This is a genomic window from Rhizobium sp. Root491, from assembly GCF_001427205.1.
In the GTDB taxonomy this organism is placed as follows: domain Bacteria; phylum Pseudomonadota; class Alphaproteobacteria; order Rhizobiales; family Rhizobiaceae; genus Agrobacterium; species Agrobacterium tumefaciens.
The window spans coordinates 172,302-229,972 of record NZ_LMFF01000018.1 but is presented as its reverse complement, the minus strand read 5'-3'; the positions used below and the strand labels follow the sequence as shown (position 1 = coordinate 229,972).

General features: G+C 60.7%; 46 protein-coding genes (2 of these 46 cut by a window edge). 22 read left to right on the top strand and 24 right to left on the bottom strand.

Features of this window, described 5'->3' with window-relative positions; all coding sequences use genetic code 11:
- From nikC to ASD46_RS24065, 5 genes are all read right to left on the bottom strand, one after another.
- Window positions 1-144, bottom strand: the beginning of a protein-coding gene (nikC, locus tag ASD46_RS24085) for a nickel transporter permease (RefSeq protein ID WP_003518097.1). Its footprint begins 789 nt before the window's first position; only the first 144 of its 933 coding nucleotides appear in the window; it begins with the start codon at window positions 142-144; its stop codon lies off the left edge, out of view.
- The gene (locus tag ASD46_RS24080; RefSeq protein WP_060642893.1) at window positions 141-1,208 is read right to left on the bottom strand and encodes an ABC transporter permease; all 1,068 of its coding nucleotides are present in this window, start codon (window positions 1,206-1,208) and stop codon (window positions 141-143) included. The genes nikC and ASD46_RS24080 overlap by 4 nt, the downstream gene beginning before the upstream one ends.
- Before the next feature lie 18 nt (window positions 1,209-1,226).
- Complete coding sequence (locus ASD46_RS24075) at window positions 1,227-2,867, bottom strand: ABC transporter substrate-binding protein (RefSeq protein ID WP_003518100.1); 1,641 nt, start codon at window positions 2,865-2,867, stop codon at window positions 1,227-1,229.
- Window positions 2,868-2,917: 50 nt separating this feature from the next.
- A complete protein-coding gene (locus tag ASD46_RS24070) occupies window positions 2,918-3,973 on the bottom strand; it encodes a dipeptidase (RefSeq protein ID WP_003518101.1) in 1,056 nt (351 codons plus the stop codon).
- Window positions 3,974-4,178: 205 nt separating this feature from the next.
- Complete coding sequence (locus ASD46_RS24065) at window positions 4,179-4,886, bottom strand: phosphoribosyltransferase (protein WP_060642908.1); 708 nt, start codon at window positions 4,884-4,886, stop codon at window positions 4,179-4,181.
- Between the two features lie 208 nt (window positions 4,887-5,094).
- On the opposite strand from ASD46_RS24065, the gene ASD46_RS24060 reads away from it, so the two are divergent.
- On the top strand, window positions 5,095-6,267 hold the full coding sequence (locus tag ASD46_RS24060; protein ID WP_003518103.1) for a M20 aminoacylase family protein: 1,173 nt from the start codon (window positions 5,095-5,097) through the stop codon (window positions 6,265-6,267).
- A gap of 74 nt (window positions 6,268-6,341) precedes the next feature.
- Here the strand turns inward: ASD46_RS24060 and cml are convergent, their stop codons facing one another.
- From cml to ASD46_RS24015, 9 genes are all read right to left on the bottom strand, one after another.
- Window positions 6,342-7,532, bottom strand: a complete 1,191-nt coding sequence (gene cml / locus ASD46_RS24055) for a CmlA/FloR family chloramphenicol efflux MFS transporter (protein ID WP_060642892.1) — start codon at window positions 7,530-7,532, stop codon at window positions 6,342-6,344.
- Window positions 7,533-7,745: 213 nt separating this feature from the next.
- Entirely contained in the window at window positions 7,746-9,539 is a 1,794-nt protein-coding gene (locus ASD46_RS24050; protein ID WP_060642891.1) for an adenine deaminase, read from the bottom strand.
- Entirely contained in the window at window positions 9,536-10,456 is a 921-nt protein-coding gene (locus ASD46_RS24045) for a nucleoside hydrolase (RefSeq protein WP_003518107.1), read from the bottom strand. Before ASD46_RS24045 ends, ASD46_RS24050 begins: the two co-directional genes overlap by 4 nt.
- A gap of 2 nt (window positions 10,457-10,458) precedes the next feature.
- Window positions 10,459-11,484, bottom strand: coding sequence for an ABC transporter ATP-binding protein (locus ASD46_RS24040; RefSeq protein ID WP_003504741.1), 1,026 nt, complete (start codon window positions 11,482-11,484; stop codon window positions 10,459-10,461).
- Entirely contained in the window at window positions 11,477-12,256 is a 780-nt protein-coding gene (locus ASD46_RS24035) for an ABC transporter permease (RefSeq protein WP_003504740.1), read from the bottom strand. The genes ASD46_RS24040 and ASD46_RS24035 overlap by 8 nt, the downstream gene beginning before the upstream one ends.
- Complete coding sequence (locus ASD46_RS24030; RefSeq protein ID WP_003504739.1) at window positions 12,253-13,080, bottom strand: ABC transporter permease; 828 nt, start codon at window positions 13,078-13,080, stop codon at window positions 12,253-12,255. Before ASD46_RS24030 ends, ASD46_RS24035 begins: the two co-directional genes overlap by 4 nt.
- A 169-nt stretch (window positions 13,081-13,249) precedes the next feature.
- Entirely contained in the window at window positions 13,250-14,272 is a 1,023-nt protein-coding gene (locus ASD46_RS24025) for an ABC transporter substrate-binding protein (protein WP_003518109.1), read from the bottom strand.
- Window positions 14,269-15,336 carry a LacI family DNA-binding transcriptional regulator gene (locus ASD46_RS24020; RefSeq protein WP_060642890.1) on the bottom strand — a complete coding sequence of 356 codons (1,068 nt, stop codon included), beginning with the start codon at window positions 15,334-15,336 and terminating at the stop codon, window positions 14,269-14,271. The genes ASD46_RS24025 and ASD46_RS24020 overlap by 4 nt, the downstream gene beginning before the upstream one ends.
- Before the next feature lie 128 nt (window positions 15,337-15,464).
- Complete coding sequence (locus tag ASD46_RS24015; RefSeq protein ID WP_003518111.1) at window positions 15,465-16,391, bottom strand: LysR family transcriptional regulator; 927 nt, start codon at window positions 16,389-16,391, stop codon at window positions 15,465-15,467.
- Between the two features lie 96 nt (window positions 16,392-16,487).
- Between ASD46_RS24015 and ASD46_RS24010 the strand changes: the two genes are divergently transcribed.
- Window positions 16,488-17,675, top strand: a complete 1,188-nt coding sequence (locus ASD46_RS24010) for an acyl-CoA dehydrogenase (protein WP_060642889.1) — start codon at window positions 16,488-16,490, stop codon at window positions 17,673-17,675.
- 88 nt (window positions 17,676-17,763) lie between these two features.
- On the opposite strand, the gene ASD46_RS24005 is transcribed toward ASD46_RS24010, so the two are convergent.
- Entirely contained in the window at window positions 17,764-19,866 is a 2,103-nt protein-coding gene (locus ASD46_RS24005; RefSeq protein WP_060642888.1) for a TonB-dependent receptor, read from the bottom strand.
- Window positions 19,867-20,138: 272 nt separating this feature from the next.
- Here ASD46_RS24005 and ASD46_RS24000 point away from each other — a divergent pair, with 272 nt between their 5' ends.
- Window positions 20,139-20,915 carry an IclR family transcriptional regulator gene (locus ASD46_RS24000; protein ID WP_060642887.1) on the top strand — a complete coding sequence of 259 codons (777 nt, stop codon included), beginning with the start codon at window positions 20,139-20,141 and terminating at the stop codon, window positions 20,913-20,915.
- Window positions 20,916-20,917: 2 nt separating this feature from the next.
- Here ASD46_RS24000 and ASD46_RS23995 read toward each other — a convergent pair whose 3' ends face one another.
- Window positions 20,918-22,219, bottom strand: coding sequence for an NtaA/DmoA family FMN-dependent monooxygenase (locus tag ASD46_RS23995; protein ID WP_060642886.1), 1,302 nt, complete (start codon window positions 22,217-22,219; stop codon window positions 20,918-20,920).
- Between the two features lie 200 nt (window positions 22,220-22,419).
- Between ASD46_RS23995 and ASD46_RS23990 the strand changes: the two genes are divergently transcribed.
- From ASD46_RS23990 to ASD46_RS23960, 7 genes are all read left to right on the top strand, one after another.
- Complete coding sequence (locus tag ASD46_RS23990; protein ID WP_034502490.1) at window positions 22,420-23,235, top strand: ABC transporter ATP-binding protein; 816 nt, start codon at window positions 22,420-22,422, stop codon at window positions 23,233-23,235.
- Entirely contained in the window at window positions 23,232-24,245 is a 1,014-nt protein-coding gene (locus tag ASD46_RS23985; RefSeq protein WP_060642885.1) for a FecCD family ABC transporter permease, read from the top strand. Before ASD46_RS23990 ends, ASD46_RS23985 begins: the two co-directional genes overlap by 4 nt.
- An 11-nt stretch (window positions 24,246-24,256) precedes the next feature.
- Window positions 24,257-25,321, top strand: coding sequence for a FecCD family ABC transporter permease (locus ASD46_RS23980; protein WP_060642884.1), 1,065 nt, complete (start codon window positions 24,257-24,259; stop codon window positions 25,319-25,321).
- A 23-nt stretch (window positions 25,322-25,344) separates the two neighbouring features.
- The gene (locus tag ASD46_RS23975; protein ID WP_060642907.1) at window positions 25,345-26,298 is read left to right on the top strand and encodes an ABC transporter substrate-binding protein; all 954 of its coding nucleotides are present in this window, start codon (window positions 25,345-25,347) and stop codon (window positions 26,296-26,298) included.
- A 232-nt stretch (window positions 26,299-26,530) separates the two neighbouring features.
- Complete coding sequence (locus ASD46_RS23970; protein WP_013762282.1) at window positions 26,531-27,370, top strand: siderophore-interacting protein; 840 nt, start codon at window positions 26,531-26,533, stop codon at window positions 27,368-27,370.
- Window positions 27,363-27,641: a phosphopantetheine-binding protein gene (locus tag ASD46_RS23965; protein ID WP_060642883.1), complete on the top strand. Its 279-nt coding sequence runs from the start codon at window positions 27,363-27,365 to the stop codon at window positions 27,639-27,641. The genes ASD46_RS23970 and ASD46_RS23965 overlap by 8 nt, the downstream gene beginning before the upstream one ends.
- Window positions 27,642-27,710: 69 nt before the next feature.
- Window positions 27,711-30,566: a condensation domain-containing protein gene (locus tag ASD46_RS23960; protein ID WP_060642882.1), complete on the top strand. Its 2,856-nt coding sequence runs from the start codon at window positions 27,711-27,713 to the stop codon at window positions 30,564-30,566.
- Between the two features lie 319 nt (window positions 30,567-30,885).
- On the opposite strand, the gene ASD46_RS23955 is transcribed toward ASD46_RS23960, so the two are convergent.
- Window positions 30,886-32,232: a condensation domain-containing protein gene (locus tag ASD46_RS23955; protein WP_060642881.1), complete on the bottom strand. Its 1,347-nt coding sequence runs from the start codon at window positions 32,230-32,232 to the stop codon at window positions 30,886-30,888.
- A 48-nt stretch (window positions 32,233-32,280) separates the two neighbouring features.
- On the bottom strand, window positions 32,281-36,714 hold the full coding sequence (locus ASD46_RS23950) for an amino acid adenylation domain-containing protein (protein WP_082546254.1): 4,434 nt from the start codon (window positions 36,712-36,714) through the stop codon (window positions 32,281-32,283).
- An 81-nt stretch (window positions 36,715-36,795) separates the two neighbouring features.
- Between ASD46_RS23950 and ASD46_RS23945 the strand changes: the two genes are divergently transcribed.
- The 11 genes from ASD46_RS23945 to ASD46_RS23900 all read left to right on the top strand — a co-directional run bounded on the left by ASD46_RS23945 (window position 36,796) and on the right by ASD46_RS23900 (window position 49,210).
- Window positions 36,796-37,971, top strand: coding sequence for an isochorismate synthase MenF (locus ASD46_RS23945; protein ID WP_060642879.1), 1,176 nt, complete (start codon window positions 36,796-36,798; stop codon window positions 37,969-37,971).
- An 18-nt stretch (window positions 37,972-37,989) separates the two neighbouring features.
- Window positions 37,990-39,609 carry a (2,3-dihydroxybenzoyl)adenylate synthase gene (locus ASD46_RS23940; protein WP_060642878.1) on the top strand — a complete coding sequence of 540 codons (1,620 nt, stop codon included), beginning with the start codon at window positions 37,990-37,992 and terminating at the stop codon, window positions 39,607-39,609.
- Window positions 39,610-39,682: 73 nt separating this feature from the next.
- Window positions 39,683-40,552: an isochorismatase gene (locus ASD46_RS23935; protein ID WP_038495882.1), complete on the top strand. Its 870-nt coding sequence runs from the start codon at window positions 39,683-39,685 to the stop codon at window positions 40,550-40,552.
- Between the two features lie 13 nt (window positions 40,553-40,565).
- Window positions 40,566-41,321: a 2,3-dihydro-2,3-dihydroxybenzoate dehydrogenase gene (gene dhbA, locus ASD46_RS23930; RefSeq protein WP_060642877.1), complete on the top strand. Its 756-nt coding sequence runs from the start codon at window positions 40,566-40,568 to the stop codon at window positions 41,319-41,321.
- Between the two features lie 30 nt (window positions 41,322-41,351).
- The gene (locus tag ASD46_RS23925; protein WP_060642876.1) at window positions 41,352-42,065 is read left to right on the top strand and encodes a 4'-phosphopantetheinyl transferase family protein; all 714 of its coding nucleotides are present in this window, start codon (window positions 41,352-41,354) and stop codon (window positions 42,063-42,065) included.
- A gap of 130 nt (window positions 42,066-42,195) precedes the next feature.
- Window positions 42,196-44,109, top strand: coding sequence for a PhoX family protein (locus ASD46_RS23920; RefSeq protein ID WP_060642875.1), 1,914 nt, complete (start codon window positions 42,196-42,198; stop codon window positions 44,107-44,109).
- Between the two features lie 163 nt (window positions 44,110-44,272).
- Entirely contained in the window at window positions 44,273-44,668 is a 396-nt protein-coding gene (locus ASD46_RS23915) for a cupin domain-containing protein (protein ID WP_003518141.1), read from the top strand.
- A 219-nt stretch (window positions 44,669-44,887) separates the two neighbouring features.
- Window positions 44,888-46,519, top strand: a complete 1,632-nt coding sequence (locus tag ASD46_RS23910; RefSeq protein ID WP_414890973.1) for a SulP family inorganic anion transporter — start codon at window positions 44,888-44,890, stop codon at window positions 46,517-46,519.
- Window positions 46,503-47,120 (top strand): ParB-like protein, encoded by a 618-nt coding sequence (locus ASD46_RS23905; protein ID WP_060642874.1) that lies wholly within the window; start codon window positions 46,503-46,505, stop codon window positions 47,118-47,120. The genes ASD46_RS23910 and ASD46_RS23905 overlap by 17 nt, the downstream gene beginning before the upstream one ends.
- Window positions 47,117-47,638 (top strand): hypothetical protein, encoded by a 522-nt coding sequence (locus ASD46_RS27860; RefSeq protein WP_323455150.1) that lies wholly within the window; start codon window positions 47,117-47,119, stop codon window positions 47,636-47,638. Before ASD46_RS23905 ends, ASD46_RS27860 begins: the two co-directional genes overlap by 4 nt.
- A 9-nt stretch (window positions 47,639-47,647) precedes the next feature.
- Window positions 47,648-49,210 carry a mechanosensitive ion channel family protein gene (locus ASD46_RS23900; protein WP_323455149.1) on the top strand — a complete coding sequence of 521 codons (1,563 nt, stop codon included), beginning with the start codon at window positions 47,648-47,650 and terminating at the stop codon, window positions 49,208-49,210.
- A gap of 24 nt (window positions 49,211-49,234) precedes the next feature.
- Here the strand turns inward: ASD46_RS23900 and purU are convergent, their stop codons facing one another.
- The 6 genes from purU to ASD46_RS23870 form a co-directional block, all read right to left on the bottom strand.
- On the bottom strand, window positions 49,235-50,119 hold the full coding sequence (gene purU, locus ASD46_RS23895; RefSeq protein ID WP_013762268.1) for a formyltetrahydrofolate deformylase: 885 nt from the start codon (window positions 50,117-50,119) through the stop codon (window positions 49,235-49,237).
- 90 nt (window positions 50,120-50,209) lie between these two features.
- The gene (gene glyA / locus ASD46_RS23890) at window positions 50,210-51,478 is read right to left on the bottom strand and encodes a serine hydroxymethyltransferase (RefSeq protein ID WP_019566911.1); all 1,269 of its coding nucleotides are present in this window, start codon (window positions 51,476-51,478) and stop codon (window positions 50,210-50,212) included.
- Between the two features lie 17 nt (window positions 51,479-51,495).
- Window positions 51,496-52,050, bottom strand: coding sequence for a sarcosine oxidase subunit gamma family protein (gene soxG, locus ASD46_RS23885; protein WP_060642873.1), 555 nt, complete (start codon window positions 52,048-52,050; stop codon window positions 51,496-51,498).
- 13 nt (window positions 52,051-52,063) lie between these two features.
- Window positions 52,064-55,054, bottom strand: coding sequence for a sarcosine oxidase subunit alpha (locus ASD46_RS23880; protein WP_060642872.1), 2,991 nt, complete (start codon window positions 55,052-55,054; stop codon window positions 52,064-52,066).
- Complete coding sequence (locus ASD46_RS23875; protein WP_060642871.1) at window positions 55,051-55,371, bottom strand: sarcosine oxidase subunit delta; 321 nt, start codon at window positions 55,369-55,371, stop codon at window positions 55,051-55,053. The genes ASD46_RS23880 and ASD46_RS23875 overlap by 4 nt, the downstream gene beginning before the upstream one ends.
- 11 nt (window positions 55,372-55,382) lie before the next feature.
- Complete coding sequence (locus tag ASD46_RS23870) at window positions 55,383-56,636, bottom strand: sarcosine oxidase subunit beta family protein (RefSeq protein ID WP_003518155.1); 1,254 nt, start codon at window positions 56,634-56,636, stop codon at window positions 55,383-55,385.
- Between the two features lie 100 nt (window positions 56,637-56,736).
- Here ASD46_RS23870 and ASD46_RS23865 point away from each other — a divergent pair, with 100 nt between their 5' ends.
- On the top strand, window positions 56,737-57,671 hold the 5' portion of the coding sequence (locus tag ASD46_RS23865; RefSeq protein ID WP_060642870.1) for a GlxA family transcriptional regulator. It continues 97 nt past the right edge of the window; the window shows 935 of its 1,032 coding nt (coding positions 1-935); the start codon lies at window positions 56,737-56,739; its stop codon lies beyond the right edge, outside the window.

Below are 57,671 nucleotides of genomic sequence, written 5' to 3'. Positions count from 1 at the left end.
GCCAAGCAGCGCCAGCCGGTTTTCCGAAAAGCGCCGCCAGATGACATAGGCACGGCCTAGCCGTGCCTGCCTGCGCGAGGCAGGCCGGTCGGAGAGCAGCCATTCGCGGCTGTAGGGTTTGAGTGTATCGGTCGAAATCGTCATCGGCTGCGCGTCCTTGGGTCGAGCGTCCGGTAAAGCAGATCGGAGAAGAGATTGATGCCGACGAAGATGGCGCCGATCACGATCGTGCCGCCAAGAACGGCATTCATATCCGCATTCTGCAGGGAATTGGTGATGTAGAGGCCGAGCCCCGGCCACGCGAAGATGGTTTCGGTCAGCACCGAACCTTCCAGCAGACCGGCGTAAGATAGCGCAATCACGGTCACCAGCGGCACGGCGGCGTTGCGCAGCGCGTGAAACCAGATGATGCGCGTTTCCGAAAGCCCCTTGGCGCGCGCCGCAACGATATATTCCTGGGCGAGCTCATTCAGCATGAACGAACGCGTCATGCGGCTGATATAGGCCAGCGAAAAATAGCCGAGCAGCGAGGCGGGCAGGATGATGTGGCGGAGCAGATCCCACAATACGTCCCATTGCCGTTGCCAGATCGCGTCGATCAGGAAGAAACCCGTGACCGGCGTAAAGGTGAATTCGTAGACGATATCCATCCGGCCGGGATAGGCGACCCATTGCAACCGGGCGTAAAACACCAGGAGCGCCAGGAGGCCAAGCCAGAAAATCGGCACGGAATAGCCGATAAGGCCGATGACGCGCACGACCTGGTCGGCAAAGCTGCCGCGCTTGACCGCGGCAAGCACGCCGAGCGGAATGCCAAAAACGGCGCCGATGATGGTGCCGAGCGTGGCAAGCTCTATGGTTGCCGGGAAAACCCGCTTGATATCCTCCATCACCGGGTTGGTGGTGAGGACTGAGATGCCGAAATCACCCGACAGCGCCTGCTTCAGATAGATGAAGAACTGCTGCCAGAGCGGCAGGTTGAGGCCGAGCTGCTCACGCACGCGCTCGACCACATGCGCAGGCGCGCGGTCGCCGACAATTGCTAGCGCGGGATCGATCGGCACAACGCGGCCAATGAAAAATGTGACCGCCATCAACCCCAGAAAGGTGGTGATGACGGTGACGGCGAAGCCGAGAATGGCCTTCGCGCGGGCGTTGGCACGGCGTTTGCCCTGCCTCGCCCGGCTGTTTGCTTCAACGATGCTCAATAGACCGATCCTTCCGGATCATTCCTTGGAGATCGTATAGACATAGTTGGTGTCGAAGCTCGGGCCGAGCTTCAGGCCCTTGAGCTTCGCGGAGTATCCCGCCACTTCCGTCTGCTGGAAGATGATGACGAACGGGCCTTTTTCGAGAACTTCCTTCTGGAGGTTCTGATAGATGGCGGCGCGCTTGGCATTATCCTTTTCCAGAAGTGCCGACTGCGTTTCCTTCGTCAACTCCGGAACGTCCCAGGCGTTACGCCAGGCAAGCGTCTTGTTCTTGCCTTCTTCGGAGTTGTCGTAGTTGATCGTGAAGGTCTCGGCATTCGAGTTCGGGTCGAAATAGTCCGAACCCCACTGGCCGATGTAGATATCGTGCGTGCGGGCGCGATACTTGGTAAGCGTCTGCTTGCCGTCGCCGGGAATGATTTCCAGCTTGATGCCAGCCTGCGCCAGCGTCTGCTGTACGCTTTCGGCAATGCCGGTCACCGGCTGCGTGTTGCGCACATCCATGGTCACGGTGAAGCCGTCCTTCAGACCAGCCTTCGCCAGCAGTTCCTTGGCCTTGGCGACGTCGAGCTTGTATGGGTTCTCGTCAAGCGCGCCGAGCTGGCCCTTTGGCAGGAAGGTCTGGTGGATTTCGCCGATGCCCTTGATGATCGTCGCGCCGATCGCGTCGTAGTCGACGAGATATTTAAAGGCCTCGACGACCTCAGGCTTCTTCAGGTTCTCGTTCTTCTGGTTGAGGCTGAAGTAATAAACGGTGCCCTTGGGCGCGGAGGTGACGGCAAGGCCTTCCTTCTTGGAAACGGCTTCCATATCACCCGGCTCGAGGTTGCGGGCAACGTCGATATCACCGTTTTCAAGCGCCAGGCGCTGGCCGGAGCTTTCCTTCATGTGACGATAGACCACGCGCTTCAACTTCGGCTTCTCACCGTAATAGTTGGGGTTGGCCTCCAGAATGACGGCTTCGTTGGCCTTCCAGCCAAGGATCTTGTAGGGGCCGGAACCGGCATAACCTGTTTTCAGGAACGCATTGCCGAAATCGGTGTCGTATTTGTAATCGGCGCTCGGCGTGACGGGCTTGGCCTTTTCGGTTACCAGCTTCTTGTCGACAACTGCGGCAACGGTCGCGGTCAGAACGTTCAGCACGAAGCTTGGTGCGTAGGGCTTGTCGACCGTCAGTACGAAGGTGTTGGCATCCGTCGCTTTCGCCTTCTCAGTGACGTTGTCGCCCTTGAGACCGAACTGCGTCAGAAGGAATGCTGGCGACTTGTCGAGCTTGATGGCACGTTCAAAGGAAAAGGCAACATCATCTGCCGTCACCGGATTGCCGGAGGCGAATTTCAGGCCGGTCTTCAGCTTGAAGGTATAGGTGAGACCGTCTTCAGAGGTCGTCCAGCTCTCGGCCAGATCGCCGATCACCTTGGAGGTGTCGTTGAGATCGATGGAAACCAGCTTGCTGTAGGTGTTGCCAGTAACTTCAGCTGCCGACAGCTCGAATGCCTCACCCGGATCGAGCGTGATGATGTCGTCGATGGCGAAACCTTCAACCAGCGTATCGGCCGGCGTGGCGGCAAAAGCGTGCGGCGCAGACAGCATCATCAGCGACAGAGCAGCGCTGGTGCTGAGGATACGCATGGACTTGTTGAGCGATTTGATCATAGGATCTCCCCTTTTGTTATGAGATTGATTTAGTTCGCTTTTATTTGCCTTCAGGCCGGCTCGTGCCAGGCCTGGGATAGGACGCGCAGCCAGTTTTCCCGGCATATTTTAGCAAGTTCTCCATCACCGTAGCCCGCCGATTTCAGCGCCGCAACCAGATTGTGGTTGCCGCTGGCATCGGCAACGCCAACGGGTACCGTCGCGCCGTCGAAATCCGATCCGAGCGCCACGCAATCGACGCCCATACGCTCCACCATGTAGTCGATGTGGCGCACCATGTCGGAAAGCGGCGTGTCGGCAATGTCGCGCGCATCCGCCCGCAACATGGTGACCGCGTAGTTGAGGCCCACCAGACCGCCGCTCTCCTTGATGGCATCCATCTGCCGGTCAGTAAGATTGCGGGCGACGGGGGTGAGCGCATGTGCGTTGGAATGGCTGGCGATCAAAGGCTGGTTCGTGGTCTTCGCCACATCCCAGAAGCCCTTTTCGGTGATGTGGGCGAGATCGATGAGAATGCCGAGCCGGTTGCACTCCTTGACCAGCGCAAAACCGGCATCGGTAAGGCCGGGCGCGGTATCGGGCGACATTGGATAGGAGAAGGGAACGCCGTGACCGAAAATATTGTGCCGGCTCCAGACCGGACCGAGCGAGCGCAGGCCGGCGGCATAAAAAACCTCAAGCGCATCGAGATCGGCACCGATCGCCTCACAGCCTTCCATGTGCAGCACGGCCGCGAAAATATCCTCGGCAAAGGCCTTGCGGATATCGGCCGTCGAGCGGCAAAGGCGCCAGGCGCCGGCACGGTCAAGCCTGAGCGCGATCGCAGCCTTTTCCATCGCAATATCGAGCGAGGGCTGGCGTTCGAGCGGCGCCGCAAGCGGTGTATCGTAATGACCCTGCGCGTCCGGCTCCTGCAGGACCAGATCGCCGGAAGGAATGTAGATGGCGCAGATGCCGCCGCCGAGACCGCCTGCACGTGCACGCGGACCGTCGATATGGCCTTCGCGGGTGCCGTTCTTGAATTCAGCCACCGGATCGCCACCGGCCTTGCTGTTGCGCCACAACCGAAGCAGCACATCATTATGACCGTCGAACACTGCATGCATGTCAAGAAATTCCAGTAAGCGGCAAAACCAAAGGGGGCGGGCAGACGCCGGAATAACACCGCGCGAGAGCAAACCGGCGCATTTTTCGCCGACTGCTATAGTCTGTCAGAAACGATCTTAGGACGATCTCTCACGGCTCCGCAAGACGCAAATTAGGCAACGATGAAATTATCACCACTTGCCTTTTGCCGGGAATTGCGCAACGTCAAGCCTGCCAGCCGCCTTCGGCTTTTTTCAGCAGCGGCGTCGCGAAAACACCCCTCACCCGCTCCGGCCATTCCGGCCCGAAAGCAGCGATTTTTTGCACCCAGCGATCCGATTGCAGCATGGCAGCGCCGATTGCCACCGGCTTGATGCCGGATGAGGCGAGAAGCGAAAGACCTGAAATGATTGAGCTGCCGCTGGAGATGACATCGTCCACCAGCGCCACCCGCCTGCCCTCGATGAGGGGCAACATGCGCGGATCGATGTAAAGCCGTTTTTCCTGCTTGGTGGTGATGGAGGACATCGGCACCGACAGTTCCTCCAGATACCAGAATTTGCGCGAAGTGCCGAGCGGCACATATCGCGAATGGCCGAGGTGACGGGCAACGGCTGCGGCAAGCGTCAGCCCCAGAGTCGGCAGGCCGATCACGACATCTGGCTTGAGGGGGCGAAGCTTTTCCGCCAGGTCGGCGGCCAGCACTTCCAGCACGTCAAAAGAGGCCTGATTGACGATGAGCGAGGCGAGCGCATGTTCGCCATCCGCCAAGGACCGGATCGGCAGGCAGAGCTGCCGCCCGTCATCCAGCTCCGCCGGAAAGAAAGCCGAATGCGGGCCTGTCGTATCGAACGAACGGGGCGGAAGAACATCCTGCCAGAACTCATGCGGCGCGGCGGGGGATGATGCGGCGGGCGATGCGGATTGCGGCATCGGTTTTCCTTTCAGAAGCGGGACGGCAAAAGCGGAAGCGATTTTCATCCGCGCCATCCCCGTTCGGCATATCAGGCATTTCGACAACCGCAGGCATGCGGCGGGTTCATTTCATTGGGTTTTTCAGCTAGAAGGAAACAAAGCAACAGGCATTCGGACAAGCCCACCTATGGCGTGGGTTTTCCCCATATTCAAGGACAAGCTACCCATGAGACTGCTGGACCGCATCGGCGAGGACCTGCCATTCCTGACGGAGCTTCGCCACGATCTCCACGCCCATCCGGAACTGGGCTTTGAAGAGGAGAGAACCAGCGCCATCGTCGCCGATCTTCTCGAAAGGGCGGGAGTGAAGGTGCATCGCGGCCTTGGCGGTACCGGCGTGGTCGGCACGCTGCAGGTGGGCAACGGCACCCGCAGTATCGGTCTTCGCGCCGACATGGATGCGCTGGCCATGCCGGAAATTCCCGACCGGCCCTATAAATCGAAGTTCCCCGGCAAGATGCATGCCTGCGGCCATGACGGCCACACCGCCATGCTGCTGGGCGCTGCGCGTTATCTCGCCAGTACCCGCGATTTTTCCGGCACCGTCCATTTCATCTTCCAGCCGGCCGAAGAAGGCCGTGGCGGCGCGAAAAAAATGGTTGAGGACGGGCTTTTCGACCTGTTTCCCTGCGATGCAGTTTATGGCCTGCACAACATGCCGGGGCTTGGCATTGACGAAATGGCCGTGGTGGAAGGACCGCAGCTTGCCTCTTCCGATAGCTGGCGCGTCACCTTCAGGGGCATCGGCACCCACGGCGCCAAGCCGCATCTCGGCCGCGATCCGGTAACGGCGGCGGGCACCTTCCTCGCTTCGCTGCAAAGCATCGTCGGCCGCGTCGTCGATCCGCTGCAACCTGCCGTCGTCAGCGCCTGCTCGGTGCAGGCGGGTGACCCCAAGGCGCTCAACGTCATTCCCGATCTCGTCGAAATCGGCGGCACCGCACGCGCCTACGCGCCTGAGGTGCGCAGCCAGCTTGAAACGGAAATCGGCAGGCTCGCCAAGGGTACGGCGGCGATGTTCGGCATCGAGGCAAGCTATGAATTCATCCGCCGCATTCCGCCCGTCATCAACGATGCCGATGCGACGAAACGGGCGCTGCGAGCCGCCAAGACCGTCTTCGGCAACAAATCCCGCACCGCCTTCCCGCCCTCGACCGCCGGCGACGACTTCGCCTTTTTCGCGGGCGAAGCCCCCGGCTGCTACGTCTGGCTCGGCAACGGCCCCGCGGTGGATGGCGCGCTGCACCACAACACCTCCTACGACTTCAACGACGCGGCAATCGTTCCCGGCGTCGCTTTCTGGGCAACACTGGTGGAGCAGGAACTGGCGGCGGAGTAAGGCCGAAAGCCACTTTTTGCATTCCCAAATCTGAAAAGCCGGGCAGCGGCAGACGCGCTGCCCGGCTTTCTCGCTCAGATATTCCGGCGGTTCAACAAATATAGCGCCGTCAGGACAAGGCAGGCCATGATCGATGAATAGGCGATCACCGGCCATGCCGCATCACCCGGCAGAATGACGACAGCCAAGGTGCCCGCTATTCCCACAAACAGACTTTGAATGCAGAAATAGAAGGCGACGGCTGTTCCAGCCATGTGCCCGAACTCCTCCAGCGCGCCATTGGCGGTGACTGAAACCGTAAAAACGATTCCGACCGCCATGACCCACATCGGTACGATAAACGTCAAAAATGACGGAACCGCCCCGACTTCACCTGCAGTGAACAGAAACGCCCCCACGAACAACAGGGCCATGCCCCTCACGAGACTGCCCTGCACACCCCATCTGGCAACGAAAAACTTCGCAAAACGGGTGGTAACGATCATTGCGATTACGACGGTTGCAAAAGCCAGGCTGAACTCCACCTCGGAGAGACCTGCCCTGCCGATCATGACGAGCGGAGCGGTGGAGAAGAATACGAAAAACGTTCCCATGGCAGTGCTGAACCCAAGCGTATAGGTCCAGAAGCGACCACTGCCCAACATGCGCAAAGGCGATAGGCGTGACATCGTTGCCGTCGCCGGTCGGGTTTCGCTCCAGTTCATCCCTGCGGCAACCGTCGCAATGAAAGCTGCCGCGCCCAGGGTGACGAAGATGGCACGCCAGCCGAATTCATTGGCGATGACCGCCCCGACAATCGGACCGAGTGCCGGGACGAATGCGAGAATGGAGCTGAACGTTCCGTATATCGTCGTTGCTTCCGGACGATCCGCATAGACGTCGCGAACGGTGGCGAAAGTGGCGACCAATGCCGCCGCCGCTCCAGCCGACTGAAGGAACCGGAAAACGATAAAGGCGCTCGCCGTTGTCACAGCTGCGAGGCAGAACGAGGCCACGACGAACAGCAGGGCACCGCCGATCAAGACGGGCCGGCGACCGATGCGGTCGGAGATGGGGCCAAACACGATTTGCCCAAGGCCGAGCATCACCATGTAAACGGTGAGCGTGAGTTGAACCACCACCGGTGTCGTGCCGAGGGCTTCCGGCATGATGGGGACGACCGGCAGGTAAATATCCATGGCCAGCGAGGCGAGAATATCAAAGGGAGCCATCAGCAGCATTGCTGCCAACAGCGATCTCCCCCAAACGGGAGTTGGAATAGACATTAGAATTGATCCGCTCAAATGAGGACATTTGGCGGCGTCTGCCCGAAGAAACAGGGATCGCTCGACAGAACGCCGCAACAGCGAAATATCGTCGTTGCGGCTTACTTATCTGATGACTTCGAGGCACCCATGTTCAACATCCATATAGAGCGACAGGTAAACAGGGGTTGGATTTAGCAATATGCCGGCTTTTTGGCAACGCTCGACCCTGGTTTACCCCACCACCGCAAGCACCGGGCTTTCCATCACCCGTCCCGTCAACACATCGGCAATGCCCATATCTGTCTGGTGAGGACCGATGTTGCAGGCGAGCGTGGCGCCGAAGCAGGCTTTGAAGACCAGATAGGGTGGCTGCCAATCGACCACCTTGCCGACAGCGGCGCGCAATTCCTCGAAAGCCTGTGCTACGTCTTCAAGCGGCGCATCGGAAACGAGGCCTGAGAGCGGCAGGGGTAGAAGCGCGGTCACCTTACCCTCAGAGGCGACAGCCATGCCGCCGCCTGTCGCAATCACCGCATTGGCGGCCAGCGCCATGTCTTCGGCATTACCGCCGAAGACAGTGAGGTTGTGGCTGTCATGCGAGACGGTGGTGGCGAAGGCGCCGTTCCAGCGTCCCCAGCCGGTAAGGAAGCCGGTCCTGGTAACTGGCTCGGCCTTGCCGTGGCGGTGGGTGACGGAAATCATCGTGGCGCCTTCGGGGGGAGCGACGAAACCATCCTTCACCTCGGCTTCCGCCTCGCCCCATTGCGTGAAGCGTGGGCGGTCGATGGTGGCAAGGCGCACCCTTGCGCCCTCGCAGGCAACCCGGAAATCATCGGCTGCGCGCAGCGGCAGCTTCATCGAGCCTTCGAGCGCCGCCGCATCGCAGGCTGGAATGTCGACGAGCATATGCCCGGCTTCCGCAACCGCCCTGCCACCGGCCAAGACATGACGGGGTGAAAAACCACTCAAATCCTCGAAAACGACGATATCGGCACGGCGACCGGCGGCGATGAGGCCGAGATCGGCACGGCCAAGCCTTTGCGCAGCATTCAGTGTTGCGGCGCGCAGCGCCCATTCCGGTTTCAGGCCATAACGGACAAGGCGGCGCACCACATCATCCAGCCCGCCGCCCCGCAACAGATCGTCCGGGAAAACATCGTCAGTGCAGAGCGTCAGCGTCTGCGGCAGGTGGCCGAGCGCATTCAGCGCCTCCACAAATTCCGGCAGCAGATGATCGTGCGAGCCGCGCAGCTCGATGGTCAACCCCGCCCGAAGCTTCGCCATCAGGTCTTCAGCCGAGACCAGCTCGTGATCGGAAGAAACACCGGCCACCATGAAGGCGTTGAGATCGGCGTCCTTCAGGCCGCGCGCATGGCCACAGATCAGCTTTTCCGAGACAAGACCGGCCTGTACGATGCCGCTCATCCGTGGATCGCGGTCGATGACGCCGCGCATGTTCATGATTTCCGCAACCCCGCCAATCTGCGGCCACGACAGGATATCAGCGAGAATTCCGGCATCGAAATCAGCGCCGCCGCGCTCCAGACCCGGTGCTGATGGCACTGAGGAGGGTGCAAGCAGAATGGCGCGCAGCGGCAGGTTTTCGATGGATTTCGCCGCCCAGAGAACCCCTTCGACACCATGGACATTGCCGAATTCATGCGGATCCCAGACGATAGTGGTGACGCCGCGGGCAACGACTGCTGCCGCATAGGCAGCGGGCGTTATCATCGAGCTTTCGATGTGCATATGCGTGTCGATCAGGCCGGGCGAGACAAAGGCGCCCGACGCGTCGACGAGCTGCGCTGCATCGCTGCGGCTTGCCGGTTCGTGAACGCTGGCGATTAGCGGACCGACAATGCCGATATCAGCGGCGCGAAGCTCCCCCGTCACCACATCCACCAGCGTTCCGCCAGTAATGAGAACATCGAAAGCCGCATCGCCGCGCGCAGCGGCAACCGCGCGGGCGCGCAGCGCATCGTCGTTGAGATCGACCGGCTCGCGTATCGGGTATTGTGCACTCATCGGGCAGCCTCGCGGCGCAACGCCTCGAGAACCGCAGCCTTTGCCGCTTCGGCATTCACGGTGTCGGCGAAATGCGCGTTGAAGGCGGCAACCTTGTCGGCACGCGGCTCAACCACCGTTCGCCCGCGCGTTAACGCCGCGTGAAGCTCGACATCGATCCGCGTGTGGCGCCAGCCAAGCAGCTCGGAGGTGAAGCCGACAGCGGCAACGGGATCGTAAAGCGCCATGGCCGGTCTGCCGCGTCTCGTGGCGATGCCGATGAAACCTTCCAACAGGTCGGCAATCAGGCCGGCGTTTTTGCCGCCAGCATTTCGGATCGGCAGCACATCGGCTGGCGAGGCGGTGACCTTGCGGCAGGCGTCCAGATCGACCATGCGCAGCGGCAGGTCATGGGAAAGCACGATGGCCAGCGCTTCCGGATCGGCAAAGGCGTTGAATTCGGCAGATGCGGTGTGGTTGCCGCTCGTCACGCCGCCACCCATCCAGGTCAGATCGGAAATTTTCGCGGCAAGATCGGGCCGGGCAAGGCAAAGGGCGGCGATATTGGTAAGCGGGCCGAGCGCGAGGATACGCTTTTCGCCTGCCCCCTCAAGCCAGCCGCACAGCGCAGTGAAAGCGTCGCTTTGCGGCAGAGCGGGCGCATCCGGCAGGCTGCGGCCAACGGTCGGAATGCCGCTGTCACCCAGAATGCATTGTGCGGTTTCGAGCGCGCCAAGGACGGGTTTGGCACGGCCCTGATGGAGGGGCATGGACCAGCCGAAGGCGGCGACCGCGCCTGCGGCGTTGCTGCAGACAACATCCAGCGTCGCATTGCCGAAGACCAGCGAAATGCCGTCTATGGCAAGGCCTGCCGATTGCACCACCATGATGGCGGCGATATCGTCAAAGCCCATATCGGTATCGATCCACACACCCATGATCAGCCAAACACCTTGAGGCTTGCCGCCTTTTCGACCGGAAGGTCGAAGGCGAGCGTATCACCGATCGTATGGGCGGTCAGCGCAGCATCGGTCTCCGCCTTGATGGGACCAAGCAGCGTATCCAGCAGGTACTCACGGGTATTTCCGGCAAAGGATGTGCCGCGCACGGTTCCCTGGAAAGGACCTGAACCAAGGGTGACCATGCGCGGCCGCCAGGCCAGTCCAGATGCTGAAGGGACTGGTCCGGTAAGCGGTGTTGTGCCGTTTTCGGTTTTCAACGCGCCGCCTTCCAGCGCGAAGATGTTTTCAAAGCCGACGAAATCCGCCACGAAGGCGGAAACCGGCGCATTATAGATCTCTTCCGGTGTACCGATCTGCTCAATCTTGCCGCCCTTCATGACGACAATACGGTCGGCCAATGCGAGCGCCTCGATCTGGTCATGGGTGACGAAGATCATCGTCACACCGGTTTCCTTCTGCACGCGCTGCAATTCGGTGCGCATTTCAAGCCTGAGGCGCGCATCAAGGTTGGAGAGCGGCTCATCGAGCAGCAGCACCTTCGGCTCCATGACCATGGAGCGCGCCAGCGCCACGCGCTGCTGCTGGCCGCCGGAAAGCTCGGCCGGCTTGCGCGATGCGAAGTTCGACAATCCCACGGACTTCAGACCGGAGGCGACCTTGTCATCAAGCGCCTTGCCGTTCATGCCCTTGAGTTTCAGGCCGAAGGCGACGTTTTCGTAAACCGTCAGGTGCGGAAACAGCGCGTAGGACTGAAACACCAGCCCGACGGCGCGCTTGTTGGCGGCGACGCGGGTGATATCGGCGCCGTCGAGATCGATGCGCCCGCCCGCCACCGGCATCAGCCCGGCAATGGCGCGCATCGTGGTGGTCTTGCCACAGCCGGAAGGACCGAGCAGCGCGAGAAGTTCACCCTTGCGGATATCGAGGTCGAGATCCTTGACGGCGATGCTGTTGCCGTAGGCGAGCGAGACTTTTTGGAGCGAAAGGTAATTTGCGTCAGACATAACGGGAGAACCCCAGAAAACGTTCGGCCAGGAAGACGATGCCGATGGAAAGGAAGGCGAGCAGCGATGAGAGTGCGGCGACAGACGGATCGAAGACGATTTCCATGTAGCCCAGCATATCGATTGGCAGCGTGCGCACGCCCGGACCCGACAGGAACAACGACACGGGCACCTGATTGAAACTCGTCACGAAACCGAGGATGAAGGCCGACAGGATGCCGCCGCGAATATTGGGCAGCACCACACGGAAAAATGCGCCAAACCGCGACGAGCCGAGCAGCACCGCCGCCTCCTCGATATCCGAACGCAGATTGTTGAGGCTGGCCGAAACCACCCGTACCGCATAGGGCAGGATGAGCGCCGTGTGCGCGAGAAACAGGGCAAGCGTGATGCCGATGCCGAAGGGAACGACGAAATAGCGCAGCAGCGCCAGACCGACGATGATACCCGGCACGATGATCGGCGCCGAAACGATCGTGCGCACGGTTTCCGCAAAGGGCAGCTTGTAGCGCGACATGGCGTAGGAAGCGGGAATACCGAGGACGAGCGCCGTGAATGTGCCGCCAATGGCGAGGAACATCGACATCGCGAAGCTTTCACGGAAACTTTCGACGGTGAAGACCTTCGCGATCCATTTCAGTGAAAAGCCCTGCGGCGGAAAGGCGAGCGTGTCGCCGGCCGAAAATGAGGCCGCAACGATGATGAGGAACGGCCCGATCAGGAAGCCGACAACGAGCAGGAGCGTGAGCGGAATGAAGAGCTGCCGGGTCATTTCTTGTTCCTTGCGGTGGCGATGCGCTTCAGCAGGATATTGGCGGCAAAGCTCATGACGATCAGGATGAAGGCGATGACGCTGGCGGCGACGAAATTGTTGGAGACCGTCACCTGCTGGTAGAGCAGGGTTTCCAGCATCAGCACCTTGGAGCCGCCGAGAATGGCCGGCGTGATATAGGCCGTGAGCGAACCGGTGAACACCAGCGTGCCGCCGACAACAAGCCCCTCCTTGGTGAGCGGCAGGATGACCTTCCAGAACACCTGCAGCCAGTTTGCGCCGAGAACGCGGGCGGCTGCGATCGTATCCTTGGGCATATTCTCCAGCGCACTGATGAGGGAAATGATCATCAATGGCAGGAACAATTGCAGAAGGCCGATGAAAACAGCCGTTTCGGAAAACAGTATACGGATCGGCGCATCGCTCAGTCCTACCGCCTGAAGCGCCTGGTTGACGATGCCGGTTCTGCCGAGAATGACGATCCAGGCATAGGTGCGGGCAACCGGCGAGATCATCAGCGGCAAGACGACCAGATTGACGACATGTCCTTTCGCGCCCTGCGACAGATTGACGATGGCGAAAGCCGCCGCATAACCCACCACCGCAGATACGATGGTGACGAGTGCGCCAAGCTTCAGGGTGCGCAGGAAAACCGCCCTGTTCAGCGGATCGGAGAAGAAATCGGCGTAAGCGGACAATGTCCAGCCGTCAGTGGTGTGAAAGCCTTCCGACAGGAGCATGAAGACCGGCACAAGAAAGACCGCCGCCGCGAAAATAGCGGCGGGCAAGGCAAGCGCCAGCGCTTCGGCCCGGTTCTGAAACATCGCTTTATTCCCTGAACGGCCTGCGGCCGATTGTTACTGCAAGCGGCCAGGGCCAGCTTGCGGAATTGAGAGGTGGAAAAGCGGTCAGGGGACGACCAAACCGCTTTTCCGGGAATGGAGCCGCCCTTTCGGACGTTTTAAATGCCCCATTCCAAACCTTGATAAGGACTTACTGACCGACCTTGGCGTTCCACTCCGACAGCCACTTGTCACGGTTGTCGAGCGTCACGGCGGAAGGAATGAGCTGCAGGCTTTTTGCGGTTTCGTCGCCATAGGTGATGTTGTTCGCCACCTCGTCGGACACCTTGACTTCCTTGTTGGTCGGGCTGTCCACGAGCTTTTCGGCCAGCGCCTTCTGAACGTCGGTCGAGAGCCAGAAATCCATGAACTGCAGCGCCAGATCTTCGTTCTTCGTGCCCTTTGGCACCACGAGCACGTTCATGCCGCCGGTCTGGCCTTCCTTGGGGGTTGCCCAGGCAAGCGGCAGATCGAGCTTGGTAAAGGGCGCCCAGGAGAAGCGGCCGATGGGGGCGGCCCAGATTTCTTCCTGCTGCATGAGCTGCACCAGCTGCGACGATTTCACGTAGAACGTGACGATATCGTCCTTCTTTTCGCCCACGGCTTCGATAGCGCCGGAGAGATCAGGCGTGTCCTTGCCGATGGCCTTTCCCAGCATGTAAAGCGCCGGCGGGCCCTGATTGGTAGTGACATTCGGGAAAGCGACGTGGTCAACGATACCGTCCTTCAAAAGATCGGCCCAGCTATCGATCTTCATCTTGTCTGTGCGGTAAACGATTGACGTGGCGTAGAAATTGACGCCGACGCTCATGCCGTCGCCATTCGGATCCTTGGCGATGTCATAGAGCTTGCCGATATTCGGCACCTTGGCGGCATCGATCTTCTGGATCAGGTCCTTGCGGGTGGCGGAAAGCGCATCCGCCATGGAAACAATGGCGAGATCGACCACCGGATTGGCCTTGTTGGCCTCCATCTTGGCGAGGCGCTCAACGCTGTTGCCGGTCTCGACGACCAGCTTGCAGCCGCATTGCTTTTCGAACGGTGTATAGACCAGTTCCTTGAATTCGTCCTGCGCGAAGGCGTAGACCGAGATCGTCAGCGTCTTGTCCTGCGCCTGCGCGGCACCCATCGTCAGCATCAGGGCGGTGCCCGATGCAAGAATGATTTTTTTCATGGTGTGAGTTCTCCTGCTGTCGTGTTTTTGGCTTCAATCGCATCATGCTTTTTTTCGCCGGTGGAGCCGCGCATGATCAGCGCCATCGGTACTTTCGAGATTTCTGCCGTGACCTCGGCAGCTATGCCGTTTTCGAAGCCCGCCTCGCCATCGATCGCGCGCAACAGCGCATCCACGGCCAGATCGGCGATGCGGCGCATATCCATGCGCATCGTCGTCAGCGGCGGCGTCACCACGGCGGAGAAAATCAGATCGTCGAAGCCGGTGACACTCGCCTCTTCCGGCACCTCGATGCCCTCGCGCTGCAATTCAGTGAGCGCGCGCAACGCATGCAGGTCGGATACGGCAGCAAAGGCAGTGAAACCATCCCTCACCTTTTCGGTAAGGCCGAGACGGCAACCCGCACCATCCGCCTTTTCAATGGCGTCTACCCACAGCGTCTCCGTGACGCAGGCCTTGCCCAAACCATCGCGAATGCCGCCGAGTCGGTCGTTCTGCACATTTGAGTCGCGGTTCTTGCCGATCAGCACCACCTTGTCGTGTCCGAGGGCTGAGAGATATTCGCCGATCTGCCGGCCGCCGTCCCAGTGGTCAGCGGCTACCGTATTTCCGGGCGTCGAGGGGCTGTCGATCACCGCCACCGGGCAATCGACATCCGCGATACGCGTACCGCGGCGGGGAACGACGACCATGCCATCCACTCCACGCTCGATCAGCCGGTTGATGGCGTCCGTCTGCATGGCGATCTCGCCGCGCGAGTCGGCGATCAAAACACCATAACCGGCATTGACGGCTGCCTTTTCGATGGCCTGCGCGATCTGTGGGAAGAGTGGATTGGCGATATCCGGCAGCACCAGCCCGAGAACTCCTGACCTGCCGGTGCGCAGCGCCCTGCCCGCCGAACTCGGCACATAACCAAGTTCGCTTGCGGTCTTGCGGATGCGCTCCACCAGTTCCGGCGAAACACGGCCCTTGCCTGACAGCGCATTGGACACGGTTGCAACCGACACGCCGAGTGCCGCTGCTATCGCGCTCAGATTGGTGGCAGGCCGTGAAGACGCCATGATGGTCCGAAAGGGCTGATTAAACGTTTAATCACGATAATCGACCAAAACTGTCCTGTCGAGTCCGGCCAGAGACAAAACCGGGCAAAAATTGAAGCACTAAGTCTAAATGCCCGAAAAAAGTGCGCTTATTTTTCCAGTGGCAGATTGCCCGCCGCACGATAGGCCTCGACCTGCCGTACCAGCCAGTCGCGAAACAGCACGACTGGAACGTGGTTGGCACGGGATAGCGGCGCGACCGCATAATAGGAACTCGGGCTTTTGGCCTGATGATCGTAGGCTTTCACCAGTTGCCGCGATTTCAGTTCGTTATCGATCAGGAAAAGCGGCATCAAAGCCACGCCAAGTCCGGCGATACAGGCCTGTGCCACGCTGGAAAACTGCTCGAACCGCATGCCCTGCGGCAAGGCAAGCGAATGGCCGAGGCTCTCGAACCAGTGGCTCCAGGCACCCGGCCGCGAGGCCATGTGCAGCAGAGGCAGGCCGGCAATATCCTCACCCTTTTCGACCGGATGCGCCTTCAGGAATTCGGGGCTGCACACCGGCGCAACCATCTCATGCATCAGAAAGGTGCTTTCCGCCCCCGGCCAATCCGCCTGCCCGATGTGGATCGCCATATCCAGTTGCTCACGCTCGAAGTCGAACTGGCCGATGCGGGTGGCGAAATTGATGGTGATTTCCGGATGACTGGAGACGAAATCAGGAATGCGCGGCAGAAGCCAGCGGGTGCCGAATGTCGGCAGCATCGCTAGATTGAGCGTATTGCCATGCGTTTTGGTCATGATCTGCAACGAGGCGGCACGTATCTCGCCAAGGGCTGCGGCAATCGATTTCGCGTAAGCACCACCCTCGGTCGTCAGTGACACACCACGCGCGCCGCGCTCGAACAGGCGCACGCCAAGCTGTTCTTCCAGTGACATAACCTGACGGCTGATCGCCCCTTGAGTCAAGGCAAGTTCATCGGCAGCGGCTGAAAAGCTGCCAAGCCGGGCAACGGAATCAAAGGCGGCAAGCGCACTGGTGGAGGGCAGGAGTTTGCGGCTGAGAGACGTCATGAGCCATTACTATATGTAATGCAAAAATGAGTAAACATGGCTTGTGCCATCAGGGGCTAACACGAATAATCCGGCCAGCAAATCCGGAGGCACACAGTGAGCGAACGCGCAGCATTCAATTGGCAGGACCCTTTTCTGCTGGAAGACCAACTGACCGACGACGAGCGGATGATCCGCGACGCCGCCGCAGCCTTCGGCAAATCGGAACTTATGCCGCGTGTGTCCGAGGCCTATCTTTCTGAGACCACCGAACCGGAACTGTTCCGCCTGATGGGCCGCACCGGCCTTCTGGGCGTCACCCTGCCGGAAGAATATGGCGCCGCAAATGCCAGCTACGTGGCCTATGGTCTCGTGGCCCGCGAGGTGGAGCGGATCGACAGCGGTTATCGCTCGATGATGAGCGTGCAGTCCTCGCTCGTCATCCATCCGATCTTCGCTTATGGCTCGGACGAACAGAAGAAGAAATACCTTCCCGGTCTCGTATCCGGCGAGCTGATCGGCTGTTTCGGCCTGACCGAACCGGATGCCGGCTCCGATCCGGGCGGAATGAAGACCCGCGCCGAAAAGATCGCCGGCGGATATCGCCTGCGTGGTTCGAAAATGTGGATTTCCAATGCGCCCATCGCCGATGTCTTCGTCGTCTGGGCGAAATCCGAAGCCCACGACAACCAGATTCGGGGCTTCGTGCTGGAAAAAGGCATGAAGGGTCTGTCTGCACCGAAGATCGGCGGCAAGCTTTCGCTGCGCGCCTCCATAACAGGCGAGATCGTCATGGATGGCGTGGAAGTGGGCGAAGATGCGCTGCTTCCGAATGTTTCCGGCCTGAAAGGCCCGTTCGGCTGCCTCAACCGCGCCCGCTACGGCATTTCCTGGGGCGTGATGGGCGCTGCGGAAGATTGCTGGTTCCGCGCCCTGCAATATGGTCTCGACCGCAAGCAGTTCGGCAAGCCGCTGGCCGGCATGCAGCTTTACCAGAAAAAGCTCGCCGACATGCAGACCGAGATCGCTCTCGGCCTCCAGGCATCGCTGCGCGTCGGCCGCCTGATGGACGAGCACAAAATGGCGCCGGAAATGATCTCCATCGTCAAGCGCAACAATTGCGGCAAGGCGCTAGATATCGCCCGCCAGGCCCGCGACATGCACGGCGGCAACGGTATCCAGATCGAATACCACGTGATGCGCCACGCCCAGAACCTCGAAACGGTCAACACCTACGAGGGCACGCACGACGTTCACGCGCTTATCCTCGGCCGGGCGCAGACGGGCATTCAGGCGTTTTTCTGAGACCTTCTCCGCATCATTTCCTTCATGAAAAAAAGGCCTTCGAAAATCACTTCGAAGGCCTTTTTACTTTTCCGGTTCAGGCAATCGCTTAGAACGTGCCTCTGACACCAATGCCGAACATGCGCGGTTCGGTCATGCTGGCCTCGATGCCGCCAATGCCGCGGTTCTGCTGCATATAGGTCGGCGCACGCTCGTCGAAGACGTTCTTCACGTAAGCGTAGACCTCCATCTCCTCCTGGAACTTGTAGCTCGCACGCACATCGGCGATGGTGTAGGGGTCGATCGCATAGGCAGCCGTGTTGGCCGTGTCGGAATAATAACCGTCGATATGACGCACCTGACCCGAGACGGTGAACTTGTCGGTCACATCCCAGCTTGCCCCAATGCTGAACATGTAACCAGGCGATTTCGCGAATTCATTGCCTGCATAGCTGGCATTGCTGGAAATCTGGTCGATTTCGGTCTTCAGCACGCCGGCACTTGCCTTTAACGTCACATTGTCGAGAACCTGATAGTCGGCGCCGACTTCCAGACCATAGGCATGCGCTTTCTGCGCATTGATGGTGTAGGATTGAGTAATGCCTGACGAGATAACGACCGGAATATTGTACTGGGCGTTCTTGTAATCCATGTAGAACAGGTTGCTGTTGAGCGTCATCCTGTCATCCAGCAACTTCGCGCGCGTGTAGAGTTCGTAGTTCCAGATGGTTTCCTTCTCGAAGGGCAACCATTGGCCCGACGAGATGTTCAGCGATATGCCGCCGGGATTGTAACCACGGCTGATCATGCCGCCAACGGTCCAGTCATCATTGATCGCATAGGCAAGCGAGGCCTTGGGAAGCAATTCGGAAAAGGTCTCGTCAAAATCAACCGCGACGTTGGAATAGACGGAGCGGCCAGCGCGCTGAATACGATCGGTCTGGTAACGCAGGCCGCCGGTAAGCGTCCACTGGTCGGTCAGACGGTAGCTCAACTCGCTGAAAATGCCGAGATTGTCCTTGGTATCGTCAAATGTCGAAAGGGTTCTTCTGTTTGCCGGGTTCAGAAGATAAAGAATTTCATCGGCCTGCGTATGGGCGTAATAGATGCCCGCGACGCCACTCAGAACGTCTTCCTGGTCACCGAAGGTCACACGGGTCTCGTGGGACACATTCTTCTGATCGATATTGGCATCGCCATTATTGACCACACCCACCCGGCGGCGCGCATCCGAAGCGGAAAATTGCGTCTGGTTGAAGAGTTTTACGCCGTTTTCAAAGTCGTAATTGATGTCGAGAATACCGGTGTGGGTATTCTGGCTCCAGCTCGGCATGGTGGTGGTGACGTGGTTGAGATCCTCGAAAGGACGCGACGCCGCTTCCTGGCTCGGCCGGTTGGCGGCGTTATAGGAATAAGTCAGCTTGGTCGTCAGGCCCGGAATTTCCGGCGGTTCCCACAGAAGCTTGAAACGCGCGTTGAATTCCTTGAAATCCTGGTTGGTGCCTGCGTGGGCAAAACCGGAATTGATGTAATCGATAAAGGTATCGCGACCCGAATAATCGATTGCCAGACGCGCCGCCAGCTCGTCTTCGATCAACGGGCCTGAGACCGCAAAGGACGCCCGCTTCTGGTGATAATTCCCGATTTCGGCCTGATAGCTTGCTTCCGGCGTAAACGTCGGATCCTTGGTATTGACGAGAATGGCGCCGGCAATGGCGTTAGCGCCCTGCGATGTGGTCTGTGGCCCACGGAAGACCTCGATGCTTTCGACATCCCAGATGGACGTCGCGCCATAGATGAACTCGTTATAACCGAGATAGTGACCATCGACATTGATCGTGGCGCGCGGCACGGTGCCGGCGAAGAATGCCGTTGCTCCGGTGTTCGGGCCCTGCGTGTCGAGACCGCGAATGATCGGGGCGCTGACATTGTCGGTATAAACAACGTTTGGAATGTCCTTGATCGCGTCTGAGACGGTTGGATCGCCTGTCTTTTCCTTTTTCAGTTCATCGCTGGATTTGACCGAGACGGAAGACGCCGTGTTCTTCATGTCGCGCGCGACTTTTTCGCCGGTCACCACAATCGGCTTGAGAACGGTCGTTCCCGAGGCCTCGGCCTGTTGCTCCTGGGCGAAAACCGGCGTCACAAACAGGGCGGCCAGCGTCAAAACGCTGACCCCGCCCATCAAACGGCCGCTAGAACGAAACCCCATAACACACCCCTAATAAACATGAGTATCAAAGTCATATTCAAGTAACGGAAGCGTTATCCGTTTCGCAATAGAGAATGCGTTCCGTATTGTGGACGGATAGGGTTCCGTAACGGGATGTGCCATATTTACAACAAAGTTTATCGACTGGCCGTTGTCATGTAGTTCCCCGCCTCAAGGGGAAGGCGTTGAAATAACTCAGAAATCGATTCCGATTTCCGGTCGGATGCGCTAGGCATGTTCACGACATAAATCGGGGAGCGGACTTGGACGCCATGGATGACGAGCCGGACAATCTGCCTGAAAACGACGGAGAGAAGCGCTCTGCCCTCATTCAGTCGGTCTCTATTGCTGCCCGTTTTCTCGACCTTCTGGCAAAATCGGACGGGGCGCTTGCACTCGGCGAACTCGCCAAACGCGCCGGCACAGGCCGTTCCACAGCTCATCGTTACCTGCAAAGCCTCGTGCGGGAAGGACTGGTGGCACAGGACCCTGCAACCGGCAGCTACGACCTCGGCCCAACCGCGCTCTCGATAGGCGTCAGCGCGCTCAGACGAATCAATCCGGTCGAAACCGCCGGTCGACAGATGAAAGCACTGGCCTCGCAGATCGGCGCCAGTTGCGGCGTGGCGATCTGGACAGATCGCGGCCCGACCGTGGTGCAATGGCACAGGAGTGCCAGCTTCTCCATCAGCACCGTGGCGCTGGGGGATGTTCTACCGCTGGATAACAGCGCCTGCGGGCTGGTTTTTCAGGCTTATCTGCCACCGGATAGGACGGCGTCGGTGCGCAAGCTGCAGCCGCCCGCCTTTCGCGGGTCCCGCCCAGACGCTAAAGTCCTGCACGCCATTCGTGAGACGGGCGGCGCGGAACTCAACGAACACCTGTTCTCCGCCCTGACCGGCAAGGCCGCCCCGGTTTTCGACGCACAGGGCGAAATCTGTTGCGTCGTCACCACCGTTTCTTTCCTCGCGACCGCCGAGACCGAGCGGCACTTTCCGCAGCTTCTTGAAGCGGCCGGAAAGGCGACGGCAGAATCCGGCGGCTCGTAAACCTATCCGGCCAGGTGATCGGCGAAGGTGCTGCCGGAATAGGCGGTGCGGAAGAGCCCGGCATCACCGAGCCTCGGAAGCAGCCGCTCCAACACCAGCCGCATCGACGCGACCGAACCGCCAGGCACCGCGACAAAGCCGTCTATCGCGCCGGCCGCCACCCATTCGCGGATGCTTTCAAAAGCATCCTCAACCGTGCCGATGATCTGCCAATGGCCCGACCCCATCACTTCCGGTCGCCGCAACAATTCGGCAACGCTCAGCGTTTCCCGTTCGATCAGCCGGCGGAGCAGATTGGCATGGGTGCGGCTTCTCGGTGTCTCGGGCGGCGGCGGCAAGTCAGACGGGGTCACGATCCGCGTGAGCGACCAGTCGGAAAGGTCAAGACCCGTCAGATTTTGAATGGATGCAAATACACGGCTATGGTTGGCCCTTGCGTGGGTCTCCGCAAACAGCTCCAGCGCCTCGTTCTTGGTGTCCGCCAGATAAAGACTGAGACCCGGCATCAGCTTCACCACATCCGGTGAGCGCCCATGCCGCTCCGCTCGTTGCCGCAAATCCGCCCGAAGCTCTATTGCCGCCTGCATATCCGGCGTCGAGGCAAAGACCGCATCCGCAACGGAGGCTGCGAAATCGCGGCCTTCGGGGGAAGCTCCAGCCTGCACCAGTGGAATACGGCTGGAATGGGCCGGCAGGTTGAGCGGGCCTTTGACGCTGAAGTGCTCTCCTTCATGCGCGATTGGCTGGACCAGCGACGAATCTGCAAAACGCCCGCTCTCTTTGTCCAGCTTCAGCGCCTCGTTGGGAAAGCTCGCCCAGAGCTGCTTTACTACCTGCGTGAACTCGGCGGCGCGTTCATAACGCTCCTGTGGCGACGGCATTTCTTTCAGGCCGAAATTTTCGTGGCCGTCCAGCGCCGTGACGATGTTCCATCCCGCCCGGCCATTGCTCAGCCAGTTCAGCGATTGCAGTTGGCGGGCAACCACATAAGGCGGCAGGAATGTCGTTGAAACCGTGGATAACAGGCCGACATGGCTGGTCTCCCGAGCGATGGCGGCCAGAAGCATGTTCGGGTCCATACTCGCAAATCCGCCGCCGGTCTCCAGGCCCTCAGCGCGCAGAAACAGCGTGTCGGGCCGGAAGACAAAATCCACATGCGCAGCCTCGGCGAGCTTTGCAAGATCGACGAAATAATCGCTGGAGAAAACCCCGTCTATACCGCTGTCTTGACGCCGCCATGCCTCGCCGCTGAGCCAGGTTGGCGCCAGCGACATGCCGACGTGAAGCTTGAGCGCGACTGACATGAAACACCTCGAATAAAAAAATCATCACGAAATCCGCGATGTGAATCGGCAAATTTCGATTTGTGGAGAATTTTACTATAGTTTAGTGTCGCTTCAAGACCAGCCTGTCGCGCTTGCCGGTACAGAACCCGATTTCCGCAAGTTCGATATGTTAATTCAAAAGCTTAGGTAGAACGTGCGTCGAGTCGACGCATAGCCCTATGAATAACAGGAGTTGTAATCCGGTGCTTGATGCCACGGACCTTCATGCGAGTTACGGACACATCCCCGTATTGCAGGGCCTGTCTGCCCGCTTTCAAACCGGCCGCGTCACAGCGCTGGTCGGACCCAACGGCTGTGGCAAGTCGACGCTGTTGAAGACGATCATGGGTTTCGTGCCTTTATCATCAGGCAGGATAAGCCTCGGTGACCGCCTGATCGGCGCGATCGGACGCCGCGAACTCGCCCGCCGCATCTCCTATCTGCCGCAGGAATGCCATTGCCCTGACTATATGACGCTTGGCGAATTGATCGAGCTTGCGGGTTATGCGCGCTACGGGCTTGGCGGCGGTCCATCCGAACGCGACCGGGCGCTTTTTGCCGAAGCGCTGAAGACCGTCGGGCTGGAAGACAAGGCCAGGGCGCAGGTCAACACGCTGTCCGGCGGCCAGCGCCAGCGCGCCTTCATCGCCATGGTGCTCGCTCAGGACACGGAGGTGATCCTGATGGACGAGCCGGTCAACCATCTCGACATGAAATATCAATATGCCGTCCTCAGCCTCGTGCGCGAACTGACGGACAGGCACGGCAAAACTGTTATCGTCGTGCTGCATGATCTCAACCTCGCCTCAACCTTCGCCGATGACGTCATCATGCTGAAAGCCGGACGGGTTCTCGCCTCCGGGCCTGTTGCGAATACCGTCACATCAGCCAATGTGGCCGACGTCTTTGATCTCGAGGCCGACATATTTTCCCGGCAGGGGCGGCTCATCTGCGTGCCGCGGCTGGAGCGGCAGGAACAGGCCATTCCGGCATGACATCTAAAATAATGCTGATCTTTGCCGCCGCGATCTTGCTGGCCGTTGTTCTCGTCATCAACTTCGTGCTGATGACTGGCGACCTGCCACTTGCCGAAATCGCGACGACGCTCCTGCATGGCGAGGCCGAAACCTATGAACAGTCGGTTCTCCTCTATCAGCAAATCCCGCGCTCACTGATTGCGATCTATGTCGGCGCCACCACGGCCGTCAGTGGCTGCGTGCTGCAGGGGCTTGCCCGCAATCCTCTCGCCTCGCCCTCCACCCTGGGCCTGAATGCCGGTGCGACGCTTTTTGTGGTCGCCGGTGCGCTGGTGTTCGATTTCTCGCCCGAAATACAGGGGCTCATCGCGCTTATCGGCGCCGGCTTCGGCTTTGGCGCCTGCTTCCTTGTTGCCCGGCTGGCCGGGCGGTCAAACGATCCGCGCGGCCTGTCGCTCATCCTGTCCGGTGCGCTTGTCTCCATGCTGCTGATCGGCATCACCAATGCCCTCCTTTTGTCAAACCCCACACGTCGCGCCGAATTCCTGAGCTGGATCGGCGGCAATATCAACCACGTCTATGCCGAGCGCCTCACCGATTTCTGGTGGATTGGCGCCATTGCGATGGTGATGCTCTGGTCGGTCGCCCGCCCGCTGACGCTGGTTCTGCTGGGTGCGGAAAAAGCCGCCTCCGCCGGCGTCAACGTCACGCGCGTTTCCCGGATCGCACTTTTCGCCACCATGCTGGCCTCCGGCTCGGCGGTGGCCATCTGCGGTCCCATCGGCTTCGTCGGCCTCATCGTTCCGCATATGGTCCGGCCGCTGGTCGGGGTGAATTTCACGCTCGCTTTAACCGCTTCCGCCCTTGTCGGGGCGAGTCTGTGCGTGGTGGCCGATCTCGGCGCGCAAACCCTGTTCAGGCCGTATGTGGTCAGTACCGGACTGTTCATGGACCTGCTTGGCGGCCTCGTCTTCATCGTCATCGTCAAGCGCTTCTATCTTTCGCCTTCGGCCAATAAACTGTCATGAAGAGGGCTGTCATGAAAAGGCAACTGGCCACCGATGGCAAAGCGGTCCTGCGGCTGCCGAGCGGTCTGCAGATCGGCATCGGCAACCTAAAGGCCGGCCTTGCACTGATCCTGCTGGCGTTGGTGCTGGCCGCCATTTCCATTAGTCTCGGAAATACACAGACCGGTCTCATTGACCTCCTGCGCGGCGTTTCCGGCGGGCATTTGAGCGACGATCAGGCCTATGCGCTGTGGACGGTGCGGCTGCCGCGCATCCTGCTTGGTTTCATGGCCGGATGGAGCGTTGCGCTGGCCGGGGCCATGCTGCAATCGGTCGCCCGCAATCCGCTTGCCGATCCCGGCCTGTTCGGTCTGAGCCAGGGATCAATGACCACCATCATGCTGCTTCTGGTGCTGGTGCCGGCGGCGCCCAAGACCATGGTGGCGCTTGCGGCCGTCGGCGGCGGCCTTGCGGTAGCTTTCCTGCTCATCGCGCTCGTGGGGCGCGAACGTTCCAGCGGGCTCGCCATCCTGCTGATGGGCATCGCAATCGAATCCGCCCTTTCATCAGTCTCATCAGTGCTTTTGCTCTACACGCCAACGGAAACATCGCTGTCGCTTGCAGACTGGATGGCGGGTTCGCTGTTTCAGGCCAGCTGGCCGATCATCCTCGTATTCGCGCCTCTTTTCGCGGTCAGCCTTGTGGGCATTTTCCTCATCGGCCGGGCGCTTGCAGTCTTTGATCTCGGTAACGAGATGGCCATGGCGCTCGGCGAAACGGTCAAACGCTCGCGCCCGCTCGTCATCGTTTTTGCGGTCATCCTCAGCTCCGCTTCCGTCACCGCTGTCGGCCCCTTGACCTTTCTCGGCGTCATCGCCCCGCATCTCGCCACCTTCGTGTCGCCCGCCGTCGGTCGCGCCAGGCTTTTCCTGTCGGGGCTGACGGGCGGCATTCTGGTGGTGACCGCCGATACGCTTTCGCGTGGGCTGTTGGCCGATACGCCGATGCCGATAGGCCTTGCGCTGACGCTGATCGGAGTGCCGCTTTTCATCCTCACGCTGCGCCTGCAGGCGCTGCGCAGAACCAACCGCCACTGAAGAAATTGAACAAAGGTTATGCCATGCGATTTGCCATCCTCGTAGCAGCACTTCTGACCGCCGGAAGCAGCCTTGCCGCAGAGCGAACCGTCACCGATGCCGCCGGCCGCACGGTCTCCATCCCCGAGCAGCCGCAGCGCATTGTCGTCATGCACGAACCGCTGCTGGGCGTGCCGCTGATGGATCTTGGCGCCAACGTGGTAGGCGCCTATGGCCGCAACAGCGACGGTAAATTCGCAACCGCCGTTGATTTCATCGACACCGTTCTCGGTGAAGGCCGCACGAAACCGAAAGGTTTCGGCGCGGTGGGTCAGATCGATCTCGAAAAGCTGAGAGCGCTGCAACCTGACCTGATCGTCGCCACGGAAATGGACAGCGGCAAGGCCGAGCAGCTTTCCACCATCGCGCCCGTCTATCTGCAGAAGGTAAGCACTGGCCACACCTATGGCTTCAGCGTCGAAGAGAATCTTTCGGGTCTCGTTGGCAGAAGTGACGCTTTTGCCGAGCGCCGGAAGACCTATGACGAGAAACTCGCCACCGTCAAAAAAGCACTCGGCGAAGACGCAAAAGGCAAGACCTATCTCGCAATTCTGCTGACCGACCAGATCAACGCGGTCGGCGACATGTCCGGTGCGGTGCAGGCGCTCGAGGATCTGGGTTACGCACGGCTGAAAATCGACAACGCAACCTCGTCGGGTGGGCTGGGTTCCACCCTGGCGATGCCGCTCAGTGCCGAGGGTTTTGGCAAGCTCAACCCGGATCTGCTGGTGGTGATGAACAGCTATAACAGCCCCGCCCGAGGCGAAGCCGGAACGCGCGCCGCACTTGAAAAGATCATTCCCGGCTGGGAACGCTTCGTCAAACCGGCGCGTGACGGCCGGATCGTCTTCCTCGATTCCAGCCGGGTCACGACGCCGTCCATCCCAAGCGCGCTGCACACGCTGGACGCGGTGGAAAGCTGGGCAGGCCGCCGTTAAACGCCTTTTCGACAAGCGCAATTCCGGCGCAAACCATGCGCCGGACATAAACTTGAGTTTTTGAAGAAACTTATATTGCGACGGCCGGAACCGCCTGTTATGGTTTGCGCATCTTGACACAACGACGTCGGATCTCCCGCCGGAAAACTCCGGTGCGCGATTGTCCGGCATGCCGATCCGGGACAGCGAAACTGCCGATCCCCATCGGCGATATCCCAGGGAAGACAGCAACATGAGCATTGCACAAAGCATCGAAACCGGCGTTCCGGACCGGACCCCCAAACGCCATCGTTACGCCGTCAAGCTACGCTGCCTTGACGTGGCCCGCGTGGAAAAACTCAGCCGGTCCATGGTGCGCATCGTATTGACCGGGCCTGAGCTTGAAGGCTTTGCCAGTCTCGGTTTTGATGACCACGTCAAGATGTTCTTCCCGCTTCCCGGCGAAACCGAACCTAACCTGCCGGTGATCGGCCCGAACGGCCTCGAATTTCCCGAAGGCGCGCCGCGCCCGCTCGCACGCGATTACACGCCGCGCAGCTTCGATGCCGAGAAGGGCGAACTCGCCATCGATTTCGCCACGCACCATGATGGCCCCGCCAGCAACTGGGCAAAATCCGCCAGGGTGGGCGACAAGGCATGGATTGCAGGCCCGCGCGGCTCGTTCACCATTCCCTTCACCTTCGACTGGCATCTGCTGATTGCCGACGATACCGGCCTTCCCGCCCTTGCACGGCGACTGGAAGAAATGCCCGAGGGCACCCGCGTCGTCGCCCTGATCGAAGTTGAGACGGAGGCTGATCGCTTGGACCTCGCCACGAAAGCTGACGCGTCGATCATCTGGGTAACGCAGGAGGCCGCGGGCGGCGCCGATCACGACGCCCTGACGGAGGCGCTGCGTACGCTTGAACTGCCTGAGGGCGATTTCTTCAGCTGGGTCGCCTGCGAATCGAAAGCGGCGAAAGACCTGCGCGCCATTCTGATCGGCGAGTACGGCGCGAACCCCAAATGGACGCGCGCTTCCGGCTACTGGCGGCGCGGGGCAAGCGGCGTTCACGATCATTTCGATGAATGAACCGGCAATCGCGGCGACTGGCAAGCTGGAGGCGGACATGACGACGACGGAACTCAAAGCCCATCTTGCCAAGGTTCTGGACGATGAGGTGGGACATATCGGCCCGAACGCCAACCTGTTCGGCTGCGGACTTCATTCCCTCGCTCTCATGCGCCTGATCCCGCCGCTTTCGCAGCTCGCCGGCACGCGACTTCACTATGACGATCTCGCCCGTCAGCCCACGCTTGCCGCCTGGCAGGCGCTGATCGAGCAGTCGCGCGCGGGCTGCTGATCCCCGCAAGAGGGGACTTTTCCCGCCAAGCGCGACGTACCTCAACATTATACTTCCAAGGAGAGGACCATGGCAGCAGATAATTCGCGCATGCTTGCGCGCCGCATCGAACAAACCTTCGACAATGCGGACGAAGCCCCACGGAGCGGATCGCAGCCAAGCCAATATGAGGAGCGGGTCTGGTTCCAGCAGTTTCAGGACCCCGATCAGGTCTTCCGGCATATTCTCACCTACCGCATCGGCGGCGAGAGCGACCTTCTGCGCCTGACATCGGCACTGGAGACGGTTTGCGAGGCATGGCCCGAACTGCGCGTGCGGTTTTCCTTTGGAGAAGACGGCACCCTTGCCAAGAGCGTAGAGGCCCCTTCGGCATCTCTCGTGCAACTGTTTCAGACGGCATCGAAAGACGAAGCGGTGGCCCTTCTGCACGACCTTCAGGCAAGCCCGTTCGACGCGGAAATCGATCCGCCGTTTCAGGCCATCGTGCTCTTGAGCGAAGGAGAGGTACTGCTGGCGCTTCTGGTGCATGGCCTGCTTGGTGAATCCCTCTCGCCGCAGATTTTGCTGGGCGCTGTTGCCGCAGCCTATGCTGGCGAGGCACCAAAGCCGCTTTCGCCACGCATCACCGAAAACGCCATCGTCAATCCAGTTCCGCTCCCCTGGCTGCAAGGACCGGCCTCCAGCACGCCCGTCGTCTCTCTCCGAAATAACGGGACCAAGCCGGCGAGCCACTGCCACGGCGTCTATCTTCCGGCCGCTCTGCTGGAGCTAGGCGGTTCGGCCGCAACGGACGCGCTTCTGGCACGCACCGGCGCCCGTTTCGCGCTTTTTCTGGCGACCAATGGCGATCTCGACACTGTTACCCTGCGCCTGCCCCTGCAACCCGGGAACGAGGCCGGCCTGCCGCTGCCAGTAGATGCGGTCGCCCGCGTCTCGATCTCACGTAGCCAGTCGCCGCAGGAGGCCGAAAAAGCCGTGCTGGCTGGGTTGGCCCGACATGGCGAACACAACGACGAGGTTGCCACCTTCACGCTTCAGACGCTGCCAACATCGGCTGAAACCTCATCCGTCGAGCGGCTCCGGTTCGAGCGCCTGCCGCTCCCCTCTCTCCAGTCCGGCCTTGGCCTGACGCTCGCTGCCGGCAGCACGGTTGATGGCCACATCCGTCTGGAACTGACCGGCGGCAAAGAGGCCTCGCCGCATGCGACGGCATTCCTGCTGGAGCGTTTCATCGCCCATCTCGAAGGCGGTGCGGATTTTTCCAGCATTACGCATCACCCCTCGTCCGCAGGGCCGGAGGCTGCAGCATCCCTGCCCGCCGCCTCCCGCTCCAGCGACGACGAGACTGCCGCGACAATTCTTGCCGAATTCCGCGAAGCGCTTGCGTCGCCAGACATGGGACCGGATGACGATTTCTTCGATTTTGGCGGCCATTCGCTGATCGCGACCCGCATCATCGGACGCCTCTTGAGCAATCACGGCATTGAGCTGCGTTTCAACGACCTGTTCAGCTATCCCACCGCCGCATCGCTCGCAAAACAGGCGACACGTCTCGAAACCGCCGCACCGGCACAGGCGGAAGCAACCGCGACCGGCTCGCTGACGGCACCGCTTTCGCTTGCGCAGATGTCGCTCTGGAAAGCCTATGCCGCCTTCGGTTTCGGCGAGATTTTCAACATCCCCTTCGCGCTCGATTTCCTCGATCCGGTGGATGAGAGCGCTTTCGAATGTGCATTCCTCGATATTATCGAGCGTCATCCCGGCCTGCGAACCCATTTTTACGTCGAAGATGGGACGGTTCTGCAAAAGATCGTGCCGATGCACGACCTGCCCGGCTACAAGTGGTTCTGGACGAGTGAGGAAAGCGAAGGCGTGGACCGGCATACGGAAGCGTCCTGGCGGTTCGACCTTGCCCGCGAATTGCCGATGCGGCTGCGTTTCCTGCGCAATCCCCAAACCGGCGGCCAGGTGCTCTCTTTCCTCTTCCACCATATCGTACTGGACGAATGGTCGGTAAACCTGATGATGGACGAGTTGACCGAGGCCTATAGGGCAAGAGCCACCGGCAAGGCTCCCGTCTTTGCGAGCAAGCCCGCACCCTTCCATGAATTCGCCAGAAAACAGGTGGCATCCGGCGTCAACGGCGACCACCTTGTCTACTGGACCGATATGCTGCGGGACGCACCGAAGGGCCTGGTCCTCACCGGACAGAACAGCACGCCGACAGATGCTGCACACGACGAGGCGCCGGCGGGCGGCTGGATCGAGTTCAAGCTGGAAAAACACGTCAGCGACGGACTTTACGCCATCGCCAAGCAGAACAGCGCTTCCCTGTTCAACGTCGTTTATGCCGCGATCGCCGCGTCGCTGCGCCATCTGGGCGGGTTGAGCGATCTCGTGGTCGGCACATCGGCGTCCGGGCGCACCGACAGCGGCTATTTCGATACGATCGGCTATTTCACCACGGTCGTTGCCCATCGTGTGCGTTTCCGCGAGGAGATGACGGTCGGCGAACTGATCTCCTCGGTGAAGAACACGGTCAACGGCTCTCTTGAACACAGCGAAATCCCGATCGATCTCGTCGAAGAGGCGCTTGGCATGACACCGGGTCGAGATCATCTGTTCGAGGTATTCATCCAGATCCACGCCAAGAACAAGCTGAACGGCACGCTTTCAGGACCGGACGGCAAAGCTGTCGAGTTCCGACAGATCGATCCCGACAAGCACGAATCCATGCTGGGGCTGCAATTCGAGGTGATGGAAGAAACGATTGGCGGAGAACGCTCCATCCGCGTGTTGATGAGCTACCGCTCCGACCGTTACGGCCCCGAGGATGTCGACCGGCTGCGCACGACCACCAGCGGCGTCTTCAGCCGTTTCGCCGAAGCAGGCGCTTCGGGCCGTGTGCTGACCACGTTAGCCTGAGTGCTGGCCAGGCTTCCCAATAAACCCGGCTCCGCATGGCGGCGCCGGGTTTTGCTTTTTAACAAATGTCCGGAAAGCTCTCTTCCGTCATGCTCGGGCCTGTCCCCAGCATCTGCGACGTCTGGATTTAATTGGACGTGATCGGATCCTTGGGACAAGCCCAAGGATGACGTTGTGTGGGAGGACAGCATGTCACCCCATCAGGCAGGGTTTTGCATAACGGAGCCGGGTTTATCACATCCGCACCCAGTCACTTCCGACCAAATGCAGAGTGACGGCAGAAAGGTTTCCGTCCCCTTCTTGCAGAGTACCCGGCTTCTCAAACCGCCAGACGGAAGGCCGCGGAAACCTCTTCGGCCGGAGCCGCCAGCGCCTCGTCGCGCAGCATGGCATGCAGAAACAGCGGCAACTCCTCGCGGTAACGCGCGAAATCGTCGGCTTCGGTCAGTGCGGAATCCGCGTCGATATGCAGGTTCAGATCACTGCCGTCATCCTCGCCACGGAAGGTCAGGTTGAACCCGTCGCCCGGACCATTGGCGAGAATGTGCCTGATAACGGCAAGCCCTGCAAATACCGGCGCGCTGAAGGGCAGGACGTTGATAAGCGGTGAGAAGAAAAACCGCCGGCCCTTTGATATGTTGCGATCGGCGGCGATCTGTTCGATGCGGTAGCGGCCATGCAGGCGTTGCCGGCGCAGATTGGCGGCATTGCGCGCAAGGAAGCTACCAAGGCTCTCCTGCGGTTCTATCGTCAGATGGAAAGGCAGGATATTGACGAGCATGGCGGGCATATGCGCGCCGACACTGCCCCAGCGGCTCATGAAGGGCAGCCACAGCGTCAGCACATCGCGATCCGGGCGCGGCAATACGCGGTGAAGATAAAGGCCTGAAAGCAGCACCAGAAGGTCCGGCCAGCCTATCTCCAGTGCGCCGGATATCTGTTGCAGTCTTGTGCTGAAACCTTCCGGCAACCCCGCATCGGCATGCAGGCCGCCGCCACCGTAATCCTCGCAATCCTTGTCCAGCACGGGCAGATACACCGGCGGCGCGAGATAGACCGTCCAGAACTCGCGGTCCTTTTCGAAACGGCGGCTTTGCCGGTAAGCGTCCTCTTCGGCAAGAAAACTGGGGAAAGGATGGAAATCCGGACCCGCCTCGCCCTTGCCGCAATAGTGCCCGTAAAGCTGCCCGCAGCGCTGCTCCACCAGCGTAAGACCATAACCGTCGACGACGATATGATGGGCACGGATATACCAGAGGTAGCGATCGTCGGCGATGCGGTAAAGCACCTGGGCGGAGAGCTTGTCGGTTCGAAGATCAAGCCCTGCCTCGACATCCGCGTTCATGCGCCCCAGCGCTTCCTCGAAAGGCGCCGGATGGGCACGGAGATCGACAAGCTCGACCATCGGAGCGTGGAGCGGATCGCAGCATTGCTGCGGCGTCTCGCCATCCTCACCGACGCGAAAACGGATCGACAGAACTTCCGATTCGCGCACGGTGCGCCTGATTGCCTCAAGCAGAGCGCCTTCGTTCACGGCACCGGAAAGCTCGATGTAATGGGCGACGGTGGAGACCGGCTCGTCGGGATGGAAGGAAAACTCCTCCCAAAAATCGAGTTGCGGCTGGGTCAGGGGAAGCCAGCCGCCGGCAGAATCGATATGCGCCATCTGTTTTTCCTTGAATTATTTCCGTGATTTGGGCCGCAATAACGCGGCTCATGCCGCCGAAGCGGGTAAAAGCGAACTGACCTGTTTGGCGTTTCGGCAACGCAGGAGTTGCTGCGGCGAAAGCTCCACGCCGAAGGCGCTGCGAATTTCGGCCGAGACGGTTTTCAGATGCGAAGGCAAGAGGCCAAGCGCCAGCAGATCGCTGCTCGTGTCCACATTCGCCGGGTTTTTGCCCAGTACGCCGAGATAGATATCCAGCACCCGGCGATCACCCTGATCTGCGACTGTTACAGCCGCAGGTGCCTTTGCCGGTTCCACTGCCGTCAGCAATTCGCGGGCGCGGCGGCGATCCGGCTTGCCATTGGCCGAGAGCGGCAGATCGGCCACATTGAGAAAGCGGCCGGGCACATGCGATTCCGGCAGATGCCTGCGGGCAAAATTGCGCAGATCGGCGGCGGAAAGCTCAATGCCGGGCATCGGAACATAAAGCACGCCGATAGCAGCCTCCCCCTTTTGCTCGGCACCGTAATCCACCACCAGTAAACGCTGGATGGAGGGGTGGCGGATGAGTTCATTTTCCACATCCGGCAGCGAGACCCGCACCCCGCGCACCTTGACGTAACCGTTGACGCGGCTGGCGAACATGATCTTGCCATCCGGCCGGTAACGGCCCCTGTCTCCGGTGCGAAAAGCGCGCACCGCATGTCCATCCGTATCGCTGACCGTCACGAAATCCGTCTGGGTAATGGCGCCATCTTCCAGATAGCCGATCGCCACATTCACGCCCACTGTGTGGATGCGCCCGACAACGCCCGTCGGGCAATGGCCGCCCTGATCATTGAGGATGAAATAGCGATTGCTTGGTAAGGGATGCCCGTAGGGTATCGCCGTGGTATCGGCTGTCACGATCTCGTGCCAGATGCTCCAGATGGTCGTTTCCGTCGGCCCGCCCAGCGATATCAGCCGAAGTTCAGGTTTCAGCCGGCGCAACTCCTCGATGACCACGGGCTTGATGTAATCACCGCCCTGCGCGACGAGCCGGAGCGAGCCGAGCTGGTCGCCACGATGGCAGGACAGGAGCATCTCAAGGATCGCCGGCACCGAGCACCACAGCGTAACGCCGTGTTCGGCCACCAACTCGTTCCAGCGCACTGCATCCTTCTCCTCGCCAGGTTCCGGCAGCACCAGTGTCGCACCGGCGGCAAGCGACCCAAAAACATCGAAGACCGACATGTCGTGGTGCAAGGGCGTGACGGAGATGAAGACGTCATTTTCCGTCACCGCCCATTCCGAAAGCGTGCTGCCGATGACATTGGCCGTGGCCCTGTTAGAGAGCACGACGCATTTCGGCTTGCCAGTGGTACCGGAGGTATAGAGGTAATAAGCGGGTGCTTCGCTTGCTGAAAGTGCCGCCAGTTCCGCCGCGTTAACGGGCACGCCGGAGGCGGCTGGCGCTGCGAGAAGCTGCTCGGGACCGACAGCGTCGAATCCTTGCGGAACGGAACGGGCAACGATCATGGCCGGGCGGCAATTGGTCAGCAGATAGTGCAGGCGATCTTCCGGCGAGCTCGCATCGATCGGCACCCAAATGGCGCCGATAAGTGCAGCGGCGAGCGTGACGGCTGCGTGCTCCGGGCTGCGCGGCAGGCACACCGCTACGACATCGCCCCGGCCAATGCCGCGCGTCTTAAGGCCCGCCATCGCCCGCGCCACCGCGTCGCCAAGTTCGTGATAGGAGATGCGCCGTTTGCCGTTGATCAGGGCCGTGCGCGATCCGTCTCCTTTGAAAAGATGCGAGGCGATCCGTTCCAGGAATGGCGGGCAGACGAAGTTCCGCTCGTCGCCATTCAGCCGATAGTGAGACAGGTCGACGATCTCGCGGAAATTCATCGAAAACGTCCCGCTGGCGGTGATCGCGGTAATCGCACGCTCTATGGCGCCGAGAATGTCCGCCACCATTGCGGCATCGATCGCCTGCTCCGCATAGTCGATAGCAAGGACGAGATCGCCATCCGGGTTTTGCGAAAAACGGAAATCCAGCGCGACTTGGGGCGTCTGGGTAAGCCCGTCAGTCCAACGAAGCGTCGAAGCTTGCGAGAGCGTTGGCCATGAAAGGCCGTTGGTGATGACTACAGGCAGGGCGAGCCCGCCGGGATTGGCGTTGAGAAGGATGCGATTGAGATCGATCCCCGAAAAAGCCAGATGATTGAGGCCCTCAAGCACATCCGTTTGCAAAGCTGCGGCCCGCTCCGCAAAATCGCCCTTGGCCGCGTCCCATTTGACTGCGATGAAGCTCGAGCGATTGGCAAAGGCGCCTTCCACCTGCGGGGCAACGGGAATGCCGACGACGAGAGCGCCTTCGTTCAGCCAAAGCGAGAGCACATCGAGGATTACCGCCGTCAGCGCCGAATTTTTGAACAGCCGCTCTTTTGCGCCGATCCGTGAAAAGGCGGTAAAGCGTTGTTTTTCCACGGTTAGGCTCTGGCGGCTGTAACGCGAAACGGCAATGGTTTCGAGCGGGGCTTTCCAAGGCAGTTGCGAGGGCACTTCCGCACCCTCAAGTTTCTCAGCCCAGTATGCGGCATCCTCGGCACGGGCCGCTGCTACATCTTGCTGCGCGGCGGGGGCTGCGACGGCTGATGCGGGCGGCACGACATCATCGAAGAGTTCCGCCGCAAGGCTGGCTATTCCCCGTCCATCGAGAATGAGGGCGTCGAAGCGCAGGAAGACCGCCACGCTGTCCCCCACCGCAATTTCCGGCAGACGAAACACCGTGACCTGCCAGGGAGAAGCGGCAAGATCGAAATGGGCATGGGAGAAATCCTGCCGCACGGTGCCGATCCGCTGTTCGGCTTCGGCAACGGACAGGTCCGAAAGATCAAGAATATCAAGGTTTAGCTTCGGCTCATCCGAGACCACCTGCACCAGACGCCGCTCATCGATGTGGGTGCGCAGGCTTTCATGCCGCTCGACCATTGCGGTAAGGCGCGAGCGAAGCAATGCGGGATCGATATTGCCGCGATATTCGCGGAACTCCTGCATCGCCACGCCGCTCAGCGGCAGATGGGTGCCGCGACCGAGCAGATAGGCCTTTTGCAAGGCTGAGAGTGGCCGTTCCATGGATTTTCCTTTTGTCTGCGCTGTCGCTTCCGGCGCTTGCAAGCCTAATCGCTCCACGGTCTCGGAAACGAGATCGGGGCTAGCGGCAAGGTGGCGAAGAAGGGCGGTATAGGCGTCGAACAGGGCTCGCAGCCAGCTTTCCGGCAGCGCATCGAGCCGAACATCCCAGTTGATCAAAAGCCCGCCATCGAGCGCTGCGACCTGCGCATCCAGCGCAACTCCAGGCCCCTGCGAGACGGTGTGGATCATCGGGCCGAACACGCGCCCCACATTTTCCGAAAACAACTCGCCCCCGGGCAAATCGACACCCGCGGTAAAGACAACCGGTGAGGTCTGCAAACCGCCGCGCAGGCGGGAAAGGTCGCGCATGGCGCTGACCCCGGGATAGGACTGGTGCGCCAGGAGCCCGTTCATCTCTCCGAACAGCCGTCCAAGCAGTCGCTCAAGGCTTTCCTCAGGCCGGATATCAACGCCAAGCATGAGCACATTGGAGAATTCGCCGACGATGGCATCGACCCCTTCCACCAGCGGCGCGCGCCAGAAAGCCGGCACGGAAAGCCGGAACTTTTCCGTATTCGTCGCTTGCGAAAGCACCACTGTAAAGACACCAAGCAACAGGGTCGACGTGGTCACGCCGCAGCGCCGCGCCACCCGTTCCAGACTGCTGCGTTCAGCCGGAGAAAGTCTTGCTGAAAGGCGATCGGTGTGAACGGCGCGTGACGGATCCTCGGGCAAAAACGGCAATGGCGGTGCCTCCGGAATATCGGCAATATGTTGCCGCCACCACAGCCGGTCCCTTTCACGCTGGGCTTTGAGTTCCGGATCGGATGCAAGACGTTCCGCCCAGCTGAAAAACGATGGTGGTGTATCCCCCAATGGCTCGAGTTCGTCCGCGTCGGCTTCATAAAAGCGGGCGAGATCTTCCAGCACGATACGTATACTGGCGGGATCGATGGCCAACATGTCGGTATCCACATGCAGCCTGGCGCGACCTGCGGGCAGCAGGCTGAGCGACACTGCCGCCGGCGGGGCAACGCGCAGATCGATCTGGCGATGGCTCCACTCCTCACGTTTGGCGGCAAGACGGTGCGCAAGCGCCTCCTCATTGAGAGACGCCATGTCCTCCACGTCGAGGCGGAGCGGCCGGCCGGCGGGGTCCACCGTCTGTCGCCCTTCCGCATCGATCCTGAGGCTGAGCATGGGGTGACGCCGGCAAAGCCTTTCGACCGCGACGGCCAGTCTTTTCGCCTCCAGCCCCCTGCCTTCGAACTCGAGATAGAGATGCGGCGTAACTTTTCCGAGTATCCCGTCCGCCTCTCGGCCGACCCAGTAGGCAACCTGCATGGGGGTTAAATTTAGCATGTGAATTTGCACCGATTGACAAAACATGATTATCATAATCAAGTATAAGCCACCGTCAACCACTCGCACAGGAGGCATCCCATGAAAACGGGAGCACTCAGGACGAATGACGTCGATTCCGACGAAATTACTGATTTTGATAGAGAATTTCTTTTCACTTCCGGCTCGGGCGAACTGCGTGCCAGAGGCATTCGCGAAAGGATAACGATTCCTGCCCATGGCGCCGAAGACGCGGGAAGCCCTTTGCAGAAGGCGATAAAGGCCGCTTTTGAGAGGGCGCGCAGGGCCGGACAGGACAATCCCATCGCCATTGGCGCCATCCCCTTCGACGTCAACGAGCCATCCTGCTTGTACATTCCCAACAACCATGAGTGGAATACAAAGGGTATCGCTTCGATCTCGACTGATTCGGCCATGCCAGCGCTTGTCGGCCAGAACAGCCTGCCCGATGAAAATGGTTTCAAGCGCGCCGTCGAGCATGCCATCGTCAATTTCCGCCATTCAGATGTCCGCAAGGCAGTGCTTTCGGTCATGCGCGAACTGACCTTCGCCTCCGAGGTCAATGTCGAAAGATTGCTGGCCAGCCTCGCCAAACAGAACCGCGAGGGTTACCAGTTTCGCATTCCGCTGCCCGATGGCGGCGATCTGATCGGCGTGAGCCCCGAACTCCTCATCCGCAAGCAGGGTGAAAAAGTCATCTCGAACCCGCTCGCGGGCTCGGCAAAACGCATGGCTGACCCGGTGGCGGACAAGGCCAATGCAGACCGGCTTTCGGCTTCGGAAAAAGACCATTACGAGCATAGCCTCGTGATCGAGGATATACGCTCGCTGCTTACGCCTTGCTGCACTGAAATCGACGTTCCCGAAAAACCCTCCCTCATCAACACGGCCGCTCTCTGGCATCTTTCGACGCGCATCGAGGGTCGCCTTGCTGATCCTGAGACCAATTCGCTGCAACTCGCGTGCCTGCTGCATCCCACACCTGCTGTTTGCGGTTTCCCCACCGAGCGTGCCCGCAGGCTTATTCGCTTCGTCGAGCCTTTCGAGCGTGGGCTGTTCACCGGCATGGTCGGCTGGACGGATGCCGAGGGTAACGGCGAATGGGTGGTGACAATCCGTTGCGGCACCGTGCAACGGCAAACCGTGCGGCTGTTCGCAGGCGCCGGCATCGTTGAAGCCTCGGAACCCGAATCCGAGTGGGCCGAGGTGCAGACCAAGCTCAAGACCATGCTGAACGCCTGCGGTCTTTCTGCCTAATTTTCCCAGGGACACACCATGACAATCGAATTTGAACGCTGGCCCGAAGATCTGGCGCGCCGATACCGCGACCGCGGCTACTGGATCGACAGACCGCTCAGCGACATCCTCACCCAGCAGGTGGAACTTCGGCCGGACGCGACCGCGCTGATCTGCGGCGACCGCCGCTTCACCTATGCCGATCTCGACCGGCAATCTTCCGATCTTGCCGGGCATCTGGCTGCCGCCGGGATCGGCAGGGGCGATACGGCACTGGTGCAATTACCAAATATCGCGGAGTTCTATCTCGTCTTTTTCGCTCTGATGAAAATCGGCGCTGCACCCGTCAATGCGCTTTTCAGCCATCGCCGGCTGGAAATGACCTCCTATGCGGAACAGATTGCGCCAAAGCTGGTGATCGGCTCGCGTTCCCACGAGCTTTTTGCCAATGACACGTTTCTGGAGGCGCTGAAGCTTACCTCTCCGCAGCTTGCCGTGACGCTGCTGCTTGGTGAGGCGGAACCGCAGCGCAGCCTCGAACAATGGCTCTCATCACCCGCCGAAAATGCGCCGCATTACGGCCCTTCGGCAGCCGATGAGGTAGCGTTGTTCCAGCTTTCCGGCGGCAGCACCGGAACACCGAAACTGATCCCCCGCACGCATAACGACTATGACTACAGCGCCCGGGCCAGTGCGGAAATCTGCGAGCTGACGCCGCAGACCCGTTTCCTCTGCGCCATTCCGGTGGCGCATAATTACCCCATGAGTTCGCCGGGTGCGCTTGGCGTGTTCCACGCTGGCGGCACCGTGGTAATGGCGGCCAATCCCGAGCCGCTGGCCTGCTTCGACCTCATCGAAAAACATGGCATCGACATTGTGCCTCTGGTGCCGCCGGCCGTGGCGCTGTGGTTACAGGTGGCGCCCGCCCATCGCGAACGGCTGAAATCCCTCAAGCTGCTGCAGGTCGGCGGCGCAAGCTTTGCTGAAGCTTTAGCCCGTCAGGTGCCGCAGGTGCTGGGTTGCGCCCTCCAGCAGGTCTTCGGCATGGCGGAAGGTCTGGTGAACTATACCCGCGCCGGTGATCCCGACCATATTGTCTTCACCACGCAAGGGCGGCCGATCAGCCCGGATGATGAGATCCGCATCGTTGACGAGGACGGCAACGACGTCCCAGAAGGCGAAGCTGGCATGCTGGCGACGCGCGGCCCCTATACGTTTCGCGGATATTACCGCGCCGCCGAGCACAGCGCGCGCGTCTTCGACAACCAGGGTTTTTATTATTCCGGCGATGTCGTTCAGCGCACGCCCGAAGGTTACCTGCGGGTGGTTGGCCGGGTGAAGGACCAAATCAATCGCGGCGGCGAGAAGGTCGCATCGGAAGAGGTGGAAAACCTGATCCTGCAGCATCCGGATGTGACGCATGCCGCACTGGTGGCGATGCAGGACGAACTCCTCGGTGAAAAAAGCTGCGTCTTCGTCGTTTCCCGCAATCCCGCTCTCAAGGCACCGGCCATCCGCCAGCACCTCTCTGGTCTGGGTGTTGCGGACTACAAGCTGCCGGATCGGGTGCGTTTCATCGACACCATGCCGCTTACTGCCGTCGGCAAGATCGACAAGAAACGTCTGCGCGACATGCTCGCAGCGCCAATCCCGGCGTAATTGAGCGTGCACGCCCCAACCATTTGAAAATTGCGTGTCGCCCATGCCGATGCGCCAAACCATCGAGGTCAATATGACGATCCCCACCATTTCCGATTATCCGATGCCGGTCGCAGCAAGCTTTCCGGCCAACAAGACCAAATGGCAGCCGGACGCCAAGCGCGCCGTGCTGCTCATCCACGACATGCAGCGTTATTTCCTGCGGTTCTACGAGGCCGACGGCAGGTTGATGACAACCCTCATCGACAATCTTGCAAAGGTAAAGGCATGGGCGGTTCAGAACGGCGTGCCGGTCATCTACACCGCCCAGCCGCACGATCAGCCTGCCGCCGACCGCGCGCTTCTGAACGACATGTGGGGACCGGGCCTGACCGTGGTCGACCCGGAGTTGCAGAAGGTCGTGGACAAGCTTGCGCCGACGCCCGACGATGTGGTGCTGACCAAATGGCGCTACAGCGCCTTCCAGCGTTCAGACCTTGCCGAGCGCATGAAGGGGTGGGGCCGCGACCAGATCATCATCGGCGGCGTCTATGCCCATATCGGCTGCATGATGACGGCTGTTGAAGCCTTCATGAAGGATATTCAGCCCTTCATGCTGGGTGATGCCGTCGCCGATTTTTCCGAAGCCGAACACCGCATGGCGCTGCAATATGTGGCAACACGCTGCGGCGTGGTGATCGACACTGCAAGCCTTGCCGGCGCGGGAGAGACCACCGATATCAGCGAATGGCTGAAGGCTCGCGTCCTGCAAATGGTGGAGGACGAGAGCGACATCGACCCGGATGAGAACCTGATCTTCTATGGGCTGGATTCGCTGCAGGTGATGAAGCTTGCCGGCGAACTGAAGGAACGCGGCGTCATCGTGGGCTTCGAAGAGCTTGCCCGCGTACCGACGCTTTCTGCCTGGTGGGCGCTGATCGAAGAAAAGCGGCTCGCGGCCTGAGCGGACGGACAAGATGATGCAGAACAGATTTAACGGGCGGCGCGTGCTGGTGACGGGTGCCGCGCAGGGCATCGGCCGCCGCATCGCCGAGCGTTTCACCGAGGAAGGGGCCGAGGTCATCGGCCTTGACCTCATTGCCAATGCAACCGATGCAACCTTCCGCCAGGTCACGCTCGACATCACAGACGCGGCGGCAGTGGAGGCGGCGAGCAAGGCGATCGAGAAGGAATGGGGCGGGCTGGACATTCTCGTCAACGCCGCCGGCATCCTCCGGCTCGGCGACAGCGAAAGCCTGACGCCGCAGGACTGGAACGCCTGCATGGATGTCAATGCTGCGGGGCCGTTCTACCTGCTGCGGCAATGGAGCGGCGTCTTCAAGCGGCAGCGGCGCGGGGCAATCGTCAACATTGCCTCCAACGCCGCCGTTGTACCGCGCATCGGCATGCTCGCCTATTGTGCTTCCAAGGCCGCACTCGTCAGCCTCAGCCATTGTGCAGCACTTGAACTCGCGCCCTATGGCGTGCGCTGCAATGTGGTGTCACCCGGCTCCACCGATACGCCGATGCTGGCCGGCATGCTGCACGATCCCAGCGGCAAACAGCGACTGGTCGCCGGTCTTCCCGAGCAGTTCAAGCTCGGTATTCCGCTCGGCAAAATCGCGCGGCCGGACGACATCGCCGACACGGTGCTGTTCCTCGCCTCCGATCAGGCAGGCCATGTGACGATGCAACAGATCGTAGTCGATGGCGGCGCCACGCTTGCCGCCTGAGCATCGGTCCGCGTGATGAGGATGACAGAAATGGCCAACGTGCCGGCGTTTCACGGCGAAGCTGTTTCCGGCGATCCACCCGAGGCCATCTGGCCTTGGCCGGATGACAGATGCGATTGTCATTGCGTCAGCCTTCATTACAGCGCCGAAGAAGGGCGCGGCGGCAAGGTCCCTCCCTTGCCGCCGCAGCTTTTGCGCGCTGCGCCCAGACGCAAGGCGGAATTTATCGCCGGGCGCAGATGTGCTGCCGAAGCCATACGCCGTCTCACCGGCCGCGCCGCCTTTCCCGGCATGGGAGAGGATCGCGCCCCTATCTGGCCCGAAGGCGTGGTCGGCGCGATTTCCCACAGCCACAAGCGGGCAATTGCGCTTGCCGGCTCTTCCGAGCGGTTCTGCGGCATTGGCATCGATATCGAAAGGCTTCTGAGCGAGGAGGAAGCTTGCGACATTGCCCCGCAGGTACTGACCGCGAACGAACGCCTCAGTCTTGGAAACGACATCGATCCCTTCATGACCGGGCTGATCTTTTCGGCCAAGGAAAGCCTGTTCAAAGCGCTTTATCCGACCGCCAGACGTTTGTTCTTTTTCGAGGCGGCGGAGTTATCCGGCTATGAAGAGTGCGGTTCAGCATCCCTTCGGCTGACAACCGACATCAGCGGCGAGTGGCGCAAGGGAACGGACATTCCTTTCCGCTTCTGCCGCTTCGAAGGCTTTTTGCTCACCCGTATCCTTCTCCCGCATTAAGGGAAAAATACAGAATCCTTTTCTGTGAAGATCATATTTAAAGTCGTTATTCCCGTCATTTGTGTGAAACACTGAAACGGTACGCACCGTGTTGGAATGATTCCAAACATGCAAACGGTGGAGATACGATATGACCGACATCGATACGAGCAAGCTTTCCTGGGATGCGTGGGACGAGCTGCAAAACCCGCCGCCGGCCGAAACCGATTTCGACCGCGTGGTCGAGACCGCGATTTCCCGCCGCGGCTTTCTCGGTGGCGTGCTTGCCTTCGGTTCGGCCGCAGCAGCCATGGGCACGCTCGGCAACCTGATGACCAGCACATCGGCGGAAGCGCAGGAAGCGGCAGCCGGCCGTTTCCCCTTCAAGCCGGTGGCTGCCGCGACCGACCACACCATTCACGTGCCGGAAGGCTACAGCTGGAAGCCGGTCGCCAAGTGGGGCCAGCCGCTGTTCTCCAACGTGCCCGACCTCGACCCTGCCAAGGGTGTCAGCGTTGAAAACTCCGACAAGGTCTTCGGCGAAAATACTGACGGCATGGAACTGTTCATGGTTGGCAATCACCAGTTGATCGCCGTCAACCATGAATATGTAAACCCCGAAACCAACCTGCCGCATGCCGAAAAGGGCAACCCGAAAACGGCCGACGACGTCAAGATCCTGCAGAACATGCAGGGCGTCACTGTCATGGAAGTTGCGGAAGGCACCGGAGGCTGGGAAATCGTTCTCGACAGCCCGTTCAACCGCCGTATTCACCACAACACCCCGATGAAGCTTTCCGGCCCGGCCGCAGGCTCGGACCTCGTCAAGACCGCCGCAGATCCGAAGGGTGTCGACTGTCTGGGGACCTTCAACAATTGCGGCGCCGGCCGCACGCCCTGGGGCACCTACCTCACCTGCGAGGAAAACTTCAACGGCTATTTCGGTACCACTGATGCCGCCTTCAAGCTGCCGGATGACTACAAGCGCTACGGCATAGTCGCCGAGACCCGTTACGCCTATGAGAAGTTCGATGCGCGTTTCGATGTCGCCAAGAACCCCAACGAGCCGCGCCGCGCCGGTTACGTGGTCGAGATCGATCCTTCGGACGCCTCCTCCACCCCGATCAAGCGCACCGCACTCGGCCGTATCAAGCACGAGAACGCCGCCGTGGTGATTGCCCGTGACGGCCGCGTGGTGGTTTACATGGGCGATGACGAGCGTGGCGAATTCCTCTACAAATTCGTCTCCAACGGCATTTACGTGCCCGGTGGCGACACCTCGAAACTGCTAGACGAAGGCACGCTCTACGTCGCCAGGTTCTCGGACGACGGCGCTGGTGAATGGTTGGCGCTCACGCCTGAGACGACAGGCATGAAGATCGATGAAATCTGCGTCTTCACGCGTCAGGCCGCTTCCAAGGTGGGCGCGACAACGATGGACCGCCCGGAATGGGTCGCCATCAACCCGGTCGCCATCGAAGCCTATTGCGCCCTTACCAACAACAGCCGTCGCGGCGAAATGAAAGACGGCAAGTTGCGCGCCAATGCTGGCGGTGACGCCATGGCGATCAATGCTGCCAACCCGCGCGAAAACAACGAATACGGCCAGATCGTGCGCTGGTACCCGGAAAACGACGATCACGCGGACGGCAGATTCAAGTGGGACCTGTTTTGCATGGCCGGCAACCCCACCGTTCACAAGGATGCCTATGCCGGCTCTTCGAACATCAACGAAGGCAACATGTTCAACTCGCCCGATGGCATGATGTTCGATTCGACCGGTCTCCTCTGGATCCAGACCGACGGAGAAGACAGCAACGAGGGCAACTTCGCCGGCCAGGGCAATAACCAGATGCTGGCAGGCGATCCAGCCACCGGCCGTATCGAGCGTTTCCTGACCGCGCCGAAGGGTTCCGAAGTTACCGGCCAGACATGGTCCGGCGACAAGCGTACCCACTTCGTCGGCATCCAGCACCCCGACGCCCCCTTCCCGGATGGCGAAGGCAAGCTGCCGCGCTCCACCGTTATCGCCATCAAGCGTGACGACAACGCGCAGATCGGCTGACGCTTTGGCTTAGGCGGAACCGGGTCTCGGCATAGCGGAGATCCGGCTCCTGTCACTCGTGACCAAGGGTCGATGCGGCCTGACTGAATTTTCACTCGCCAGTGGACAAGAGAGGCATTACCGCTTCAAATCCCCCCACACGATACCAGTCAGGAGAATGACCATGGAAATATTGCGCGCGGGAACACGGGCCTCAACCAAAGGCCCCGAGGCGTGGTTTACCGGCACGGTCCGTATCGATCCTCTGTTCAACCCGTTCGATGCAGAGCGGGTTCAGGGCGCTCAGGTCACCTTCGAACCAGGCGCGCGAACCGCATGGCACACGCACCCGCTCGGACAGACCCTGATCGTGGTTTCAGGGTTTGGAAGGGTGCAGCGCGAGGGTGGCCCCGTGGAAGAAATCCGCCCCGGCGATACCGTGTGGTTCGCGCCGGGCGAAAGGCACTGGCACGGGGCGGCACCCGATGTCGCCATGACGCATATCGCGCTTCAGGAAGTGAAAGACGGCAAGGTCGTGGACTGGATGGAGCACGTCACGGACGATCAGTATGGTGGCTGAAGCGGCTTGGCCGAAATGGCGCTCGTCCTGCCTGCCGGACGATCTCCAGCGTTAAGCAACATCCGGAAGAGCCGAAATATTTCGGGGGCGCGATTTAAACTTTGACTCGTATGCGCATTGGGTGAACCTTCATCGCGTCGCGGGAACATGGTGGAGAATCGTGATCTTAACCGGTGGAATTGTCCTTGCCCTTATCACCGCCAATGCGGTTGCAATTCCATGCCCATGACACTCAACCGGCGCGATGTGGTGGCGGGGTTGTCGATTGCCGGCCTGATGTTACCGGAAGCGATCGCCTATTCGGGGATTGCCGGCGTTCCAGCCCAGCACGCCATCCTTGCCGCCATCATGGGCTGCATCGTCTATGCCATTTTTGGCCAGAGCCGTTTTGCGGTCGTCTCGCCCACATCCTCCTCCGCCGCAATCCTGGCGGCAATGCTTGCGACGCTCTCGGTCACACCAGCGCAAAAGATGCTGCTCGTTGCCATTACGGTCGCTCTGGTGGGCCTACTGTTTCTGCTTGCGGCTGCCACGCGGCTCGGCGCCCTGTCGAGTGTCATCTCGCGCCCGGTGCTGCGCGGTTTTGCCTTCGGCCTCGCCATTCTGATCACCATAAAGCAATTGCCGAGCCTCTTCGGGATAAAGGCGCAGTCGGGCGAGCCGCTTTCCATTCTCCTGCAAATCTTCTCCCGCCCACAGGACTGGAGCCTTGAAAGCATCGCCGTCGGCGTTGTGGCACTCGCCGTGCTGCTTCTCCTGCGCAGGCGCCCCGCCATTCCCGGTAGCCTCGTCGTCATCGTGGCAGGAATTGCCATCTCGATCCTGCTCAACCTTCAAAGTCGGGGCGTCGCCGTCGTCGGCCAGATCGATCTTGCCGGCATATGGGCCGGCCCGTTTTCGGTGTCGCTCGACGATGTCGCGCATGTTGCCCGCTTCGCGCCGCCACTCGTCCTCATCCTCTTTGCGGAATCATGGGGCACCATCCGAAGCTTTTCGCTTCGCCATGGCGAAATTGTCGATTCCAATCGCGAACTCAGAGCATTCGGGCTTGCCAATATCGCCAGCGCCGCCATGCAGGGCATGCCGGTTGGTGCGGGTTTTTCCGCAGGCGCAGCAAGCGAGGCGGTTGGGCCGCAAAGCCGGCTTGCCTCTGCCATCGCCGCAATCGGCCTGGCGGTCTTCAGCCTGCTCGCCGCCAGCTGGTTCGCTTTCATCCCGGAAGCAGTCCTTGCCGCCGTAATCGCCGTGGCGCTGCTGCATGCGCTCGACCCCGCGCCGATCATCCGTTTATGGCGGCTCGGCAACGACGCCTATCTGGCACTTGCCGCCGCAGCCGGCGTACTTGCCTTCGGTGTGCTGAACGGCATGCTTGTCGCCGTCGCCCTTTCCTTCGCCGTCTTCGTTCGCCGGCTTTCCCTACCGCATGTCATGCATCTTGGCCGGCTGGGCGATAGCCACGACTTTGTCGACATGGAACGCCACCCGGATGCGAAGGATGTGTCAGGCATGATTATTCTCCGGCCCGCACAGCCGCTTTTCTTCGGCAATGCGGAACCGATCCTTGCCGCCGTTACCAAATACATCGTTGCGCGGCCGGAACTGCACATCGCGATTGTCAGCCTTGAGGAAACATTCGAACTGGATTCCACCGCGCTTGATGCGTTGCTGGAGTTCGATGCAGCGATGCAGCGCAGCAGCATCGTGGTCTATTACGCGCGCATGCACGACCATGTGAAGGATCTGCTGCTTGTCGGCGGCGGATCCGACATGGTGGCGCGCAGCAATTTCAGTGTCGATGATGCCGTGACGGCGGCCATGCATCGGGAGGACAGCCATGCCACACAATCTTGAACCGCATCTGACCCCGGTTGAAATCACCTCACTCAAACCAACGCAGATGACAGTCGGTCTGCGCGAGGTGGAGGACAAGCGCCGGCAATGGGCCGCCATCCGTGAGGAAAAGGGAGCCGACTTCCTCGGACACCACATGGTACCCGTCGTCCTTGGTCACAAACAACGTCTTTATCTGGTGGACCACCACCACCTCGCTTTGGCCTTGCATGAGGAAGGCGTGAAACATGTCCTGACCAGTATCGTTGCCGATCTTTCCCATCTCGACCGGCAGGAATTCTGGTCGGTGATGGACCATCGCAACTTCGTCTATCCTTTCGACGTGGATGGCGTGCGCCATCCTATCGAAAACCTTCCCAAACGGATCGTCGATCTCAAGGACGATCCCTTCCGCGCGCTGGCCGGCGCGATTCGCGACGCTGGCGGTTTTGCCAAAATAGACGCTCCCTTCAGTGAATTCCTCTGGGCGGATTTCCTGCGCCGCCGGGTGGGTGGCAAGAAGCTGCGACATTCCTTCGAGGACGCGGTTGAGGAAGCGATGCAACTGGCACGCTCGCGCGATGCGCGGCATCTGCCTGGATGGTGTGGAGCGGACCAATGACCACCCTTCCCTTCCTTTTCCGATCGATGGCGGCTGCCATCGCAGTTTTCGTCCTGGGCGCGGCGGGCCTGCCTGCGCAGGAACTGCCGCCGCCAGCGAGACCGGCCCCTACGGAACAGACGACAGAGCAGAAAGTCGACCAGTTGCTACAGCTTCTGGGACAGGACGATGTTCGTGCCCTTCTCACACAGAAGCTTGCGGCGGCCGGCACAGAGCAGCCGCCAGAACTGACGCCGCAGAGCCAGTTGAGCGATCTCGACCAATGGGCAAGCAAGCGGCGCGAACACCTAGGCCGCCTCGCAAGGGATCTGCCCGGCATGTCCACGCAGATCATCGCGGCGCTGGGAAGGCTTTGCGACGAGATCAGAAACTACGGCGCAGCCGTCTTTTTGCTGCACGTATCCATCCTGTTCGGTGCGGGCCTTGCCGGCGGCATTGCCACGAACCGGATCATAGCGATGCAGGCCTCCCGCAGGAACGGCGCGGATATCGGCAAGGAGGCCTCGTCTGCCGTATAGCGGAGGCTTTTGCCCGTCTTCGGCTACGGCATTGCTGCCACCGCCATGTTCCTTGCCATCCAGTGGTCACCTTTGCTGAGCGCCGTTCTCCTGCCCTGGCTTGCAACCAGCATCGTGTTGCCGCTGCTTTTTGCCTTCACGGGCCTGCTGCGGCGGGTCGTTGGCCGCGAGGCCAATGCCCGGCGCGATTTCTGGATCGTCCGCTGGACATGGCTCCTGACCCTTGCCAGCGTCTTCTGGGCATTACTCAGGACGCTCGAGAATCTCGATGTCCCGCGTGACACGCTTGGGCTTCTGTCCTCCGCCATGGTCGGCCTGCTGTTCCTGCTCGCATGCATCTGGATCTGGCGTCGTCCGGTCGGCGATCCCGGCTCGGAGCGGGCTAGGTCAATCGATGTCGCGCTGATCTTCGGCCTCATCATCCTCTTCGGGTTGCGGCTCGCCGGCGCCGGGGTCCTGTTCTGGATCGGGCTTTATGCGCTGGTTCTGCCCGGCCTTGCCTCGACGCTTGGCATCGCGGCGCGAAAGCTGGCAACCGACTTCGGCACCTATGGGCAAAGCGATCTTCGCCCGGTACTGGTCGAGCGAGGCGTGCGGCTTGCAATCGTCGGGACTGCCATCCTGTGGCTGATCTTCCTCGTGCGCGCGCATCCGAATTCCCTGCCCGATGGCGCATTGCTGACGTCGATCGTCGTCGGCGTCCTGCACGGGGCGCTGATCCTGCTTCTTGCCGATCTCGTCTGGATCGCGATCAAGTCGATGATCGCACGGCGGCTGGAGTTGAGTACACCCGCCGGCAACCCGATGAGCGGCCAACCGGGTGGGGGCCAGCCGCAAGATGACCGGCTTTTGACCATTCTGCCGATCCTTCGCAACATGCTCGGCATCATCATCGCCGCGGTTGCGGTCATGACGGCGCTTTCGGAACTCGGCGTCAATATCGGGCCGCTGCTAGCGAGCGCCGGCATCTTCGGCATCGCCATCGGTTTCGGTTCGCAGACGCTGGTCAAGGACATCATCAGCGGCGTGTTCTACATGATCGACGACGCCTTCCGCGTCGGCGAATACATCCAGAGCGGTTCCTACCGCGGCACGGTTGAATCCTTCAGCATCCGCTCGGTCAAACTGCGGCACCATCGCGGCCCGATTTTCACCGTGCCGTTCGGATCGCTCGGCGCCGTCGAAAATATGAGCCGCGACTGGTCGATCGACAAATTCCTCGTCACGGTCGCCTTCGATACTGACATTGCCAGGGTCCGGGCCATTACCAAGGAGATCGGCAAGGCGCTGAAGGAAGACCCGGAATTCGGACCGTTCCTGATCGAAACCGTCAAGCTGAAGGGCGTCGAGCAATTCGGCGAATATGGCATGACGCTTGGTTTCGGCATGATGCTGCGCGCCGGCGGGCAATCCTCCATGGTGCGCCGCAAGGCCTATTCGATGCTGAAGGATGCCTTTGCGCAAAACGACATCCAGTTCGCCAGCATGGCGGGCGCCTATCCCACATCTACACGAAGCGCGCGGCCACAGGAGCCCGAAGCAAGCGACGGGACGGGGCCGGTGGAAGAATAGGCCTCCGGCAACCGCGCCTCAACCTTAGCCCATTCGTTCGGACATATATTCGCCCGGCGAAGCTGGAAACACAACGGTCTTATTGCCGTTGAGGAAGACACGGTGATGGATATGGGCATGAATGGCGCGCGCCAGAACCTGGCTTTCCACGTCCCTCCCGAGGCTCACATAATCCATGCCGCTCTGGGCATGGGTGACGCGGATCGTGTCCTGTTCGATGATCGGGCCTTCATCGAGATCAGCGGTGACGTAGTGGGCCGTCGCGCCGATCAGTCGCACGCCGCGCTCATAGGCCTGCTTGTAAGGGTTTGCGCCCTTGAAGGAAGGCAGGAAGGAGTGGTGGATGTTGATGATGCGGCCAGACATTTCCTGGCACAGCCGTTCCGACAGAACCTGCATGTAGCGCGCCAGCACGACGAGTTCGGCGCCTGCATCGCGCACCACCTGCAGTATGGCCGCCTCGGCTTCCGGTTTCGTCTCCGGCGTGACGCGAATGTGGTGAAAGGGAATATCCTCGTTCACCACCTGCTTCTGGTATTCGAGGTGATTGGAAATGACAGCGACAATCTCCACAGGCAATGCACCAATGTGGGAACGATAGAGCAGATCGTTCAGGCAATGGCCGAAGCGTGAAACCATGATCACGACTTTCGTTTTCCGCGAGAGATCATGGATATCGTATTCCATGTCGAAATCGGCGGCGACGGAAGCGAACCCTGCGACGAGAGCAGCGGGTTCCATCCCTTCCTCCGAAACGAAGCTCAGCCGCATGAAAAAGCGGCCCGTTTCCAGGTCGGTGAATTGCGAACTGTCGTTGATGTTGCAGCCGGACCGCGCGAGATATCCGGACACGGCGGCAACGATGCCGCTGCGTGCCGGGCACGAGACTTTCATGACATAGCTGGTCAAATCCTGCTCCCCTTGATGGATCAGCGATCGGGCACATTGGCGGTGATGCCGCCCTGCCCGATCATGGCTAACGAGACCGATAATAGCGTGTTACGCGCCGTAGATCGGGAAGTCCTCACACAGCGCAGCAACCTCGGCCCGCACGTTCGCCTCAATCTCAGCATTGCCTTCGGCACTGACAGCCAGCGCGTCGATGACCCGCAGGATCAGCACGCCGATCCGCTCAAATTCGGCCACGCCAAAACCGCGCGTGGTGCCGGCCGAGCTGCCGAGCCGGATGCCCGAGGTGACGAAGGGCTTTTCCGGGTCGTTGGGAATGGAGTTCTTGTTGCAGGTGAGACCTGCCCGCTCAAGAGCGATTTCGGCAACCTTGCCGGTAACGCCCTTCGGACGCAGATCGACCAGAACCATGTGGCTGTCGGTTCCACCAGACACGATCCCCAGACCGCCATCCGTCAGCACTCGCGCCAGAGCCTGAGCATTGGCTATGACCTGACCGGCGTAGTCGGCAAAGTCCGGCCGCAGCGCCTCGCCGAAGGCAACGGCCTTGGCAGCGATGACATGCATCAGCGGGCCGCCCTGATTGCCGGGGAAGACGGCCGAATTCAGCTTCTTTGCCAGATCGGCATCGTTGGTCAAAATCACGCCGCCGCGAGGGCCGCGCAGGGTCTTGTGGGTGGTGGAGGTGACGACATGGGCGTGCGGCACCGGATTTGGATATTTGCCGCCGGCGATCAGGCCGGCATAATGGGCCATGTCGACCATCAGCCATGCGCCAACCTCGTCGGCGATCTTGCGGAAGCCTTCGAAATCGATCTGGCGCGGATAGGCCGAGGCGCCTGCGACGATCAGCTTCGGCCTGGTTTCCAGCGCCTTTGCCCGCACCTTTTCCATATCGATCAGATGCGTCTCTGCATCCACCTCATAGGAGACGACATCGAACCACTTGCCCGACATGGTGACCGGCGAACCGTGGGTCAGGTGGCCGCCATGGGCCAGCGAAAGCCCCATGATCCGGTCGCCCGGCTGAAGAAGTGCCAGAAACACCGCCTGATTGGCCTGCGCGCCGGAATGCGGCTGAACGTTCGCGAACTCCGCGCCGAAAAGTTGCTTCAGCCGGTCGATGGCGACCTGCTCGACCTTGTCGACGAATTCGCAGCCGCCATAATAGCGTTTGCCGGGATAACCTTCGGCATATTTGTTGGTCAGCACCGAGCCTTGCGCCGCCAGAACGTCGGCGGACACGATATTCTCCGAAGCGATCAGTTCGATCTGGGTTTTCTGGCGATCGAGTTCCTCGGCGATGGCGTCGGCAATCACCGTATCCGAAACGGCATTATGGGACAGACGGTTGAGCATTGTTTCCTCCTCAAGGATCAGGCGATTTCGGCGGCAAGTTCCTTGCAGCCGGTTTCAAGCAAATGGCCGAGATGCGGCGCGAAACTGTTCCAGATATCCATACGGAAACCATCCGGCGCATCGCGCCACAGCACCACGGTCACGCCATCGAAAATCGTTCTGCGGGCCTCGCCAACCGGAATGGTGTCGATGTCGCGGGCGCAGCCGAGTGTCAAAAGCTCGGCGGCGAGCGGCCCCTTGATCGCGAGCGTCACTTCCCTTCCGGAAATGTCGACGAGACTATGCGGATGGCCGGCATAAACGCCAGCGCAGGCCGCAATCACCCCGTCGACCGCGCCAGCGGGAGCAAGGATCGTCCATTCGTCGGGGCCAAGGCGCACGGCCTCGATTTCGCCTGCAGCAGTGCGAGCGCCGATCCGGTCGGGCAAGGTCAGGCCAAGGGCTGTATTGAGCGGGACCAGATCGCCGCGCGCACGCAGCGACAGCCGCCCCTGCGCGGCCAATATGCTGACCCGGGCTGCTTTGCTCTCGGCCAGCGTGCCGGGAACGGGGGAGGAAACGCGCATGTTCATTGTCATCTCCGGGTCAGATCTTCAGGCGGGTGTTTTCGGGATCGACAAAGACCATCCCGGTGATTTTTGCGGCAATCGTGCGTTCGGGCATCGGAATATAGACGGTCTCTCCCATCCGCTCATGGCCGCCCTCGACCAGCGCCAGCGCAATCGGCTGGCCAACCGCATCCGAATGATAGGATGAGGTGACATGACCGACCATTTTCATCGGGATAGGCTGCTTCGGATCCAAGACAATCTGCGCGCCCTCTTCCAGCTTCGAGCGGTCTTCGGTCAGAAGACCGACGAGGTGACGACGGCCCTTGGCGACGAGATCGGGGCGTGCGAGGCCACGCTTGCCGACGAAATCCGGTTTGGTCTTGCCCACGGCCCAGCCCATCGCGGCATCATAGGGCGTGACCGTGCCGTCAGTATCCTGGCCGACGATGATGTAACCCTTTTCGGCACGCAGCACATGCATGGTTTCCGTGCCATAGGCGGTGATGCCGTATTGCTGGCCGGCCTCCCACAGGATTTCCCAGAGCTTGCGGCCAAGCGGCGCGGGCACGTTGACTTCGAAGCCGATCTCGCCGGTGAACGACACCCGGAACAGCCGCGCCGGCATGCCGGCCACCGTGCATTCCGCGCAGGACATATGCGGGAAAGCCTCTTCCGTCAGCTCGACGCCCTCGACCAGCGGAGCGAGCAGCTTTGCCGCATTCGGGCCGTTCAGCGCAATGGTAGACCATTGCTCGGTGGTGGAAGTCAGCCAGACGTTGAGATCCGGCCATTCGGTCTGGAGGTAATCCTCCATCATGTTCATCACCCTTGCCGCACCGCCGGTGGTGGTGGTGACGTGGAAGCGATCCTCGGTCATGCGGCCGATGACGCCGTCGTCGCGAATGAAGCCGTCATCACCCAGAAGCAGGCCGTAACGGCAGCGGCCGGGCGCGAGCTTCGACCACGGGTTGGTGTACATGCGGTTCATGAACTCGACCGCATCCGGCCCGACGACCTCGATCTTGCCGAGCGTCGAGGCGTCGAACATGCCGAGGCTTTGCCGCACCGCCCGGCATTCGCGGCCGACTGCCGCATCCATGTCTTCACCTGGTTTGGGGAAGTACCAGGCGCGCCGCCATTGGCCGACCGGTTCGTAAACCGCGCCATGCTCCTCAGCCCAGCTGTCGATCTGCGTCTTGCGCGTCACCTCGAAATGCTGGCCGCGATGATAACCGGCGAAAGCGCCGAAGGTCGTCGGCGTATAGGGTGGGCGGAAGGTCGTCAGGCCTACTTCCGGCTGGCGTTTGCCGAGCGCTTCTGCCGCGATGTTGAGGCCGTTGATATTGGACATCTTGCCCTGATCGGTCGCCATGCCGTTGGTGGTGTAGCGCTTGACGTGCTCGATGGAGCGCATGCCCTCGCGCACGGCCAGCCGCAGATCCTTGGCGGTCACGTCGTTCTGGTAATCGACGAAGGCCTTGGCCTTGCCGGCATCGCGATCGCTCGGCAATTCCGTCAGCGATACGCCGCTGCCGGTGCGGTCGTGCTCCACCGCATAGTCGCGGGTATCGCCCGTCTTGCCCAGGGCTGCAGCGATCTTCCGGCCCTGCTCGGCGCCATCCTTCAGCACCGCTTCAATGCCCCAAAGCCCGCGCCCGGCGCCGGCAATTGCACAATCCTCATTGGTCATGGCCGGCAGGAAGGTGGTCCGCTGATCGTCCCACGCAATCTTGCCCTGCGTATGGGAAAACAGATGCAGCGACGGCGTCCAGCCGCCAGACATCAGCAACGCATCACAGGCGATTTCCTGCCCCGCGCCGACCGTGGAGCCATTCACGGGATTGACGCGGACTGATTTCACACGCAACCGGCCCGAAGTCGCCGTCACGGTATGCGACAGCCGCACCGGAATGCCGAGCGCGCGCGCCTCGTTCACCAGTTCCTCGCGCACCTTCGCACGGGTATCGACGATGGCCTGCACCCGCGCGCCTGCGCCATGAAGATCGAAGGCGGCATACCAGGCGCTGTCATGGCTCGTCACCACCACCGGCCTGTTGCCGACCTTGACGCCATAGCGGTTCAGATAGGTCTGGGCGGAGCCCGCAAGCATCACGCCCGGCCGATCATTGCCATGGAAGACCAGCGGTTTCTCGAGAGCCCCCTGCGCCAGCACCACATGGCGCGCCCGCACCCGCCACAGGCGTTCACGCGGCATGTCCTTGGTCACGGTTTCGAGATGGTCGGTCAGCTTTTCGCAAAGCCCAATCATGTTCTGGTGGTAGTAGGCAATCGCCGTCGTGCGGGTCATGACCCTGACGCCGCGCTCCTTCAGCGCCTTCAACTCGTCCGCCAACCAGTTCCATGCTGGCTGGCCGTCGATCTGCGCCTGCGGCTCGGACAGCAGCGTCCCGCCGGCTTCGGCATTTTCGTCCACCAGCACGACCTTGAGACCATCGACCGCCGCTGCGCGCGCCGCAGCCAGACCCGCAGGACCGGCGCCGACGATCAGCACGTCGCAATGCAGGTTGCGCGAGGCATAGGTATCGGGGTCTTCTTCCGTGGGCGAGACGCCGAGACCGGCCGCCGCGCGGATGAAGGGCTCATAGACCTTGTTCCAGAAGCTCTTCGGCCACATGAAGGTCTTGTAGTAAAAGCCCGCCGAAAACAGCATATAGGCCATGTCGTTGACTGCGCCGATATCGAATTTCAGGCTCGGATATTTGTTCTGAGACGTGGTTTCCAGCCCGCTCCAGATTTCCTGCACCGTGGCGCGGGTATTTGGCTCGAACCGGCCGGAGCCGCGGCGGGTGCCGATCAGCGCATTCGGCTCCTCGGAACCCGCCGCTACAGGGCCGCGCGGGCGGTGGTATTTGAACGAGCGGCCCATGAGATGTACGCCATTGGCGAGAAGTGCTGACGCGACCGTATCCCCCTTTACGCCGCGATAGGTCTTCCCATCGAAGGTGAAGCTTACCGAGCGGGCGGCATCCACCCGGCCACGACCGGGAACGCGATAGGAACTCATTTCGACACCTCGGAGCTGGCTGGTGCGCTGGACAGGGAAGAGAGATCAGGACGCGGCTCGCCTGCGCGATAGGTCGTCAGGAAACGGTCGCTCACCGTGTCGCGCACCGCATTGAAGAAGCGACCGCAGCCATGCAGGTGCCGCCAGCGCTCGAAATGCGGACCCCTGGCGTTTTCGCGGATGAACAGGAATTCTTCCCACTGTTCATCACTCTGAGATGAGGGGTCGGTCGCGCGCACGACATGGGCCTGCCCGGCATAGGTGAATTCGGCTTCGGGCAGCGTTTCATGGCAATAGGGGCAACGGATCAGCAGCATGGGTTAGCTCCTCAGTGCGCCACGGCAGCGGCGGCGGCCTCGTCGATCAGGCGGCCGGAGCGGAAACGCTCCAGCGTGAAAGGCGCGTTGATCGGGTGCGGTTCGTTTTTCGCGATGGTCCAGGCGAAGGTGTGGGCAGCGCCCGGCGTGGCCTTGAAACCACCCGTGCCCCAGCCGCAATTGACATAAAGCCCGTCGACCGGCGTCTTGCCGAGAATGGCAGAGCGATCCGGCGTGACATCAACAATGCCGCCCCATTTGCGCAGCATCCGCATGCGGTTGAAGATCGGGAAGATTTCGACGATGGCGGCGATCGTATGTTCGATCAGCGGCAGGCCGCCGCGCTGCGAATAAGAGGTATACTGGTCCGTACCCGAACCGATCACCAGCTCACCCTTGTCGGACTGGCTGATATAGGCGTGAACCGCATTCGACATGACCACGCAGGGGAAGATCGGCTTGATCGGCTCGGATACCAAAGCCTGCAGCGGATAGCTTTCGAGCGGCAGGCGCACGCCTGCGGTATCCATGACAACGGAAGTATGGCCAGCGGCGGAAACCGCCACCTTCTTCGCCTTGATGAAACCTCGCGCCGTCTCGACACCCGCGACGGACCCGTCGGCGTTGCGGCGAATGGCGGTGACCGGGCAATTCTGGATGATATCGACGCCACGGGCGGCAGCACCGCGCGCATAACCCCAGGCAACCGCATCGTGGCGCGCCGTGCCGGCACGTTCCTGAAGCGCACCGCCCATCACCGGGTAGCGGGCGTTTGGCGATATGCTCAGCGGCGGACAATATTCCTTGCATTCTTCCGGGGTGAGCCAGCGATTGTCGACACCGTTCAGACGGTTGGAATGGATGTGGCGCTTGAAGCTCTGCACGTCGTGGACATTATGGGCGAGCATCAGCACCCCGCGCCGCGAATACATGACGTTGTAGTTGAGCTCCTGGCTCAAGTTCTCCCACAGATCGACGGCGTGATCGTAAAGACGCGCGCTTTCGTCGTAGAGATAGTTGGAGCGGATGATGGTCGTGTTGCGGCCGGTATTGCCGCCGCCGAGCCAGCCCTTGTCGATGACAGCGACATTGGTGATACCGTGCTGGCTGGCCAGATAATAGGCCGCACCCAGACCATGGCCGCCGGCGCCGACGATGACCACGTCATATTCGGCTTTTGGCTGACTGTCGGGCCATTGCTCGTCCCAGTTCTTGTGGCCGGTCAGGGCATTCCGCAGGAGATTGAAGGCATTAAAACGCGTCATGAGCGGGCCTGCTGGTTGGAACTCTCGGTATTCAAAAGCCTACGGAGATTTACAGCGGCCGGGCTGGACAATCGCGTCTGTTTGCGTGAATATTTGCGCCATGAGCTCTCATCGCGCCAAGAAACGCCTCAGCGTCGCCTTCCTGCTCGCCGACCGGTTCACGCTGTCGGCCTTCGCCAATTTCGTCGATGTGCTGCGTCTTGCTGCCGATGAGGCTGACCGTTCCCGGCCGATCCTGTGCGAATGGTCCGTGCTGTCGGCGACCCTCGGCAATGTGCAATCGAGCTGTGGTGTGAAGGTGCAACCTGATACGCGGCTCATCGACGCCGTGCATTACGACTATATTGTTGTTGTCGGCGGATTGATCAGCGACCACAGCGCCCTGCCGCCGGAGGCATTGCGGTTCCTGAAAGACCGTGCGGCAGCGGGCACTCCCCTTATCGGGCTCTGCACCGGCGTTTTCATTCTACATGAAGCCGGCCTGCTGGATGGTTATCGCTGCTGCGTGAGCTGGTTCCATCATCAGGATTTTCTCGACCGGTTCGACGCCGAGCAGATGGTCTCCGACCAGCTCTTCGTCGTAGATCGTAACCGCCTGACCTGTTCGGGCGGCCATGGTGCTGCGCATCTGGCGGCGTTCCTTGTGGAGCGCCATGTCGGCCAGTCGGCCGCCATCAAAAGCCTCAATATCATGATGATCGACAGTGCGCTCAGCGGCGAAAAACCCCAGCCCGGCCAGCAGAGCACCAGAACGGCAACCGATCCCCTGGTCAGAAAGGCGATCCTGCGCATGCAGCAGAACATCGAGGTTCCGAGAACCGTGCTGGAACTCGCGCGCGATCTCGGCCTTGGCCGACGCAGCCTCGAACGGCGTTTCCTTGGAGACCTGAAAGCAACGCCCTCCAAGGTCTATCTTGAGCTGCGGCTCGACCGCGCCCTTTCCCTCCTGCGCACCACGCGGGACCCGATCACCCAGATTGCGCTCGCCACCGGATTTTGCGATGCCCCACACCTTTCCCGCACGCTTCGTGCCGA

Excerpts from the sequence above, each read along its gene's own strand:
- ASD46_RS23945 (WP_060642879.1), top strand. The coding sequence starts at position 36,796 with ATGAAAACGGGAGCACTCAGGACGAATGACGTCGATTCCGACGAAATT.
- dhbA (WP_060642877.1), top strand. The coding sequence starts at position 40,566 with ATGATGCAGAACAGATTTAACGGGCGGCGCGTGCTGGTGACGGGTGCC.
- ASD46_RS23905 (WP_060642874.1), top strand. The coding sequence starts at position 46,503 with ATGCCACACAATCTTGAACCGCATCTGACCCCGGTTGAAATCACCTCA.
- ASD46_RS24015 (WP_003518111.1), bottom strand. The coding sequence starts at position 16,391 with ATGACGTCTCTCAGCCGCAAACTCCTGCCCTCCACCAGTGCGCTTGCC.
- ASD46_RS24005 (WP_060642888.1), bottom strand. The coding sequence starts at position 19,866 with ATGGGGTTTCGTTCTAGCGGCCGTTTGATGGGCGGGGTCAGCGTTTTG.
- ASD46_RS23965 (WP_060642883.1), top strand. The coding sequence starts at position 27,363 with ATGAATGAACCGGCAATCGCGGCGACTGGCAAGCTGGAGGCGGACATG.
- cml (WP_060642892.1), bottom strand. The coding sequence starts at position 7,532 with ATGTCTATTCCAACTCCCGTTTGGGGGAGATCGCTGTTGGCAGCAATG.
- ASD46_RS23870 (WP_003518155.1), bottom strand. The coding sequence starts at position 56,636 with ATGACGCGTTTTAATGCCTTCAATCTCCTGCGGAATGCCCTGACCGGC.
- ASD46_RS23935 (WP_038495882.1), top strand. The coding sequence starts at position 39,683 with ATGACGATCCCCACCATTTCCGATTATCCGATGCCGGTCGCAGCAAGC.
- ASD46_RS24075 (WP_003518100.1), bottom strand. The coding sequence starts at position 2,867 with ATGATCAAATCGCTCAACAAGTCCATGCGTATCCTCAGCACCAGCGCT.
- ASD46_RS23955 (WP_060642881.1), bottom strand. The coding sequence starts at position 32,232 with ATGGCGCATATCGATTCTGCCGGCGGCTGGCTTCCCCTGACCCAGCCG.
- ASD46_RS23960 (WP_060642882.1), top strand. The coding sequence starts at position 27,711 with ATGGCAGCAGATAATTCGCGCATGCTTGCGCGCCGCATCGAACAAACC.
- glyA (WP_019566911.1), bottom strand. The coding sequence starts at position 51,478 with ATGCTCAACCGTCTGTCCCATAATGCCGTTTCGGATACGGTGATTGCC.
- ASD46_RS23875 (WP_060642871.1), bottom strand. The coding sequence starts at position 55,371 with ATGCTGCTGATCCGTTGCCCCTATTGCCATGAAACGCTGCCCGAAGCC.
- ASD46_RS24060 (WP_003518103.1), top strand. The coding sequence starts at position 5,095 with ATGAGACTGCTGGACCGCATCGGCGAGGACCTGCCATTCCTGACGGAG.
- ASD46_RS24035 (WP_003504740.1), bottom strand. The coding sequence starts at position 12,256 with ATGACCCGGCAGCTCTTCATTCCGCTCACGCTCCTGCTCGTTGTCGGC.
- ASD46_RS23985 (WP_060642885.1), top strand. The coding sequence starts at position 23,232 with ATGACATCTAAAATAATGCTGATCTTTGCCGCCGCGATCTTGCTGGCC.
- ASD46_RS24065 (WP_060642908.1), bottom strand. The coding sequence starts at position 4,886 with ATGCCGCAATCCGCATCGCCCGCCGCATCATCCCCCGCCGCGCCGCAT.
- ASD46_RS23910 (WP_414890973.1), top strand. The coding sequence starts at position 44,888 with ATGCCCATGACACTCAACCGGCGCGATGTGGTGGCGGGGTTGTCGATT.
- ASD46_RS24045 (WP_003518107.1), bottom strand. The coding sequence starts at position 10,456 with ATGGGTGTGTGGATCGATACCGATATGGGCTTTGACGATATCGCCGCC.
- soxG (WP_060642873.1), bottom strand. The coding sequence starts at position 52,050 with ATGAACATGCGCGTTTCCTCCCCCGTTCCCGGCACGCTGGCCGAGAGC.
- ASD46_RS23970 (WP_013762282.1), top strand. The coding sequence starts at position 26,531 with ATGAGCATTGCACAAAGCATCGAAACCGGCGTTCCGGACCGGACCCCC.
- ASD46_RS24025 (WP_003518109.1), bottom strand. The coding sequence starts at position 14,272 with ATGAAAAAAATCATTCTTGCATCGGGCACCGCCCTGATGCTGACGATG.
- ASD46_RS23880 (WP_060642872.1), bottom strand. The coding sequence starts at position 55,054 with ATGAGTTCCTATCGCGTTCCCGGTCGTGGCCGGGTGGATGCCGCCCGC.
- ASD46_RS27860 (WP_323455150.1), top strand. The coding sequence starts at position 47,117 with ATGACCACCCTTCCCTTCCTTTTCCGATCGATGGCGGCTGCCATCGCA.
- ASD46_RS24000 (WP_060642887.1), top strand. The coding sequence starts at position 20,139 with ATGGATGACGAGCCGGACAATCTGCCTGAAAACGACGGAGAGAAGCGC.
- ASD46_RS23980 (WP_060642884.1), top strand. The coding sequence starts at position 24,257 with ATGAAAAGGCAACTGGCCACCGATGGCAAAGCGGTCCTGCGGCTGCCG.
- ASD46_RS23990 (WP_034502490.1), top strand. The coding sequence starts at position 22,420 with ATGAATAACAGGAGTTGTAATCCGGTGCTTGATGCCACGGACCTTCAT.
- ASD46_RS23940 (WP_060642878.1), top strand. The coding sequence starts at position 37,990 with ATGACAATCGAATTTGAACGCTGGCCCGAAGATCTGGCGCGCCGATAC.
- ASD46_RS24050 (WP_060642891.1), bottom strand. The coding sequence starts at position 9,539 with ATGAGTGCACAATACCCGATACGCGAGCCGGTCGATCTCAACGACGAT.
- ASD46_RS23995 (WP_060642886.1), bottom strand. The coding sequence starts at position 22,219 with ATGTCAGTCGCGCTCAAGCTTCACGTCGGCATGTCGCTGGCGCCAACC.
- ASD46_RS24030 (WP_003504739.1), bottom strand. The coding sequence starts at position 13,080 with ATGTTTCAGAACCGGGCCGAAGCGCTGGCGCTTGCCTTGCCCGCCGCT.
- ASD46_RS23920 (WP_060642875.1), top strand. The coding sequence starts at position 42,196 with ATGACCGACATCGATACGAGCAAGCTTTCCTGGGATGCGTGGGACGAG.
- ASD46_RS23915 (WP_003518141.1), top strand. The coding sequence starts at position 44,273 with ATGGAAATATTGCGCGCGGGAACACGGGCCTCAACCAAAGGCCCCGAG.
- ASD46_RS23950 (WP_082546254.1), bottom strand. The coding sequence starts at position 36,714 with ATGCTAAATTTAACCCCCATGCAGGTTGCCTACTGGGTCGGCCGAGAG.
- ASD46_RS24020 (WP_060642890.1), bottom strand. The coding sequence starts at position 15,336 with ATGGCGTCTTCACGGCCTGCCACCAATCTGAGCGCGATAGCAGCGGCA.
- ASD46_RS24040 (WP_003504741.1), bottom strand. The coding sequence starts at position 11,484 with ATGTCTGACGCAAATTACCTTTCGCTCCAAAAAGTCTCGCTCGCCTAC.
- ASD46_RS23975 (WP_060642907.1), top strand. The coding sequence starts at position 25,345 with ATGCGATTTGCCATCCTCGTAGCAGCACTTCTGACCGCCGGAAGCAGC.
- ASD46_RS23925 (WP_060642876.1), top strand. The coding sequence starts at position 41,352 with ATGGCCAACGTGCCGGCGTTTCACGGCGAAGCTGTTTCCGGCGATCCA.
- ASD46_RS24070 (WP_003518101.1), bottom strand. The coding sequence starts at position 3,973 with ATGCATGCAGTGTTCGACGGTCATAATGATGTGCTGCTTCGGTTGTGG.